The organism is Nocardiopsis sp. TSRI0078 (genome assembly GCF_001905145.1).
In the GTDB taxonomy this organism is placed as follows: Bacteria; Actinomycetota; Actinomycetes; order Streptosporangiales; family Streptosporangiaceae; genus Nocardiopsis.
In genome coordinates this window covers 115,344-172,835 of the sequence record NZ_LWLB01000023.1, presented here as the reverse complement: position 1 = coordinate 172,835, position 57,492 = coordinate 115,344, and the positions used below count along the sequence as shown (strand labels likewise).

General features: G+C 73.3%; 47 protein-coding genes and 1 pseudogene (1 of these 48 cut by a window edge). 24 read left to right on the top strand and 24 right to left on the bottom strand.

The features are described 5' to 3' along the window. Nucleotides 1-222: 222 nt before the first annotated feature. A complete protein-coding gene (locus tag A6A08_RS15190) occupies nt 223-1,749 on the top strand; it encodes a cytochrome P450 (protein WP_073703249.1) in 1,527 nt (508 codons plus the stop codon). Nucleotides 1,750-1,781: 32 nt separating this feature from the next. On the opposite strand, the gene A6A08_RS15185 is transcribed toward A6A08_RS15190, so the two are convergent. The 5 genes from A6A08_RS15185 to A6A08_RS15165 all read right to left on the bottom strand — a co-directional run bounded on the left by A6A08_RS15185 (nt 1,782) and on the right by A6A08_RS15165 (nt 7,260). Further along, nucleotides 1,782-2,867 (bottom strand): potassium channel family protein, encoded by a 1,086-nt coding sequence (locus tag A6A08_RS15185; protein ID WP_073703248.1) that lies wholly within the window; start codon nt 2,865-2,867, stop codon nt 1,782-1,784. A 216-nt stretch (nt 2,868-3,083) separates the two neighbouring features. After that, nucleotides 3,084-4,292, bottom strand: coding sequence for an acetylhydrolase (locus A6A08_RS15180; protein ID WP_073703247.1), 1,209 nt, complete (start codon nt 4,290-4,292; stop codon nt 3,084-3,086). Nucleotides 4,293-4,445: 153 nt separating this feature from the next. Next, complete coding sequence (locus A6A08_RS15175; protein ID WP_073703246.1) at nt 4,446-5,087, bottom strand: LUD domain-containing protein; 642 nt, start codon at nt 5,085-5,087, stop codon at nt 4,446-4,448. Beyond that, complete coding sequence (locus A6A08_RS15170; RefSeq protein WP_073703245.1) at nt 5,084-6,511, bottom strand: lactate utilization protein B; 1,428 nt, start codon at nt 6,509-6,511, stop codon at nt 5,084-5,086. Before A6A08_RS15170 ends, A6A08_RS15175 begins: the two co-directional genes overlap by 4 nt. Then, nucleotides 6,508-7,260: a (Fe-S)-binding protein gene (locus A6A08_RS15165; RefSeq protein WP_073703244.1), complete on the bottom strand. Its 753-nt coding sequence runs from the start codon at nt 7,258-7,260 to the stop codon at nt 6,508-6,510. Before A6A08_RS15165 ends, A6A08_RS15170 begins: the two co-directional genes overlap by 4 nt. A gap of 275 nt (nt 7,261-7,535) precedes the next feature. Between A6A08_RS15165 and A6A08_RS15160 the strand changes: the two genes are divergently transcribed. From A6A08_RS15160 to A6A08_RS29380, 8 genes and pseudogenes are all read left to right on the top strand, one after another. Further along, on the top strand, nt 7,536-8,252 hold the full coding sequence (locus A6A08_RS15160; protein WP_073703243.1) for a FadR/GntR family transcriptional regulator: 717 nt from the start codon (nt 7,536-7,538) through the stop codon (nt 8,250-8,252). Nucleotides 8,253-8,529: 277 nt separating this feature from the next. Next, a complete protein-coding gene (gene pgi / locus A6A08_RS15155) occupies nt 8,530-10,233 on the top strand; it encodes a glucose-6-phosphate isomerase (protein WP_073703242.1) in 1,704 nt (567 codons plus the stop codon). Between the two features lie 498 nt (nt 10,234-10,731). Further along, complete coding sequence (locus A6A08_RS15150; RefSeq protein WP_073703241.1) at nt 10,732-12,405, top strand: ABC-F family ATP-binding cassette domain-containing protein; 1,674 nt, start codon at nt 10,732-10,734, stop codon at nt 12,403-12,405. A 127-nt stretch (nt 12,406-12,532) separates the two neighbouring features. Beyond that, the gene (locus A6A08_RS15145) at nt 12,533-13,558 is read left to right on the top strand and encodes an ABC transporter permease (RefSeq protein ID WP_073703240.1); all 1,026 of its coding nucleotides are present in this window, start codon (nt 12,533-12,535) and stop codon (nt 13,556-13,558) included. A gap of 85 nt (nt 13,559-13,643) precedes the next feature. After that, the gene (locus tag A6A08_RS15140) at nt 13,644-15,455 is read left to right on the top strand and encodes an ABC transporter substrate-binding protein (RefSeq protein WP_073703239.1); all 1,812 of its coding nucleotides are present in this window, start codon (nt 13,644-13,646) and stop codon (nt 15,453-15,455) included. Nucleotides 15,456-15,623: 168 nt separating this feature from the next. Continuing rightward, complete coding sequence (locus A6A08_RS15135; protein ID WP_073703238.1) at nt 15,624-16,637, top strand: ABC transporter permease; 1,014 nt, start codon at nt 15,624-15,626, stop codon at nt 16,635-16,637. 32 nt (nt 16,638-16,669) lie between these two features. Beyond that, nucleotides 16,670-18,487 carry an ABC transporter ATP-binding protein gene (locus A6A08_RS15130; protein WP_073703237.1) on the top strand — a complete coding sequence of 606 codons (1,818 nt, stop codon included), beginning with the start codon at nt 16,670-16,672 and terminating at the stop codon, nt 18,485-18,487. 79 nt (nt 18,488-18,566) lie between these two features. Beyond that, a pseudogene (locus A6A08_RS29380) lies at nt 18,567-19,392 on the top strand (IS5 family transposase). A 40-nt stretch (nt 19,393-19,432) separates the two neighbouring features. On the opposite strand, the gene A6A08_RS15115 reads toward A6A08_RS29380, so the two are convergent. Both A6A08_RS15115 and A6A08_RS15110 read right to left on the bottom strand, forming a co-directional pair. Next, nucleotides 19,433-19,816, bottom strand: coding sequence for a VOC family protein (locus A6A08_RS15115; RefSeq protein WP_073703234.1), 384 nt, complete (start codon nt 19,814-19,816; stop codon nt 19,433-19,435). Between the two features lie 101 nt (nt 19,817-19,917). Then, nucleotides 19,918-20,340 carry a hypothetical protein gene (locus A6A08_RS15110; RefSeq protein WP_143181770.1) on the bottom strand — a complete coding sequence of 141 codons (423 nt, stop codon included), beginning with the start codon at nt 20,338-20,340 and terminating at the stop codon, nt 19,918-19,920. Nucleotides 20,341-20,606: 266 nt separating this feature from the next. Here A6A08_RS15110 and A6A08_RS15105 point away from each other — a divergent pair, with 266 nt between their 5' ends. Then, the gene (locus tag A6A08_RS15105; RefSeq protein WP_083609130.1) at nt 20,607-21,107 is read left to right on the top strand and encodes a hypothetical protein; all 501 of its coding nucleotides are present in this window, start codon (nt 20,607-20,609) and stop codon (nt 21,105-21,107) included. Between the two features lie 48 nt (nt 21,108-21,155). Here the strand turns inward: A6A08_RS15105 and A6A08_RS15100 are convergent, their stop codons facing one another. The 3 genes from A6A08_RS15100 to A6A08_RS15090 form a co-directional block, all read right to left on the bottom strand. Continuing rightward, the gene (locus A6A08_RS15100; protein ID WP_073703232.1) at nt 21,156-21,941 is read right to left on the bottom strand and encodes a sporulation protein; all 786 of its coding nucleotides are present in this window, start codon (nt 21,939-21,941) and stop codon (nt 21,156-21,158) included. Between the two features lie 145 nt (nt 21,942-22,086). Then, on the bottom strand, nt 22,087-22,899 hold the full coding sequence (locus A6A08_RS15095) for a sporulation protein (protein WP_073703231.1): 813 nt from the start codon (nt 22,897-22,899) through the stop codon (nt 22,087-22,089). Between the two features lie 162 nt (nt 22,900-23,061). After that, nucleotides 23,062-23,712: a TetR/AcrR family transcriptional regulator gene (locus A6A08_RS15090; RefSeq protein ID WP_073703230.1), complete on the bottom strand. Its 651-nt coding sequence runs from the start codon at nt 23,710-23,712 to the stop codon at nt 23,062-23,064. 144 nt (nt 23,713-23,856) lie between these two features. Here A6A08_RS15090 and A6A08_RS15085 point away from each other — a divergent pair, with 144 nt between their 5' ends. The 3 genes from A6A08_RS15085 to A6A08_RS29145 all read left to right on the top strand — a co-directional run bounded on the left by A6A08_RS15085 (nt 23,857) and on the right by A6A08_RS29145 (nt 25,323). After that, a complete protein-coding gene (locus A6A08_RS15085) occupies nt 23,857-24,243 on the top strand; it encodes a hypothetical protein (RefSeq protein ID WP_073703229.1) in 387 nt (128 codons plus the stop codon). Nucleotides 24,244-24,353: 110 nt separating this feature from the next. Next, a complete protein-coding gene (locus A6A08_RS15080; RefSeq protein ID WP_073703228.1) occupies nt 24,354-24,716 on the top strand; it encodes a GntR family transcriptional regulator in 363 nt (120 codons plus the stop codon). 478 nt (nt 24,717-25,194) lie between these two features. Then, nucleotides 25,195-25,323: a hypothetical protein gene (locus tag A6A08_RS29145; RefSeq protein WP_274534042.1), complete on the top strand. Its 129-nt coding sequence runs from the start codon at nt 25,195-25,197 to the stop codon at nt 25,321-25,323. A 31-nt stretch (nt 25,324-25,354) separates the two neighbouring features. On the opposite strand, the gene A6A08_RS15075 is transcribed toward A6A08_RS29145, so the two are convergent. The 3 genes from A6A08_RS15075 to A6A08_RS15065 form a co-directional block, all read right to left on the bottom strand. After that, on the bottom strand, nt 25,355-25,705 hold the full coding sequence (locus A6A08_RS15075) for a hypothetical protein (protein ID WP_073703227.1): 351 nt from the start codon (nt 25,703-25,705) through the stop codon (nt 25,355-25,357). Nucleotides 25,706-25,857: 152 nt separating this feature from the next. Further along, the gene (locus A6A08_RS15070; RefSeq protein WP_073703226.1) at nt 25,858-27,270 is read right to left on the bottom strand and encodes an RNA polymerase sigma factor; all 1,413 of its coding nucleotides are present in this window, start codon (nt 27,268-27,270) and stop codon (nt 25,858-25,860) included. 566 nt (nt 27,271-27,836) lie between these two features. Then, nucleotides 27,837-29,093: an AMP-binding protein gene (locus A6A08_RS15065; RefSeq protein WP_073703225.1), complete on the bottom strand. Its 1,257-nt coding sequence runs from the start codon at nt 29,091-29,093 to the stop codon at nt 27,837-27,839. Nucleotides 29,094-29,273: 180 nt separating this feature from the next. Here A6A08_RS15065 and menB point away from each other — a divergent pair, with 180 nt between their 5' ends. The 4 genes from menB (at nt 29,274) to A6A08_RS15045 (ending at nt 33,978) form a co-directional block, all read left to right on the top strand. Next, the gene (gene menB, locus A6A08_RS15060) at nt 29,274-30,113 is read left to right on the top strand and encodes a 1,4-dihydroxy-2-naphthoyl-CoA synthase (protein ID WP_073703224.1); all 840 of its coding nucleotides are present in this window, start codon (nt 29,274-29,276) and stop codon (nt 30,111-30,113) included. Next, on the top strand, nt 30,110-31,090 hold the full coding sequence (locus A6A08_RS15055; RefSeq protein WP_073703223.1) for an o-succinylbenzoate synthase: 981 nt from the start codon (nt 30,110-30,112) through the stop codon (nt 31,088-31,090). The genes menB and A6A08_RS15055 overlap by 4 nt, the downstream gene beginning before the upstream one ends. 189 nt (nt 31,091-31,279) lie before the next feature. Further along, complete coding sequence (gene menD / locus A6A08_RS15050) at nt 31,280-32,992, top strand: 2-succinyl-5-enolpyruvyl-6-hydroxy-3-cyclohexene-1-carboxylic-acid synthase (protein WP_073703222.1); 1,713 nt, start codon at nt 31,280-31,282, stop codon at nt 32,990-32,992. A 152-nt stretch (nt 32,993-33,144) separates the two neighbouring features. Then, complete coding sequence (locus A6A08_RS15045; RefSeq protein ID WP_073703221.1) at nt 33,145-33,978, top strand: cupin domain-containing protein; 834 nt, start codon at nt 33,145-33,147, stop codon at nt 33,976-33,978. A gap of 40 nt (nt 33,979-34,018) precedes the next feature. Here A6A08_RS15045 and A6A08_RS15040 read toward each other — a convergent pair whose 3' ends face one another. From A6A08_RS15040 to A6A08_RS15000, 9 genes are all read right to left on the bottom strand, one after another. Further along, nucleotides 34,019-35,446 carry a glutamine synthetase family protein gene (locus A6A08_RS15040; protein WP_073703220.1) on the bottom strand — a complete coding sequence of 476 codons (1,428 nt, stop codon included), beginning with the start codon at nt 35,444-35,446 and terminating at the stop codon, nt 34,019-34,021. Next, entirely contained in the window at nt 35,443-37,410 is a 1,968-nt protein-coding gene (locus A6A08_RS15035; RefSeq protein WP_083609129.1) for an IucA/IucC family siderophore biosynthesis protein, read from the bottom strand. The genes A6A08_RS15040 and A6A08_RS15035 overlap by 4 nt, the downstream gene beginning before the upstream one ends. A 56-nt stretch (nt 37,411-37,466) precedes the next feature. Next, nucleotides 37,467-39,293, bottom strand: coding sequence for an IucA/IucC family siderophore biosynthesis protein (locus A6A08_RS15030; RefSeq protein ID WP_073703219.1), 1,827 nt, complete (start codon nt 39,291-39,293; stop codon nt 37,467-37,469). Then, a complete protein-coding gene (locus tag A6A08_RS28000) occupies nt 39,286-40,602 on the bottom strand; it encodes a hypothetical protein (protein WP_073703218.1) in 1,317 nt (438 codons plus the stop codon). Before A6A08_RS28000 ends, A6A08_RS15030 begins: the two co-directional genes overlap by 8 nt. Then, complete coding sequence (locus tag A6A08_RS15020; RefSeq protein ID WP_073703217.1) at nt 40,599-41,930, bottom strand: lysine N(6)-hydroxylase/L-ornithine N(5)-oxygenase family protein; 1,332 nt, start codon at nt 41,928-41,930, stop codon at nt 40,599-40,601. The genes A6A08_RS28000 and A6A08_RS15020 overlap by 4 nt, the downstream gene beginning before the upstream one ends. Next, nucleotides 41,927-43,519, bottom strand: a complete 1,593-nt coding sequence (locus A6A08_RS15015; protein ID WP_083609128.1) for a pyridoxal-dependent decarboxylase — start codon at nt 43,517-43,519, stop codon at nt 41,927-41,929. Before A6A08_RS15015 ends, A6A08_RS15020 begins: the two co-directional genes overlap by 4 nt. Nucleotides 43,520-43,674: 155 nt before the next feature. After that, complete coding sequence (locus tag A6A08_RS15010) at nt 43,675-44,286, bottom strand: GNAT family N-acetyltransferase (RefSeq protein ID WP_242422632.1); 612 nt, start codon at nt 44,284-44,286, stop codon at nt 43,675-43,677. 153 nt (nt 44,287-44,439) lie between these two features. Further along, nucleotides 44,440-45,705: an alanine racemase gene (locus tag A6A08_RS15005; protein WP_073703216.1), complete on the bottom strand. Its 1,266-nt coding sequence runs from the start codon at nt 45,703-45,705 to the stop codon at nt 44,440-44,442. 234 nt (nt 45,706-45,939) lie between these two features. Further along, entirely contained in the window at nt 45,940-46,959 is a 1,020-nt protein-coding gene (locus tag A6A08_RS15000) for an iron-siderophore ABC transporter substrate-binding protein (RefSeq protein WP_073703215.1), read from the bottom strand. 185 nt (nt 46,960-47,144) lie between these two features. On the opposite strand from A6A08_RS15000, the gene A6A08_RS14995 reads away from it, so the two are divergent. From A6A08_RS14995 to A6A08_RS14980, 4 genes are all read left to right on the top strand, one after another. Further along, complete coding sequence (locus A6A08_RS14995; RefSeq protein WP_083609127.1) at nt 47,145-48,218, top strand: iron ABC transporter permease; 1,074 nt, start codon at nt 47,145-47,147, stop codon at nt 48,216-48,218. Next, on the top strand, nt 48,215-49,321 hold the full coding sequence (locus A6A08_RS14990) for an iron chelate uptake ABC transporter family permease subunit (protein ID WP_073703214.1): 1,107 nt from the start codon (nt 48,215-48,217) through the stop codon (nt 49,319-49,321). The genes A6A08_RS14995 and A6A08_RS14990 overlap by 4 nt, the downstream gene beginning before the upstream one ends. Next, nucleotides 49,318-50,175: an ABC transporter ATP-binding protein gene (locus tag A6A08_RS14985; RefSeq protein WP_073703213.1), complete on the top strand. Its 858-nt coding sequence runs from the start codon at nt 49,318-49,320 to the stop codon at nt 50,173-50,175. The genes A6A08_RS14990 and A6A08_RS14985 overlap by 4 nt, the downstream gene beginning before the upstream one ends. Before the next feature lie 349 nt (nt 50,176-50,524). Then, nucleotides 50,525-52,549 carry a PhoX family phosphatase gene (locus A6A08_RS14980; RefSeq protein WP_073703212.1) on the top strand — a complete coding sequence of 675 codons (2,025 nt, stop codon included), beginning with the start codon at nt 50,525-50,527 and terminating at the stop codon, nt 52,547-52,549. Nucleotides 52,550-52,623: 74 nt separating this feature from the next. Here A6A08_RS14980 and A6A08_RS14975 read toward each other — a convergent pair whose 3' ends face one another. Together A6A08_RS14975 and A6A08_RS14970 are read right to left on the bottom strand one after the other, a co-directional pair. Beyond that, on the bottom strand, nt 52,624-53,073 hold the full coding sequence (locus A6A08_RS14975; protein WP_073703211.1) for a GNAT family N-acetyltransferase: 450 nt from the start codon (nt 53,071-53,073) through the stop codon (nt 52,624-52,626). A gap of 46 nt (nt 53,074-53,119) precedes the next feature. Beyond that, nucleotides 53,120-54,409 (bottom strand): isochorismate synthase MenF, encoded by a 1,290-nt coding sequence (locus A6A08_RS14970; RefSeq protein WP_073703539.1) that lies wholly within the window; start codon nt 54,407-54,409, stop codon nt 53,120-53,122. 321 nt (nt 54,410-54,730) lie between these two features. Here A6A08_RS14970 and A6A08_RS14965 point away from each other — a divergent pair, with 321 nt between their 5' ends. The 3 genes from A6A08_RS14965 to modA form a co-directional block, all read left to right on the top strand. Continuing rightward, nucleotides 54,731-56,353: a glycoside hydrolase family 10 protein gene (locus tag A6A08_RS14965; RefSeq protein ID WP_073703210.1), complete on the top strand. Its 1,623-nt coding sequence runs from the start codon at nt 54,731-54,733 to the stop codon at nt 56,351-56,353. Between the two features lie 115 nt (nt 56,354-56,468). Then, entirely contained in the window at nt 56,469-56,870 is a 402-nt protein-coding gene (locus tag A6A08_RS14960) for a molybdopterin-binding protein (RefSeq protein ID WP_073703209.1), read from the top strand. After that, nucleotides 56,863-57,492, top strand: the 5' portion of a protein-coding gene (modA, locus tag A6A08_RS14955) for a molybdate ABC transporter substrate-binding protein (protein WP_073703208.1). It continues 177 nt past the right edge of the window; 630 of the gene's 807 nt are visible here — the first part of the coding sequence; it begins with the start codon at nt 56,863-56,865; its stop codon lies beyond the right edge, outside the window. Before A6A08_RS14960 ends, modA begins: the two co-directional genes overlap by 8 nt.

The window sequence follows — 57,492 nt, the reverse complement described above, 5'->3', positions numbered from 1 at the left end:
ACGGACCATCCTATCCATCGGTGCCACGCCGCCGTGCGCCGCGTGAAACGTCACCGGTGCGGCGCGCGACGCCGTTCCCGCGCGCCGTGACGGGTACTTCCGCCTTGACCGCTCGTGGCACCCCGTGACCGGTACGGAAAGGAGCAGCTTTCCTCCCGGAAGCAACACGGAAACACGCGGCGCGTACCGTCGCCTCGCATCCGCAGCCACTGAGGAGTCTCCATGCGCCACGGAACCGGGGCCGACGACCGGGGCGACGCACCGCCCAGCGGGACGGGCGCCGACCGCTGCCCCCACGGCGGGGGCGCCGCTCTGCCCCTCCACGGAAGCACCGGCGCCGACATACCCTGGTCCCGGCTGCGCGAGCACCACGGCGGCTTGGTCGCGGTCGAGATACGGCCCGGCGTGTCCGGCTGGCTCCTGCTCGGCTACAAGGAGAACCTCCAGGTACTGCGCGACCAGACCCACTTCTCCGCCGATCCGCGCCGCTGGAGCCCGGACGGCGCCGCTCCGGCCCGCAGCGGCGCCCTCGCCCGCGACGGCGAGGAGCACCAGCGGCTGCGCACGGCCATCGTCGACACCCTGGCCACGGTGGGCACGCCCCAGTTGGTCCCGGTCGTCGAACGCGCCGCCGCGCACCTGCTCGACCGGGTCGCCGCGGACGGCTCCGCCGACCTCATCGGCCAGTTCGCCTCCCCGCTGCCCGCCCTGGTCCTCAACGAGCTCTTCGGACTGCCCGACGCCTACGGCCGCCTGCTGGCCGACCTCACCCTGCGGCTGTGGAGCGGCGAGCCCGGCCGTGCCGAGCCCGCGGCCCTGGCGATCCGCTCCTACTTCACGGGCCTGGTCGCCCGCAAGCGCTCCGAACCCGGCGATGACCTCGTCGGCCGGCTGCTCGCCCACCCCCACGGGCTCACCGACGACGAGGCCGTGGAGGCGCTGTCGCTGCTGTGGGAGACCGGACACGAACCCACCACCCACCTCATCGGCAACGCCCTGCTCAGGCTCCTGGAGGACCCGGACGTGTGGACCGCCTACCTGGGCGGCACCCTCGCACCGGAGGACTTCGTCGACTACCTCATGTGGACCGACCCCCCGATCCGGGTGCTCGCCGGGCGCTACTCCACCATGGACATGCGCTTCGCCGGGGCCCGCATCCGCCGGGGCGAGCCGCTCCTGTTCGGCTTCGCCTCCGCGCACACCGACCCCTCCGTATCCCGTGGTGGAGACGACACGATGGCCCTGGCGGGCAACCGCTCCCACCTGTCCTGGGGCGCGGGCGCCCACCGCTGCCCCGCCACCGGTTTCGCCCGGGAGCTGGTGCGCACCGCCATCGACACCGCCGTGGACCGGCTGCGCGGCATGGTCCTGGCCGTCGGGGCCGAGGACCTGCGCCGGCGCGTGTCACTGGCCGTGCCCGGGCTGGTGGAACTGCCGGTGTGGTTCACCGCGACCGGGGAGCGCGCCGAGCCGGACGAGCGGCGGGAGGAGCGCGCCGAGGCGCCGGTGCGCCGCTGGGTTCGCAGGAGGCGCAGGCCCGCGCCGCTCGGGGCCCGCTACCAGGCGCCCCTGGCCCGGGGCGGAGCGGAGGAGGAACGGGTCGCCGAGCCCGCGCCCGCCCCGGCGGCCCGGACCCGCCGCCGTGCGCCGCGGGGAGCCGGAGCCCGTTACCAGGCGCCGTTCGCTGAGGAGGAGGCCGGGCCGGACGCCCTGGAGGAGCTGCTGGCCACGTGGGGTTCGCGTGAGTGACGGACGGGCCGGTGAGGGCGAAGCGGTGCCGGTCAGCGGGTCTCCCACTCCTGGGGCGGTGCCTCGGTGTGCGCCCACTCGTGCAGTTCCTCCAGGAAGATCCGGCAGAGGTGGACCATCTCCATGGCCCTGCCGTGCTCGCCCCCGTCCCCCCTCCCGGGGCCGTGGCCGGATCCGAGGCCGTCGAGACGCGCCGTGAGCATACGGTCGACCGTGTCCACCGCCCGGCGGTCGTGCTCGGTCGGCCGCGGATCGGTGAGCCGACGGGCGAGGTCCCTTCCGAGGTAGGTATCCGCGATCGTCCTCTGCAGGCGGGCCAGCGCCCGGCACAGCGATTCGGCCGCCGCGCGCAGTGAGGGTTCGCGTTCGCCGGCCACGAGGGCGGCCACGGTCACCTCGGCGACATGGCGCAGCGCCGGCTCGGGATCGTACTCGTCGTCGCTCGATCGGTAGGTCAACGCCACCAGCGGGTACCGGTGCACGGTCTCGTCGACCTCGCGCAGGCTCTTCGCCCACTCCCGACAGTACGCGCGTGCCTGGTCGACGCCGTCCCGGGCCAGGTACTCGGTGAACACGGTGACGCCGCCGCGGCCGCGTGCCTCGTCGTGGACCGACAGCGTGAACTGGTTGCGCTTGGACACACCGCTGGTGACCTGGATGGCGTAGGTGGCCATACCCGTGAACAGGGCGAAGCCGACCGCCGCCCCGAACAGTGAGACCAGCTGGCCCCCGGTCGACAGCGGGGTGATGTCGCCGTATCCCAGGACCGGGACGGTGCCACCCGCGAAGTACAGGGCGTCGAGGAAGCCGACGGGTTCGAGGCCCGGTCGGACGCTGAAGTCCTCCTCCAGCATCGGCCACACGGCCAGCGCCAGCCCGAGGGTGAGCAGCAGGATCCAGGTGGCGAAGGTCGCCAGCAGGATCACCGGCCCGGCCAGGGCGAGTATCCGCCTTCCGCCACGGGGCAGGCGTGTGCCCGTCAGCACCGCCGAGCGCCACACCGCCTTGCGTACCCGCCCGGCCAGCAGTCCCTCCGAGTCCGGGTGGAGCACGGTGGCGGCGGCGTCGCAGACGACCAGTACGGCGAGCAGCAGTCCGAGGACCGACACGAAGAACATGGGGGTCGCCTACCCAGCCGCTCGGAACCGATACTCCGCGCGTCCGGTCCCTCCCGGACCCGCGGGGAGCGTGGAGGGGGCCGGACACGGGCGAGGAGGTACCGCCCGACCGTGCGCGCGGACGCGGGCGGGCGGTACCGGGGTCCTTTCGACCGAGGAGAACGCGGCGGGAGTGGTGCGGGGCGTCGCGCGGCGGGGGTGCCCGCCGAACACGCCCTAACCCTCGTCGGGCTCCACCACGACCAGTTCGGGGTGGAAGCTCTCGGGGTCCTCCAGCAGGGGCTGGTCGCCACCGCGCAGGTGGTGGTCGAAGAACGCCACGCTGTAGGCGCGCACCAGGGCCAGTCCGCGTTCCACCGGCAGGTCGCCGAACTGGGCCCGCCACTGCTCGGGTGTGAGCATGCCGGTCAGGCCGAGCTGCTCCATCAGCACGCCCCGGTCGATGCCGTTGGAGTGACCGGAGCCGTCGAGCCTGATCCACTGCCGCCATCCCTCCAGGCGCGGCCACATCTCCTCGACACCGTTCCAGGCGTTGCCCTGGTCGTTCTCGATCAGCGCCAGCGGCTTGTCCACGCCCTCCTCCAGCACGGGCGGGTAGTAGGGCCCGTCCAGGTTGATCCCGGCGTCCACCCGCTCCTCGACGCGCAGCGTCTCGGCGGTGGCCGAGCCTCCCCAGGAGTGACCGGCCATCCCGACCCGGGAGGCGTCGATCACGCGCGACCAGCGCCAGGCCGGGTCCGGACCGGTGAGCCGGTCCAGGAGGAAGGACACGTCCCGGGCCCGGTTGACCGCGCCCAGCGCCCAGTCCCCGTTCCGGCAGGCCGCGCACTCGGTGACCAGCCCGTCGGGGAACTCCACCGGCGCGGCCTCGTGGGCGTGGTCCACACCCGCCACCACGAAGCCGTGGCCGGCCAGCTCCTCCGCCAGCGAGGACAGCTCGGTCCGGTTCAGTCCCGCGCCGGGGGAGAGCACGACCAGCGGGAAACCGTCGTCGGTGCGCGCGGGCGGCGCGTTCCGCCGGGAGTTCGTGCGCACACCGCGGTGCAGGACGTCGTCGGGCAGGTCCAGGCCGAGTTCGGCGACCATGGCCGCGGACTCGGCCCCGGTCATGTACGGAGCGGACCGCCCCGCGTCCACACGCGCGGGGTACCACAGGGTCACCATCAGCTCGCGGGGGCCGCCCACCCACACGTCCTCGCGGCCCTCGTCCACCAGGTGGAGGTCGGTGGTGCCGACCGGGTGGTCCCCGGTGGGTTCGGGCAGGAGGGCCCGCGGCGCCTCGGCGGGGGCGGGCCCGGCCGCCGCCGGGTCGGGCGCCGCCACGGAGGCGGGCAGCGCCAGGGCCGCGGCCGCTACGAGCGTGGTGGCGGTCCGGAGCGGGCGGGCGGCGACGGCGCGGCGCTCTTCGCGTTCTGTACGGGGCATGGGGAGTCCTGTCGTCGGGTGCCGTGGGGCCACCGACAACGCTAGGAACCCCGGCGCCGCCGCACCATCGGGGCGGCCCCCGCCCCTCCTCGGGGGCGCGCCGGAGGGCCAAGGGTGGGGACAGCCCCACCCCCGGCCCCCTCACCAGCGCGTTCAGCCGCCGGACTCCACCAGCAGCACCTCCAGGGTGCGCGGGCCGTGCACGCCCTCCACCCGGTCCAGTTCGATGTCACTGGTCGCCGACGGTCCGCTGATCCAGGTCAGCGGGCGCGCCGGATCCAGCAGCCGCACCGCCTGGGGCACCCCGTCCACCACCTGCTCGGCGCGTACCACGCACAGGTGGTAGTCGGGCACCAGGGTGATCGCGCGGCGCCCCTGGTCGGGGCCGCCGTCCAGGACGATCGTGCCGGTCTCGGCCACGGCCACCGCGCATCCGGTGACCACACCGTCCACCCCGTCGAGGCCGCTGACCGGCACCGGCTCCGCGCGCGAGTCGCGCAGCAGCTCGACGGAGGACTCGGCGAACCACTCCCGCGGGATCCCCGCGGGGACCGCCACCCGTTCCGCGCCCCGGCGCTCCAGGGCGGCGGCGACCTCGGCGGCCACCCGGTCGGCGCCCACCCTGCGCACCAGCGCCCGGTAGTCGTGCAGCCGGTCCTCCAGCACCTCCAGCGTGGGGCCCGTCCCGTGGCTGTCGGCGAAGCCCTCCCCGGGCGTCCGCTCCAGGGGCTCGTCGGCGGGCACGTCGGCCAGCGCCCTCCTGACCCGGGCCAGGATCTGGTCGCGGCTGCTCATCCGCGCTCCCTTCCACGCTTGTCCCACCACTGCCGGAAGGACTCGGCGGGCACGTCGGGCACGTCCCTGGTGTCGGTCCAGGCCCCCGCCATGCCGGGCAGGTGGCGCGGGACCGCGCCCCGTCCCAGTCCCGCCGCGCGCTGCACCGCGTCCAGCGAGCGGGGGGAGGACAGCACGGCCTCGGCCCCTGCCATCAGCGCCTTCTCGCCCAGGTGACCGGGGGAGCCGGCGACCTCCTCGCGCAGGTGCACCAGCACCTCGGGGATGTCGATGGCCACCGGGCACACCTCGTAGCAGGCCCCGCACAGCGACGACGCGTACGGCAGCGCCTCGTCCACCTCCGAGGACATCCCGCGCAGCTGCGGGGTGAGGATCGCGCCGATCGGACCCGGATAGACCGACCCGTAGGCGTGGCCGCCGGCGCGCTCGTAGACCGGGCAGGTGTTCAGGCACGCCGAGCAGCGGATGCAGCGCAGCGCCTGGCGTCCCACGGTGTCGGCCAGGACGTCGGTGCGGCCGTTGTCCAGCAGTACCAGGTGGAACTCCTGGGGGCCGTCGCCCGGCGTCACCCCGGTCCAGGTGGAGGTGTAGGGGTTCATCCGCTCGCCGGTGGAGGAGCGCGGCAGCAGCTGCATGAACACCTCCAGGTCCGACCAGGTCGGCACGATCTTCTCGATGCCGACCACGGAGATCAGGGTCTGGGGCAGGGTCAGGCACATGCGCCCGTTGCCCTCCGACTCCAGCACCACCAGCGTTCCGGAGTCGGCCACCGCGAAGTTGGCGCCCGAGATCGCCGTGCGGGTGCGCAGGAAGCGCTCGCGCAGGTGCACGCGGGCCGCCTCGGCCAGTGCCCTGGGGTCGTCGGTCAGCTCCCGGGGCGCGGGCACGCCCCACTCGGCCATCTGCTCCAGGAAGATCTCCCGGATCTGGGCGCGCCCCAGGTGGATGGCGGGGACCAGGATGTGCGAGGGCAGGTCCTCGCCCAGCTGCACGATCAGCTCGGCCAGATCGGTCTCGTAGGCGGTGATCCCGGCTTCGGCGAGGGCGTCGTTGAGCTCGATCTCCTGGGTGGCCATCGACTTGACCTTGACCACGTCGGTCTCGCCCGTGGCCTTCACCAGGCGGGTGACGATCTCGTTGGCCTCGGCGGCGTCGGCCGCCCAGTGCACCTGTCCGCCCGCCCGCTGGACGGATTCCTCCAGCTGCTCCAGGTAGCGGTCCAGGTGGCGCAGGGTGTGCTCCTTGACCGCCGCGCCCTCGGCGCGCAGGCGCTGCCAGTCGTCGTGCAGCTCGCCGACGACGGAGGCGCGTTTGTCGCGGATGGTGTGGGTGGCCTTGCGCAGGTTGTGCCGCAGCTGGGAGTCGTTGACCGCCTTCCCGGCGGCCTCGGGGAAGGGCGGGATGCCCAGGAACGTGGCGCTCATCGGGTGGCGCCCTCCTTGTCTGTCTCCTTCTCGGTACTGGCCAGGATCTCGGCCAGGTGCGCCACCCTCATGCCCGAACGCTGCCGGGACAGGGTGCCGCCGATGTGCATCAGGCAGGAGTTGTCGACCGCGCACAGCACCTCGGCACCGGTCTCCACCGCGTGGCGGGCCTTGTCCGCGCCCATGGCCGAGGACACGTCGCCGTTCTTGACCGCGAACGTGCCGCCGAAGCCGCAGCACTCGGTGTCCCCGGGCAGGTCCACCAGCTCCAGGCCGCGTACGGCGCGCAGCAGCCGGTAGGGGCGGTCGCCCAGGCCGAGCATGCGCAGCCCGTGGCAGGTGGGGTGGTAGGTGACCTTGTGCGGGTAGTAGGCGCCCACGTCGGTCACGCCGAGCACGTCCACCAGGAACTCGGTGAGGTCGTACACGCGCGGGGCGAGCTCGGCCACCTTGCGGGACAGGCGGCTGCCGCTGCCGCCCAGGCGCGGGTAGTTGTCGCGGACCATGGCCGCGCAGGAGGCGGAGGGGACCACGACGGCGTCGGCGCCCTCGAAGGTCCGCACGAAGCGCACGGCCATGCGGCCGGCCGGGCGGCGGTAGCCGGTGTTGTAGTGCATCTGCCCGCAGCAGGTCTGGCCCTCGGGGAAGACCACCTCGTGGCCCAGCCGCTCCAGGAGGCGCACCACGGCCCGTCCGGTGTCGGGGAAGAGTGTGTCGTTGACACAGGTGATGAACAGTGCGACCCGCATGTGCCTCCTTCGTGCCCCGCCGGGTGGCGCCCGGGGGCCGGTACGCCGCCGGACGGCCGCTCCCTTCGCGCACCGCCTCGGTGGAATCGCTCGCCACGAGCGTGTAGTGGTCAGACCACTTTCGCATGTCGGAGGACTTCTGAGCAAGAAGAGGGGGCACAAGAGAGATCTGGGGAGCGTTAGTCGAAGATTGGTATGATCTCTTTCGGGCAAGGGGTCGGACGAAGCCACGCGTCACCCCGCCCCCTCGACCGACACACGAGCTGGAGTACCACGTGAGCGACCCCGACGGCGAGCGCACCTCCGTCACCCGACGTGCCGTCGACCGGATCAAGGCGATGATCGCCGACGGGCGGGTCGGTCCGGGGGAGCGCCTGCCCACCGAGCGCGACCTGTCCGCCCAGTTCGGGGTCTCACGGAGCTCCATGCGCGAGGCCATCCGCACCCTGACCACGCTCGGCGTCCTGGAGGCCCGCCACGGCGCGGGCGTCTACGTCACCGCGCTGCGCCCGGCCGACCTGTTGGAGACCTTCTCCGTGCTGGCCGAGGTCTCCCAGGGGCGGACCCTGCTGGAAGTCCTCCAGGTGCGCCGCATGCTGGAGCCCGCCGCCACCGCCCTGGCCGCCGCGCGTGCCAGCGCCGAGGACCTCGACCGCGTCGGTGCGCTGCTGGACCGGATGGAGGGCGGTCCCGACACCCCCTGCGCCGACACCGTCACCGCCGACCTCGGCTTCCACCAGGCCATCGTGGCCAGCACCGGCAACGCCACCCTGGCCGCGATCCACGACGGCCTGTCCTCGCACACCTTCAACGCCCGGGTGTGGGCGGGCCACCGGGAGGCCGGGCTCACCGCCAAGCTCCGCGAGGACCACGAGCGCATCCACGAGGCCCTCGTGGCGCGCGACCCGGACGCCGCCCGGGCCGCCGCGACCGTGCACGTCCTGCGCGTGGAGCGCTGGCTCAGCGCCGACCTGGCCGGATCCGGGGACTGACCGGGACAAGACCCGGTCGGCGCCGGGAACCGGTCGGCACGGGCCGTGCCCGCCCCGGAGCCTCCCGGCGCGGCCCGGCGAAAAGTCCGCGTCCGGGCCTGTGGAGAACCGCGCGGCGGACGGCTTTCGTGGCAGGCTGTGGGGGAGTGGGACCGCGCGGGAAAGCGGTGTGCGCACCGGGCGCACACACCGCCCGTGCCGGGCCCCGGCCGCCGGCCACGCGCCCGCACCGGGCCGGGCCGCACACGGACCACCACGAACGACGAGGAGCCACCGGATGTCTGCCAGTACACCACTCCCTCGCGCTGAGGACACCGGAGAAGGGGCCCACGCGGCCCTCCCCCTGGACCAGCGGGACGAGTGGACCGCACTGCGCGATCACCGCGAGCGGTGGGGGTCCACCCACCTGCGCGACCTGTTCGCCGACGACCCCGACCGGGCCGGTCGGTACACGCTCGACGTCGGCGACCTCCACGTCGACTACTCCAGGAACCTCGTCACCGACGAGACCCTGCGCCTGCTCGGCGACCTGGCCTCGGCCACCCGCGTCGCGCGGCTGCGCGACGCCATGCTCGGCGGCGAGCACGTCAACCTCACCGAGGACCGGGCCGTGCTGCACACCGCCCTGCGCGCCCCGCGCGGCGAGGTCGTGCGCACCGACGGCCGCGACGTCGTCCCCGAGGTGCAGCGGGTCCTGGACCGGATGGCCGGGTTCGCCGACCGGGTACGCGCCCGAGAGTGGCTCGGCCACACGGGGCGGCCGGTGCACAGGATCGTCAACATCGGCATCGGCGGCTCCGACCTGGGGCCCGCCATGGCCTACGAGGCGCTGCGGCCCTACACCGACCGCGGGCTGGAGTTCCGGTTCGTCTCCAACGTGGACGGCACGGACCTGCACGAGGCGCTCGTGGACGCCGACCCGGCCACGACGCTGTTCGTGGTCGCCTCCAAGACCTTCACCACCATCGAGACCATCACCAACGCGACCGCGGCCCGTTCCTGGCTGCTGGACGGCCTGGGCGTGAAGGACGGCGACGAGGGCGCCATCGCCAAGCACTTCGTCGCGGTCTCCACCAACGGCGAGGAGGTCGCCGGGTTCGGGATCGACACCCGGAACATGTTCGAGTTCTGGGACTGGGTGGGCGGACGCTACTCCTACGACTCGGCCATCGGGCTGTCCCTGATGGTGGCGGTGGGACCCGAGCGGTTCCGGGAGATGCTCGCCGGGTTCCACCTGATGGACACCCACTTCGCGACGGCCCCCGTCGAGCGCAACCTGCCGTTCCTGCTGGGCCTGCTCGGCGTCTGGTACGGGAACTTCATGGGCGCCGAGAGCCACGCGGTGCTGCCCTACAGCCAGAACATGGAGAAGTTCCCCGCCTACCTCCAGCAGCTCGACATGGAGTCCAACGGCAAGTCGGTGCAGCGTGACGGCCGCCCCGTCGGCTGGCAGACCGGGCCGGTGGTGTGGGGGACCCCGGGGACCAACGGCCAGCACGCCTACTTCCAGCTGCTGCACCAGGGCACCCGGTTCGTGCCCGCCGACCTCATCGGCTTCGCCAACCCGTCCCCCGACCTGCCCGAGAGGCTGGTGCCCCAGCACGACCTGCTCATGGCCAACCTGTTCGCCCAGGGACAGGCACTGGCCTTCGGCAAGAGCGCGGAGGAGGTCGCCGCGGAGGGCGTGGCGGACGACCTGGTCCCGCACCGCACCTTCGAGGGCAACCGCCCCACGACCACCATCCTCGCCGACCGGCTCAGCCCGTCGGTGCTCGGCCAGCTGGTCGCCCTCTACGAGCACAAGGTGTTCGTGCAGGGCGCGGTGTGGAACATCAACTCCTTCGACCAGTGGGGCGTGCAGCTGGGCAAGGTCCTGGCCAAGCGGGTCGAGCCCGCCCTCACCGAGGGCGCCGACGTGCCCGGCCTGGACGCCTCCACCGCGTCTTTGGTGCGGCGGTACCGGTCCATGCGCGGCCGCTGACCGGCGCCGGACGCGGCCCCCACCGCGCGGGTGCGCCGGTGGGGGCCCGGTCCACCCGTGGGCGGCTCCCGGGGAGGTACCGGGTCCGGGCACATCGGTCGCGGCGGTGCCGCCGGAGCCCGGGACGGGACCGGATGCGACCGGTGCCGACGGGCGCACCCGCTCGTGCGCCCGTCCCGGAGCGCGGCGCTCACGGCGCCGCCCCCGCCGCCCCGGCAGGGCAGGGCGCGCGGGAAAATCCCTTGCAGGCTCCGGACGGGCCCGGCTAGCCTTGCTCCCAACATGCGTAACTGACATCGAGACCGACGATCCGCCGAGCGCGCGGGGCTCGCCCACCACCGGGCTGGAGCCGTATCCCCGCCCGGCGTGTACCCGAGTTCGAAAGATTCGTGGTGCGGTCTCGATGTCGACGACCCCCGTCGTCCGCCGGACAGACCGCGACCGCGCGCGTCCGGGTGCATCGAGGCCCACCCCAGGTACGAAGGGTGGTCCCACACCATGACCTTTTCCGACGCCTCACCGGCGGCCCCGAACGGCTCCCCGCTGCTGCGCGCCCGCGACCTGGCCAAGGCCTACGGGGCGCACGTGGTGCTCGACGGGATCGGCCTGGACGTCGCCCCCGGCCGACGGCTCGGCCTCGTGGGGGAGAACGGCGCCGGCAAGTCCACCCTCCTGCGGCTGCTCGCCGGGCTGGAGGAACCCGACGCCGGGCTGGTGGAGCGCCCCGCCGACACCGGGTTCCTGTACCAGGAACTGCCCCACCCTCCGGAGACGACCCTGGCCGAGGTGGTCGACGAGGCGCTCGCACCCGCCCGCGAGGTGGAGCGGCGCCTGACCGAGGGTGCGGCGGCGCTGGACGGCTCACCCGAGGACGGACGGGTCCTGCGGGAGTACTCCGAGGCGCTGACCGAGGCCGAGCGGCTGGAGGTGTGGGACGCCGAGCGCCGGGCCGAACTGGTGGTGGCGGGCCTGGGCCTGGACGGGATCGGCCCGGACCGGCCGGTGGGACGGATGTCGGGCGGGCAGCGCGGACGGCTGGGCCTGGCCGCCCTGCTGATCCGGCGGCCGCGCGCCCTGCTGCTGGACGAGCCCACCAACCACCTGGACGACCAGGCGCTGGAGTTCCTTGAGGGCTACCTGCGGGGCCTATCGGGCCTCGTGGTGCTGGCCAGCCACGACCGGGTGTTCCTGGACGCGGTGTGCACCGGTCTGCTCGACCTGGACCCGGCCGTGGACGGCCCCGTGTACTACGGCGGCGCCTACTCCTTCTACCTGCGGGAGAAGCAGGTGGAGCGCGAGCGGTGGGAGCAGCGCTACCACAGCGAGCAGGACACCCTCAAGGGGCTGCGCGAGTCGGTGCGCACCACCGCCCGCCAGGTCTCGCACAACGCCCCGCGCAAGGACAACGAGAAGATGGGCCACGACTACCGGGGAGGACGCGTCGACAAGCAGGTCTCGCGCCGGGTGCGCGACGCCCGGGGCAGGCTGGAGGAGCTGGAGCGCGGCCAGGTGCGCAGGCCGCCCCGGCGGCTGGAGTTCACCGCCCCGCTCACCCGGGACCCGGGGCCGGCCGGGGGCAACGCCATCACGCTGCGGGACCTGGTGGTGCCGGGCCGGCTGCGCCTGGACCACCTGGACGTGCCCTCGGACGGCCGTCTGCTGGTCACCGGGCCCAACGGGGCGGGCAAGTCCACGCTGCTGTACGCCCTGGGGCACCGGCTGCGTCCGGAGTCGGGCCGGGTGCTGTGGCGGCGCGGGGTGTCGGTGGCCCTGCTGGAGCAGGACGTGGTCTTCACCGACCCCGAGCGCACCCCGCGCTCGCTCTACGAGGCGCTCAACGGTGCCCGGACGGGCGTGCCGCGCCTGACCGACCTGGGCCTGGTCGCGCCGCGCGACCTGGACCGGCCGGTGGGCGCGCTGAGCGTGGGGCAGCGGCGACGGCTGGCTCTGGCGATGCTGGTGGGGCACTCCCCGGACGTGCTGCTGCTGGACGAGCCGACCAACCACCTGTCCCTGTCCCTGGCCGAGGAGCTGGAGGAGGCGCTCGGCACGGCGCCGGGAGCGGTGGTGGTGGCCTCGCACGACCGGTGGCTGCGCCGCAACTGGGCCTGGTCGGAGCTGCGTCTGGCCGACGGCGCGGTCGCCGGGCGCAGGGACCCCGCGCTGTCGTAGGAGCCGCGCCCCGGGCCGCCCGGCCCGTCCGGGGCGCTCGGCGCGGACGCTGGAAACCCCGGTGCTACTTGTGCAGACTCTGCGTAGTAGATCTACTGCGCAAGGTGAGGTCAGGGGTGGGGCGTACATGACCGCGCCGATGGACGCGCCCGAGTCGTCCCAGCACGCCGACCCGGACGCGGCGGCCACCGGGGGAGCGAACGCGGCGAACCGGTCCCTGCGGCAGATCGCCTGGCAGCGGTTCCGCGGGGACCGGGTCGGCATGGCGGGAGGGATCGTCGTCCTCCTGCTCATCCTGGTCGCGCTCCTCGCCCCGCTGCTCACGTCCTGGTTCGGCTACCCGCCCAACCAGTTCCACCAGGACCTGATCGACCCGCTCACCGGCGGCGTCCTGCGCGACCCCGGCGGTTCCTCCCAGGAGCTCGACCCCTGGGGCGGGATCAGTACCCAGCACCTGCTCGGCCTGGAGCCCGTCAACGGCCGGGACCTGTTCAGCCGCATCGTCTACGGAGCCCGCACCTCGCTCCTGGTCGCCACGGTCGCCACACTGGTGTGCGTCGTCATCGGCACCGTCCTCGGGATCGTCGCCGGGTACTTCGGCGGCTGGGTCGACATGGTCATCAGCCGGGCCATGGACATCTTCCTGGCCTTCCCGCTGCTGCTGTTCGCCATCGCCCTGGTGGGCGTCGTCCCCGACGGGGCCTTCGGCCTGACCGGCAACAACCTGCGCATCGGCGTGCTGGTCTTCATCATCGGGTTCTTCAACTGGCCCTACATCGGCCGCATCGTGCGCGGGCAGACCCTCACGCTCAAGGAGCGCGAGTTCGTGGAGGCCGCCCGCAGCCTCGGCGCGGGCAGCGCCCACATCGTCTTCCGCGAGATCCTGCCCAACCTCCTCACACCGATCCTGGTCTACTCCACGCTGCTCATCCCCACGAACATCCTGTTCGAGGCGGCCCTGAGCTTCCTGGGCGTGGGCATCAACCCGCCCATGGCCACCTGGGGCGGAATGCTGGACAACGCCCTGCGCTTCTACACCACCTCCCCGCACTTCGTGATCATCCCCGGACTGGCCATCTTCGTGACCGTGCTCGCGTTCAACCTCTTCGGTGACGGGCTGCGCGACGCCTTCGACCCCCGCTCCTCCGACTGACGGGTCCGGACGTGCCCGGTTCCTTCCCCCGTGTCCCGGGCCGTGCGGCGCACGGCCCCAGCAGCGAATCCGACCAGGAGGCAGAGTGACCACCCATCACCTCACACACGCGGCCCCCTCCCGGCGCCGCCGCGGGCGCGGCCGGGTGAGCGCGCCCCTGGCCCTGGGGGCGGCCGCGGTCCTGCTGCTGGCCGCCTGCGGAGGCGCGGGCGGCGGCGGGGGCGGAGGAGACGTCGACGCGGAGTTCAACGAGGGCGAGAACTCGGTCGTCAACCCCTCCGACCAGGCCGGCGGGACCCTGCGCTACGCCATCTCCTCGGACTTCGACTCGCCCGACCCCGGCAACACCTACTACGCGTTCAGCTGGAACTTCAGCCGCTACTACGCGCGCACCCTGCTCACCTACGTCGGGGCGCCGGGGGAGGAGGGCACCGAGCTCCAGCCCGACCTGGCCGAGGCCATGCCCGAGGCCAACGAGGACTTCACCGAGTGGACGGTGCGCATCAAGCCGGGCCTCAAGTACGAGGACGGGTCGCAGATCACCGCGCAGGACGTCAAGTACGCCATCGCGCGCAGCAACTTCGGCGCCCAGGCGCTGCCCAACGGCCCCAAGTACTTCCAGGACCTGCTGGCCGACAGCGAGGACTACGAGGGTCCCTACGCGAACGAGAGCGATCCGCTGGCCGGGTTCGGCGGGATCGGGACCCCGGACGACCGCACCCTGGTCTTTCGCCTCAACAGGAGCTTCTCCGAATTCCCCTACGTGCTCATCCAGCCGCAGACCGCGCCGGTCCCGCCCGAGGCCGACCGCGGAGAGCGGTACCAGAGCCGCGTCGTCTCCTCGGGGCCCTACAAGTTCGACGGCGAGTACCGGCCCGGCGTGTCCCTGAACCTGGTGCGCAACGACCAGTGGGACGCCTCCACCGACCCCAGCCGCAAGGCGCTGCCGGACCGGATCGAGGTGGAACTGGGGGTCGACCAGAACGAGATCGACCAGCGCCTGGTCAACGGGGAACTGGACGTCGACCTGGGCGGGACCGGGGTGGGTCCGGCGATGAAGGGCACCCTGATCACCGACGAGAACGAGCGCAACAGCGTCGACAACCCGCAGAGCAGCACCCTGCGCTACGTCAACATCAACACCGTCCTGGAGCCGCTGGACGACCTGGCCTGCCGCCAGGCGATCATGTACGCGGCCAACCGCGACGCGCTGCAACGGGCGTGGGGCGGCGACACCGGAGGCGACATCGCCACCCAGATCATGCCCAGCGCGCTGCCGGGCGCCGACCCGAGCATCAACCCCTACCCGTCGGAGGGCAACGAGGGCGATCTGGACATGGCCCGGCAGAAGCTGGAGGAGTGCGGCGAGCCCGACGGGTTCTCCACCTCCATCGGGGCCCGGGCCGACCGGCCCGCCGACGTGAGCACGGCCGAGGCCCTGCAGCAGTCCCTGAAGCGGGTGGGGATCGAGGTGCGGATCAGGCAGTACCCGTCGGACACCTACACCAACACCCAGGCCGGTTCGCCGTCCTTCGTGCACGAGAACGACCTGGGCCTGACCGTGTACGGGTGGGCGCCGGACTGGCCCAGCGGCTACGGGTTCATGAGCAAGATCCTGGACGGCGACGCCATCCGGGACGCGGGCAACGCCAACATCTCCGAACTGGACGACGAGCGGATCAACGCGTGGTTCGACGAGGTCGTCACGGTGGAGGACCCCGACGAGCGCGCCTCGATCTACACGCAGATCGACCAGCGGGCCATGGAGCAGGCGGCGATCCTCCCGGCGGTGTTCGAGCGGACGGTGCTGTACCGGCCCCCGAACCTGACCAACGCGTACTACCACGTGGGCTACTCGATGTACGACTACATGGTGCTGGGCACCACCAGGGACTGAGCCTCGCCCGTCGGACACGTCCCGGACGCGCCGGGGCTCAATGGTGACCATTCGATCACCGTGGGTTAGCTTGTTCCCGGGTGGTGCAGGCACCGACGGGCCCGGGCCGCCCGGGCCCGTCGGTGCCGACGCGGTCGACCGTGCGCCCCACGACAGAAAGCACGCGCGTTGCTGACCTACATCCTGCGCCGCCTGGGCGCCGGCCTCCTGCTGCTGGCCGTGGTCACCATGGTCACCTTCGCCATCTTCTACGTGGTGCCCCGGTGGGCGGGGCGGACCACCGAGCAGTTGGCGACCATGTACGTGGGCCGTGCCCCCACGCCGGAGGCGATCCAGGCCACCATCGACCGGTTGGGGCTGGACCAGCCCGTCCTCGTGCAGTTCGGGGAGTTCGTCCGGGGGATCTTCCTGGGCGCCGAGTACCGGTTCGGCCGCGACGTCATCGAGTGCGCGGCCCCGTGCTTTGGCTACTCCTTCCAGAACTACCAGGAGGTCTTCCCCGAGATCGTGGCCCGGCTGCCGGTGACGGCGTCGCTGGCCTTCGGGGCGGGGGTGATCTGGCTGGTGGGCGGGATCCTGGTCGGTGTGGTCTCGGCGGTGTGGAAGGGCAGCCTGTTCGACCGCCTGGCGATGGCGTTCGCCCTGGCGGGGGTGTCGCTGCCGATCTTCTTCACCGGCCTGCTGGCCCTGGCCTTCCTCGTGCACGCCTGGGGGCTGTTCGGCACGCCGGGCTACGTCCCGCTGACCGAGGACCCGTTCAGGTGGGCGCAGGGGCTGCTCCTCCCGTGGCTGACCCTGGCGTTCCTGCACGCGGCCATGTACGCGCGCCAGACCCGGGCGGGGATGCTGGAGGTCCTCGGCGAGGACTACATCCGCACCGCCCGCGCCAAGGGCCTGAGCGAGCGCAGGGTGGTGCTCAAGCACGCGCTGCGTCCCACGCTGACGCCGATCGTGACGATCTTCGGCCTGGACCTGGGTCTGGTGCTGGGCGGCGCGGTGCTGACCGAGCAGGTGTTCTCCCTCAACGGCATCGGCCGGTACGCGGTGAGCGCGATCACGCAGAGCGACCTGCCGGTGATCCTGGGCGTGACGCTGTTCGGGGCGTTCTTCATCGTCGTCTGCAACCTGGTGGTGGACCTGACGTATCCGCTGATCGACCCGCGTGTGCGCATCCATGGCTAGCGTCCGGTCGGCGCCGCGTTCGAGGGAGTTCCATGAGTGAGTCCGTACCGTCGTCCGCCTCGCCCGTGGTCCGGGTGGAGGACCTCCGGGTGGTGTTCCCGACCATGGACGGCGACGTTCACGCGGTGAACGGATTGTCCTTCGAGGTGCCCGCCGGGGGTGCCCTCGGTATCGTGGGCGAGTCCGGCTCGGGCAAGAGCGTGACCTCGCTGGCGCTGATGGGCCTGCACCGGGGCAGCCGGGCGCGCATCACCGGGTCCATCGAGGTCGCGGGCCAGGACGTGGTCAGCGCCTCGGACAGGAAGCTGCGGCGGATGCGCGGCAACGACATCGCGATGGTCTTCCAGGACCCCATGCAGTCGCTGCACCCGCAGTTCACCGTGGGAAACCAGTTGGTGGAGGCGTTGCGCGTGCACCGGCCCGAGGTGTCGCGCTCCGAGGCCCGTGCCAGGGCGGTGAGGTCGCTGGAGCGGGTGGGGATTCCCCATCCGCAGAAGCGGATCAACTCCTATCCGCACGAGTTCTCCGGTGGTATGCGCCAGCGTGTGGTGATCGCGATGGGGTTGATGTGCGATCCGAAGGTGTTGTTGGCCGATGAGCCGACGACGGCGTTGGACGTGACGGTGCAGGCGCAGGTGCTGGACCTGTTGGACGAGCTGCGCACGGATCTGGGGATGGGGTTGATCCTGGTCTCGCATGATCTGGCGGTGGTCGCCGGTTCGGTGGACGAGGTCGTGGTCATGCGCCATGGTGTGGCGGTGGAGCGCGGTGACGTGCGCACGGTCCTGGCCGAGCCGGAGCATCCCTACACGCGGGCGCTGCTGGCCGCGGTGCCGCGCGTGGATCTCTCCCGAGCACAGAGACGGGCACGCGATCGCGCGGAGCGCGCGCAGCGGACCCGGCAGGAGCAGCGCCGCAGTACGGGGGCGACCGCGGCGGGTGAGGCCGGGGCGAAGGAACCGGACAGGGCCTTCGCACCCTTCACCCCCGAGCCGAAGGAGGAGCGGGGCGAACCCCTGCTGCGGGTGGAGGATGTGGCGCAGCGGTTCGGTGTGCGTGGTGGTGTGTGGGGGCGTACGACGGACTTTTGGGCTGTGAAGGGTGTGTCCTTCGATCTGTTCCGGGGGGAGACCCTGGGGATCGTGGGGGAGTCGGGTTCGGGCAAGAGCACGCTGTCGCGGATGGTGATGCGGTTGTTGGAGCCCACCCGGGGCCGGGTGGAGTTCGAGGGCCGCGACATCACGCACATGTCCGAGCGGGAGCTGCGTCCGTTGCGTCGGGACATGCAGATGGTGTTCCAGAACCCGTATTCGTCGTTGAATCCGCGGGTGACGGTGGGGGACGCGATCGGGACGGCGCTGCGGGTGCAGGGTGAGCGTGATGGCCGGAAGGTGCGCCGTCAGGTGCAGGAGCTTCTGGAGCGGGTGGGGTTGGAGCCCGATCACTACAACCGGTTCCCGCATGCGTTCTCGGGGGGTCAGCGGCAGCGGATCGCGATCGCGCGGGCGTTGATCCTCAAGCCGAAGCTGATCATCTGTGATGAGCCGGTGTCGGCGTTGGACGTGTCGACGCAGGATCAGGTGTTGCGGTTGTTGTCGGAGTTGCAGGACGATTTCGGGTTGACGTACATCTTCGTGGCGCATGATCTGGCGGTGGTGCGTCAGGTGAGTGACCGGGTCGCGGTGATGCGTGCGGGTGAGGTCGTGGAGATGGGTGACAGCGACTCGGTGTATGAGGAGCCGAGTAGTGACTACACGCGTCAGCTGCTCAACGCCGCCCCCGTCCTGGACCCGGAACACGCGCGTGAGCTGCGCGCCGAACGGGTGCGCCGGCGCGCCCGGGCGTCCTAGGTGTTCTGTCCTGAGAGGTTAGGTACGCGCATGGCGGGAGGGCCGCTGATCGCGGTGTGGAACCGGTGAAGGCCTCCCGCTGTTGCCCGCAGGGAAGAAGCCGGGGCGACCGCCGATATGGACGCGGCGGCAGTTGATCGACGGCATCCGGTTTCGGGTGCGTACCGGCCTCCCCTGGCGAGGCCTACCCGCCGAGTACGGCCCGTGGGGGCGGGTGTACGACCTGTTCCGCCGCTGGCAGCGGGACGGCACGTGGCAGCGGCTCTTCACCGCGCTGCAGGCCCGGGCAGACGCCAACCACCTGATCACCTGGGACATCAGCGTGGACTCCACAGTATGCCGGGCGCACCAGCACGCCGCCGGCGCGCGGAAAAGGGGGAGCTGCAAAAGGAGCCTCCCGGCGGCGTCCAGGTGGAGTCGGCCGACCACGGGCTCGGCCGCTCGCGCGGCGGTCTGACCACCAAACTGCACCTGGCCGTCGAACAGGGCAAAAGCCCATGTCCCTCGTGATCACGGCCGGGCAGCGGGGTGACTCCCCGCAGTTCGAGGCGGTGCTCAGCCGCATCCTGGTGCCTCGCCCGGGGGCGGGCCGGCCCCGCACCCGGTCACGCAAAGTCCGCGCGGACAAGGCGTACTCCTCTCGGAAGAACCGCGCCTACCTGCGCAGACGTGGAATCCGCTGCACCATTCCGAACAAGGTCGACCAGCTCGCGAACCGCCGGAAGCTCGGCGCTCGCGGTGGCCGCCCGCCGACGTTCGACACGACCGACTACCGCGAGCGCCACGCCGTCGAATGCGGCATCAATCGCCTCAAGAGGTATCGAGCGGTGGCCACCCGGTACGGCAAGCTCGCCGTCCGCTACGAAGCGACCGTTCTCGTCGCAGCTATCAACGCGTGGCTGTGACCGGCTGTCATACGAGACCGGCCAGGACGGCGCGTGAGCGTCAGGGACTCATGGCGGCTCGGTCGGACTCACTGCGCAGAACGCAGAATTCGTTGCCTTCGGGATCAGCAAGGATTGCCCAGCCTGAACCATCGGGATTCCGGTGATCGGCGACAAAGGTGGCGCCGAGGCCCAGCAGCCGGTCCACCTCCTGATCGCGCGAGGTCTCAGGGCGCACGCACAGATGGATCCGGTTCTTGATCGTCTTAGCCTCGGGCACCTGGTTGAAGTGCAGCACCGGGCCCTCCGCCAGCAGCACCTGAGTCTCCCGTTCACCCGGTCTGTCCTCCGGATGCAGCGGACGGCCAGTCGCACTGCTCCAGAACCGAGCCAGCTCGTAGGCATCCGCACAGTCAATCGCCACGTTCTGCAATACCGAGACCATGCGCCCTAGCCTTCCTGATCTCCACGCCAAACGCCACCGGGCTGTGCTCATGCTTCGCACACACGCAGCTCAGGCCCCGGGCAGCACTCTCGATACACGCCCTAGCCGTCGCGACGCCGTTGCCACTCGTTCCCGGGACCCCGGGTGCCCCCGTGCCCGCCGGTCTCCGGATCGTGGAAGAGGCCGCCGGAGAGGTCGGCGCGGTCCTCGCCGTCGGAGGCGCTGTCCACCCCGCCCTCGATCGTGTGCGCCTGGATGAGGGTGCCCGACACGTTCCCGGTCACCGTGTTGGTCGTCCCACCGTGCGTCGGGAGGGTCGTGGAAGCGGTCGGGCCCCTGCCCGCGGTGGAGGAGCGGCGTGCCGTCCACACGGCCGTCGCCAACGCCCCCACGCCCGCGGCCAGCGACCCGACTCCGGACAGCTGGGAGAGCTGGTTCAGGTCCACGAGGAACCGGAACAGGACCCAGGCGCCCCCGAGCACGACCGTCACCGACGCCAGAAGCCACACCCATAGCCAACGCATGCGGACATTGTGCCCTGCCCGGTGGGGCGCGGGTAGGCGGTTCGCCCGAACGGCGGGCGCCCGAGGACGGCCGTCCGAAGCAGGCCCGGGTCCGTGAGCCGGGCAAGCTCCCCGAACGCTCCCGGTGGCCGGTTCCGGTCACGGGTGTGCGGCGTGGTGAAAGGAGGCGTAGACGACCGCGGGCTTGGCTAACGTGTCCTGTCTGTACGGGCGCCCCCACGGCGGGGGAGCATCCCCTGGTTCCACGGTGTGAGGCAGGTACCCCCATGACCGACACGGCACTGCTGGAGAGGGCCACCACCCTCCTGGTCACCGCCATGACCACCAGTGACGACCAGTCCTGGACCCGGGTGCGGCAGGCATGCGCCGCCCTGTCCTCCCGGGCCCGCAAGGTGGTGGACGCCGAACTGGAACTGACCCGGGGCGAACTGCTCCAGCGGCCGGAGCTGGCCGGGGAGGCCGTCGGCGAGTGGAGGACCAAGCTGCGCCGGCTGGTGGAGGCCAACCCCCGCGCCGCCGAGGGCCTGCGCGAGCTGGTCCGGGCTCTGGACGAGCGACAGGGCGGCCAGGGCGCCGAGGGCGGGGTGTCCAACACCATCATCGGCGACGTGACCGGGATAGCGATACAGGCCCGCACCATCAACGGCGGCGCCGGCAACACCGGCTACCAGGGGGACCACGTCGACCAGCGCGGAGCCCGGACGCAGCGGGACGTGACCGGTACGCAGAGCAACCACCACACGCGCTGGCCCCGCGGGGGGCGGTGAGCGGGGCCCGGAGGGAGCGTGCCCCCGCTCCCTCCGGGCCCGCCGGGATCAGAACAGTTCCCTGCGGCCCGCCAGGGAGTCGAGCCACTGGTGCAGGTAACCCGTCCAGTCGCGTCCGGCGCCGTCGTGGTGGTTCACGGTGAAGCGGTGGAAGGTGTCGCGGCCCTCGGAGAAGAGCAGGCCCGGCTTCTTGTCCAGCTCCAGCACCACGTCCATGCCGTGCTCGTCGGTGACCAGGGACAGCTCCAGCTCGTTCAGGCCCTGGTAGCGGCTGGGCGAGTAGAACTCGATCTCCTGGTAGAAGGGCAGCCGCTGCCTGGTGTGGGCGATGCGGCCCCGCTCCAGGTCGGCGTGCTTGAAGGTGAACCCGAGGGAGAGCAGCGAGTCCAGGACCGCGGCCTGGGCCGGGAGCGGCTCGACGCCCACCGGGTCCAGGTCGCCCGGGTCGACCGCGCCCGCCACGTGCAGGCGGGTGTTGACGCCGAGGTTCATGCGGTGCAGGTGGCGGCCGCGGTGGGCGGTGACGGGGGTCTCCCAGGGCACGAAGAGCTCGAAGGGCACCTGGAAGCTCTGTCCGGGAACCAGGGACGCCCCCTCGCCCAGGCGTACGCGGTGGAACTCCATGTCGCTGCTGACCTCGTGGTCGCCGGACTCGGACTCGACCCGGGCCTGCAGGCCCACGGTGAGCTGCTCGATCCGCTGCTCGACGTCGCCGCCCTCGATGACGACGGTGCCCCGCAGGGAGCCTCCGGGGGTGGTCACGGACGAGTCCAGGGAGGTTTCCACCGAGGCTCCGCCGAATCCGAGACCGGCGAGCAGGCGCTTGATGACCATAGATACTTCCTCTTCCCGGTGGGTGCGTGGCCGGGAACGTCGGGGATGGCAGGGGCACCCGTGCTTGGGGGTGTGGCCGGGCGCGCGGGGGCGTCCGGCCGCACCGGGGTGGGCGCCCGGGTCCGGTGGTGCCCGGGCGCCCTTGCTAGAACAGGCCGCGCTCGCCGGCGACGGCGTGGACCCACTCGTGGAGCCTGGCCGCGATCTCCTCGGGGTCGGTGTCCTCGTGTGCGACGCTCAGGCGCAGGAGGGTGTCACCGCCCTCGCCGAAGAGGATGCCGGGCTTCTTGTCCAGCTCCAGCACCACGTCCACACCGTCGTCGTCGGTGAGGAAGGTCAGCTCCAGCGACTCCAGGCCCTCGTACCGGCCGGCGCCGGAGTACTCGAACTCCTGGTAGAAGGGCAGCTTCTGGCGGGTGCCGGGGATCTCGCCCTTCTCCAGGTCGACGCCCCCCAGCTCGAAGCCCAGCGCGTGCAGCGCCTCCAGGACCGCGGCCTGGGCCGGAAGGGGCTCGATGAGCAGGGGGTCCACGTCCCGGCGGTCCAGGGCGTTGTCCACGTGCAGGCGGGTGTTGAGGCCCACGCCGTCCAGGACGTGCGTGCCCCCGACCGCGGTGACGGGCGCCTCCATGGGGACGGTCATCTCGAAGGCGAGCTCGAACTCCTGCTCGGGCTCCAGCTCCCTCTCCTCGTCGGTGACCGTCTGCTCGGCGACGACCACGTCGATGGTGTACTCGCCCGAGTGCGTCTCGCCCTCGGAGTCCTCGTACTCGTACTCCTTCTCCACGTTGGCGCGGAGACCGACGCTGACGCCCTCCAGTGTCTGGGCGACCTTGCCCCCGGTGATCCTGAGGGTGCCGGTGACGGTGCCGCCCGGCTGGACGGTGTCGTTGTCGAGGGTGGTCTCCACGGTGGCGCCGCCGATGCCGACACTGGCGAGCATGCGTTTGAGGATCACAGCGTCTTCGTCTCCTGCCTGGGTCCGCGGCCCGAGCGCCAGGGGGAGTGGGGGCAGCGGAGGTGTTCGGGGGTGTGGGGGATCTGGCGCTGTGTCGGTTAGGACGCGACGCCGGTGGTACCGGTTTCCACCTCTGTGGAGTTTTCCGTGTTTCCTCCGTGCTCAGCCGCCGTGCGGGGACAGTCCGCGCAGCAGGGCGCGCAGCCCGAAGTCGAAGCGCGCCTCGGCCTCGGCGGCGCCGGGGGCGCCCTCCTCGTCCTGGTGGCGGACCTGGTGCACGACCGCGCCGACGCAGTAGGAGTGCACGGCGTCGGCGGCGCGCTCCACGTCGTCGCCGGACAGGCCCGCCTCGCTCAGGGCGCGGTGCATCAGGGCGCGGGTGGCCTCGGCGCTGGGGGTGTGCGGGGCGCGGTGCACCAGCAGGGACAGCGCGCCGGAGAACTCCAGCAGGCGGGCGCGGTAAGCGCGGGCCCAGTCGGTCAGGCGCACGTCCCAGGGGCGGGTGTCCTCGGCCTCCTCCCGGACACGGCCGTCGGTGCCCTCGCCGCTCTCCTCGTCCGCCTCCTCGTCGGCCTCCTCGCCGGGCTCGGTGGGAACGGTGCCGCTGGGTGCGGGGGAGGCCACGTAGGCGGCGATGGCGTTGAACAGCTGCTCCTTGCCCAGGGGGAAGTGGTGGTAGATGGCCATGGCCTCCACCTCCAGGGCGTCGCCCAGGCGACGCATGGACAGGCCGCCCAGTCCGCGTCCGGCGATGATGTGCAGGGCTTCGAGGATGATGCGCTCGCGGCTGAGCCCGGCGTAGTTCCTGCTCACTGTGGTCCTTTCGAGGGAGTACGCCGTAAAGGTGGCAGATCCGGGGACGGGTGGCCACCACCGACGCACAACCCGGGTCGCCAGATGATATTCGTCACCTCTAGAGTGACCACGAATAACGACTCGCGTGTACGGAGCGCACACATGGGACTTGCCAAGCAGAGCACGACACAGGCGCGTCAGATGCTGGAGGCCGACCGGGGGCTGGCCGAGAAGCTGCCCGAACTCCTGCGGGCGGTGGCCGAGGCGGAGGCGGCCCTGGAGCAGGCGCGTGAGTGGAACGCGCCGGTGGAGGAGCTCCACGAGCGCGGGGTGGCCCTGGACGGGGCGCTGACCGAGGCGATGCGGGCCGCCTACGCCCGGGAACGGGTACTGGTGGGGCCCAAGGGGTACGTGGACCGGATCTACCGGCGCAAGCGGCTGGCCCGCCCCGAGGTGCGTGAGGCCACGCAGGTGGCCGAGCGGCTGCTCACCGCCCGGGAGACCCACCGCCTGCACGGGATCCAGCGGGTGCCGCGCCGGGTCGCGTGAGCCTGCCGGACACGGTGCGTAGTCACTGTGCGGTCCGTGCGCGGTAGGTTGGTGTTCGGCCCGTCCCGGGGCCGGACACCGCAGCAGGTGAGTGGGGAGCGCAGTAGCAGATGGCGGATTTCATCCGCATCGATCCGACGTCGAAGGTACCGCCCTACGAGCAGATCAGGTCGATCGTGGCGATCGCGGCCGCCAACGGCGAGCTGCCGGTGGGCTACCGGCTGCCGACGGTGCGCGCGTTGGCGGGTCAGCTGTCGGTGGCGGTGAACACGGTGGCGCGCGCCTACCGGGAGCTGGAGCAGGCCGGGGTGGTCGAGACACGGGGCCGGTCGGGCACCTTCGTGGCCGCGAGCGGCGACGACCAGCGCGCCGAGGCCCTGGCGGCCGCGCGCGCCTACGCCGAGGTGATCTCGCGGGTGGGCCTGGACCACGACGAGGCCGTGGAGATCCTGCGCGCGGCGCTCAGGAGCTGAGAGCGCGGCCCCCGCGGTGGCCGCTACCGGCCGCCTCCCTCCCCGTGGAAGGCCCTCCCCCGCGGCTAGGGTCGAAGTGGCGCCGCCACCCCGGGCGGCGCGGGCACCGAGGGAGGCGCCTGTGGGCAAGGGAACTGGTGGACGAGCGGGCGGAAGCCCGTCGGGCGGCGCGTCCTCGCGCGGCGGGGCCGGAAGGGGCGTCCCGGGCCGTGGTGCGGGCGGTGGTCCCGGTGGTGCGGGCGTTTCCGGAAGAGGAGTCCCGGACCGTGGTACGGGCGGCGGCTCCGGAAGGGGCACCCCGGGTCGTGGCGCGGGCGGCGGCTCCGGAAGGAGCGTCCGGGGCCGTGGCGCGGAGTGGGGCCCGGGCGGGCGCCGGAGGCGTCCCGAGGTCACCACGGAGCTGAGCGGCAACCGGCGGCGCGACGACTGGTACCACGACGGCGACGACCCCACGGTCGCCTACGCGGGTGACCGCCGTGTGCGCTCCTACGAGGACGACAACAAGGGCCTCTACCGGCCGCGTCCCGGCGCGGTCCTCGCACGGGTGGCCGTCGTCCTGGTCCTGCTGGGGCTGGTCGCCGCGCTGTTGTTCCTGGTGTTCGGCTGAAGGGTCCGGCCGGACCGGCCTGGCCGGAGGGTCAGCGGCGCAGGCCGACGACCGAGACGACGTAGAACGCGACCAGTCCGAGCCACACCAGCGGCAGGGCGGCGGGGTCGCCCAGGGCGGCGGTGATGCCGGAGATGGGGATGCTGACACCCAGGCACACCAGGGAGAGCACGAAGCGCACCGTGTTGGAGGGCGTTCCGGTCCTGGCCGGCGCCGCCTTGGCCTGCGCCGCCATGTGGTGGCGGACGCGCTCGGCGATGGTGTCGTCGATCCGCTCGACCAGGGAGGCGGCCACGGCGTCGTCGTACTCGGGACCGAGCTCGCGACCGGCACGCAGTGCGGCGGCGACCTCGTCCCTCTGCTGCGGGGGAGTGCTCGTCATGCCCCCATCGTCGCACCGCGGTGTCGGCCGTGGGGTGCCGAGAGCGCGATGCCAGGGACGAACCGGGGTTCTCCCCGATGCGGTCCGGGACCGGACACGGCTCGGGGCCGCCCCCTCTGGGAGCGGCCCCGGTGTCCGGTCCGGCCGAGCCTCTAGCTGGCGAAGTCCAGCAGCTGCTGGGCGCGGCTGGGGTGGCGCAGCTTGGACAGCGACTGCTTCTCCAGCTGCCGAATGCGCTCACGGGTCAGGCCCAGGTGCTTGCCGATCTCGTCCAGGGTGCGCGGACGCCCGTCCATCAGGCCAAAGCGCAGGGACATGATGGTGGCCTCGCGCGGCTCCAGGTCCGACAGCGCGTTGCGCAGCTGGTCGGCCATGAGCTGGCGGTCCACCACCTCGGAGGCCTCCGAGGCGTCCACGTCCTCGATGAGGTCGCCGATGCGGGTCTCGCCGTCCTCGCCGATGGTGGAGTCCAGGCTGATGGGCTGGCGGGTGACCCGCAGCAGCTCCTCGATCTGGGCCGGGGTCTTGTCCAGCTCCAGGGCCAGTTCCTCCGGGGTGGGCTCGCGGCCCAGCGCCTGGTGCATGTCGCGCTCCAGGCGGCTCACCTTGCTCAGGAGCTCCAGGACGTGCACGGGCAGGCGGATGGTGCGCGCCGAGTCGGCGAAGCCGCGCTGTATGGCCTGGCGGATCCACCACATGGCGTAGGTGGAGAACTTGAAGCCCTTGGTGTAGTCGAACTTCTCCACGGCGCGGATCAGGCCGAGGTTGCCCTCCTGGACCACGTCGAGCAGCGACATCCCCCGGTCGCTGTACTTCTTGGCCACCGACACCACCAGGCGCAGGTTGGCCTCCAGCATGTGGGACTTGGCCTTGCGGCCGTCCTCGGCCACCCACTCCAGCTCGTCGACCTCGGCCTCGGCCAGCGGGAAGGACTCGTCGACCTCGCCGTGCCGGCCGAGCCGGTACTCGGCGTAGAGCCCGGCCTCCACACGCTTGGCCAGGTCGACCTCCTGCTCCGCGGTGAGCAGCTGGCGCCGGCCGATGGCCTTGAGGTAGGTGTGGACCGAGTCGCCCATGGCGGGGGACTGGTCGTCGAGGTCGGCCTCGCCGGTCTCCGGGTCGGTGGTGGTCTGGGGGGTGGTCTCGGTCTTGTTGGCGCGCCGCGTGGAGCGGGCCTTCCTCCGGGTGGAGGGGCCCTTGCGCGTCGCGGCCTTGCCGGATGCGGCCTTGGCCGCCTCGTCGGTGTCGGGCACCGTGGCGATGAGAGTGTCTTCCAGCACGTCGTCCTCGGCGTCAGGATCGGCCACCGGCGCGGAGTCGTCGCCCCCGTTGGCGAGACGAACCCCGTTCTCGGTGAGTTCACGCAGGATGGATCGGCCGTCGCCAGCGGAGACTCCGGCCTCGGAGAAAGCGGTACGCAGTTCGGAGAGGGACAGGTGCCCCTGCGCGCGCCCGCGGGTGATCAGATCGGCCAGGGCCGCGTCCGCGGCCGCGTCGTCGCTACGAGCGATGTCAGCGGGGACTCCGGCGGTGGGTGCCGAAGCGGCCGGGGCAGTGCTCGTCATGTGGGCACCTCCCTCCCTTCCAAGGCGTGTGGCACGCGGCGGACTGTTCCTGCCGACTGGACGCGCCAATATGTCCAACGTGTCGGGGAGTCAAATGTTCCCTGTCTCGATTGGATATCGGCCGAAGTGGCATGGATCACTGTTCCGGGAGTGGCCAAACGCGGTGGGAAGCGGGTAAAGGAGCACGCCCGGAACCGGTCCGGACGAGGGGCTGGACCCGGCGGGCGGGAGGGCGCAGGGGCACGAGCGAGTGGACCGATGGCTGTCGCCAACTGCGGACCTCCTTGGGAGAGGGGCCGAGACCGGATACTCAGGTAGACGTCGGGGAGCTTTGGGAAGTTCCCTCCCTTTTGTCGGACACGGCCGTCGTCGACCGCGCTGGGACCGGGCGTGCGGGGGTCGGCCGGGCCTTTCCGCGTACACCGGTGGTCCGCGGGCGCCGCGGGGGTGGGCGCGGCACCCGACGCGCCCCAGGGTCCCATGTGTTCGGAGTGCACCGGTACACGCACCGTGGCCGAAGGGCGCTGGTGGGGGTGCCGGAGAGGGCGGCGGGACCCGCCGCGGGCTCAGGCCCGGGGGCCGCGCAGCGTCACCAGGTCGGGCTTGCCCGAGGCCAGCATCGGCAGGGCCCCGCGCACCTCCAGCTCGCGCGGGGCGGCGTAGGAGGGCAGCCGCTCGCGCACCCACGAGCGCAGCTGTTCCAGGGACGGCGGCGCGTCCGGGTCGGCGGGCACCACGACCGCGCTGACCCTCTCGCCCCACTCGGGGTCGGGGCGGCCCACCACCACCGACTCGGCCACCGCGGGGTGCTCCATCAGAAGGGCGTTGACCTGGCCGGGCACCACTTTGTGGCCGCCGGTGTTGACCACCTCGTCCACACGGCCGAGCACGTGCAGGCGCCCGTCCCCGTCCAGGCGCCCCAGGTCGTTGGTGCGCAGCCACCGGCTTCCCTCGCCGTCGGCGGCCAGCGCCTCCGGGTCGCCCTGGGCGCCGGGGGCGATCCGGTAGCCGCTCAGCAGCATCGGCCCCGACAGCAGGATCCGCCCGGGCTCGCCGGGGGCCTCGGAGTCCACCCGTACCCGTACGCCCTGCAGCGGGACGCCGTCGTAGACGCAGCCCCCGCAGGTCTCGCTCATGCCGTAGGTGGTCAGCACCCGCCCTCCGGCCGCGCGGGCGGCCTCCAGCAGGGCGGGTTCGGCCGCGGCGCCGCCGAGCAGGATGGTGCCGAACGCCGACAGGTCCACTCCGGCCTCCAGCAGCCGCCGCAGCTGGGTGGGCACCAGGGACACGTGCGGGCGCAGCTCACGGGCCAGCTCCGCCACCCCCTCCACGGAGAAGGGCGCGTGCACAGCCCTGGTGCCCATGGCCAGGGCGCGCGTCATCACCTGGATACCGGAGACGTGCCCGGCGGGCAGGACGCACAGCCACGCGTCGCCGGGGGCGGCGCCGATGCGCGCCACCGACGCCCGGGCGGCCGAGCGCAGGGCGGCCGAGGACAGCTCCACGCCCTTGGGGGCGCCGGTGGAGCCGGAGGTGGTGACGACCAGGGCGGTGTCCGCGCCCGCGGGCGCGGATCCGTCGAGTTCGGTGACCCCGTCGGGGGTGCGCAGACAGGCCGGGCGCATCGCGGTGAGCAGTTCGCGCACGCGTGCGTCGGGGGTCCCGTCGGGGATCGGCAGCAGGGCGGGCCCCCGCCCCTCCAGGGTGCGGGCCAGCAGGTCGCCCAGGTCCTCGGGGGCCAGCCCGCGCACCGCGTGGAGGGGGCGACCCCCGCGGGACGGGGCGTGTGTCGCCGGAGCGCCGGCCTGTTTCTCGCGTGCCACGACCGACAGGGTACGCCCGCGGGGAGCGGTCGCGCCCCCCCCGCGGGCACGGCCGACCCGGGGGTGCGATCGCGCGTGGCGGCTCGCCTGGCACAATGCGTAGGGTTGGCGCTTGGACGCGGCCGTACCCCGGGCGCGTCCGCGTCGTCCCCAGTGTCCCCGTGAGGAGAAGCAGTAGCCGTGAACAGCGTGATCGAGTGGCAGCGGTCGGGCGAGTACTCCGACATCATCTACGAGACCGCGGAGGGTATCGCCAAGATCACGATCAACCGCCCCGAGCGGCACAACGCGTTCCGGCCCCAGACGCTGTTCGAGCTCCAGGAGGCCTTCAACCTCGCCCGTGACGACTCCGAGGTCGGCGTGATCGTCCTCACCGGTGCGGGCGACCAGGCGTTCTGCTCCGGCGGCGACCAGAAGATCCGCGGCGAGGACGGCTACATGGGCGACGACGCCGTGGCCCGCCAGGGCATCGGCCGCCTCAACGTGCTCGACCTGCAGGTGCAGATCCGCCGCACGCCCAAGCCCGTCATCGCCATGGTCGCGGGCTGGTGCGTCGGCGGCGGCCACGTGCTCCACGTCTGCTGCGACCTGACCATCGCCGCCGACAACGCCAAGTTCGGCCAGACCGGCCCCAAGGTCGGCTCCTTCGACGGCGGCTACGGCTCCTGGCTGCTCGCCCAGACGGTGGGCCTGAAGAAGGCCCGCGAGATCTGGTACCTGTGCCGCCAGTACAGCGCCCAGGAGGCGCTGGACATGGGACTGGTCAACACCGTCGTGCCGCTGGCGGACCTGGAGAAGGAGACCGTGTCCTGGGCCCGCGAGATGCTGGAGAAGTCGCCGCTGGCGCTGCGCATGGTCAAGGGCGCCATCAACGCCGTCAGCGACGGCGCCGCAGGGATGCAGCAGTTCGCCGGTGACGCCACGATGCTCTACTACATGAGCGAGGAGGCCCAGGAGGGCCGCGACGCCTTCAAGGAGAAGCGCCGCCCGGAGTTCGACAAGTTCCCGCGCCGCCCGTGACACGTGTGGAGCCCGACCCGGCGGGCACGCCCGCCGGGGGGCGTGCCTTCGCCATCGGCCTGCGCAACCGCTTCCGCGGCATCACCGTCCGCGAGGGCATGCTCGTGCGCGGGCCCGCCGGATGGGGGGAGTTCTCGCCCTTCGCCGAGTACGGGCCGCGCGAGTGCGCCCGCTGGTGGGCGGCCTGCCAGGAGGCCGCCCGGCACGGCTGGCCCGCCCCGGTCCGCGACCGGGTGCCGGTCAACGTGACCGTGCCCGCGGTGGACCCCGAGCGCGCCCACGCGATCGCCGCCGCGGGCGGCTGCGCCACCGCCAAGGTCAAGGTGGCCGAGCGCGGGCAGGAGGAGGCCGAGGACCTGGCCCGCGTCGAGGCGGTCCGCGACGCCCTGGGCCCCTCGGGCAGGGTGCGGGTGGACGCCAACGGCGCCTGGGACCCCGACACCGCCGTGCGGATGGTGCGGGCGCTGGACCGGTTCGGCCTGGAGTACGTCGAGCAGCCCTGCGCCACTCTGGACGAGCTCGCCGCGGTGCGCCGGCGGGTGTCGGTGCCGGTGGCCGCCGACGAGTCGATCCGCAGGGCCGAGGACCCGCTGCGGGTGCGCGCCGCCGACGCCGCCGACATCGTGGTCCTCAAGGTCCAGCCGCTGGGCGGTGTGCTCGCCGCGCTGCGCGTGGCCGAGGCGTGCGGCCTGCCGGTGGTGGTCTCCAGCGCCGTGGAGACCTCGGTGGGCCTGGCCGCGGGGGTGGCCCTGGCCGCCGCACTGCCGGAGCTGCCCCACGCCTGCGGCCTGGCCACCATGCAGATGCTGACCGCCGATGTCACCACCGACCCGCTGCTGCCCTCGGACGGCTTTTTGCCCGTGCGGCCGGTGGAGGTGGACGAGGAGAGCCTGCGCGCGGTGGAGGTCGACCCCGCCGCGTGGCGGGCACGCGCCGAGGCGGCCCGTTCCGCAGGCGGGGACGCCGGCTCCGGATAGCCTCCGCGCCGCCCCCGCGGAGCGCGCCGAGGTGCGCCGCGGCGCGTTCGGGTAGGGGCAGGGGTGTGGTGCGTGTGTGTGGCGGGCAACAGTCGTGTTCGTCCATCCCGGGCCCCGGGTGGGGGTTGACTGTAGGGAGCGGGTCCACATGGTGATACTTGGTACACATTGAGACGATCGAGAGTGTTGATGAATCCGTCCACCGCCCTGGCGCGGGTCCTGGTCGACGAACTGACCCGCTGCGGCCTGACCGAGGCCGTCGTCGCGCCGGGGTCGCGTTCGACGCCGCTGGCCCTGGCCCTGGTCGCCCACCCCGACGTCAGGGTGCACGTGCGCATCGACGAGCGCTCGGCGTCCTTCCTCGCCCTGGGCCTGGCGCGGGTCTCCCGGCGCCCGGTCGCGGTGGTGTGCACCTCCGGTACGGCGGCCGCCAACTTCCATCCGGCGGTGATGGAGGCCGACGAGAGCGGGGTGCCGCTGCTGGTGCTGACCGCGGACCGGCCCCCGGAGCTGCGCGGTACCGGCGCCAACCAGACGGTGGACCAGATCGGCCTGTACGGCGGCGCGGTGCGCATGTTCGCCGAGGTGGGCACCCCCGACCCGGTTCCCGGCATGGTCGCCTACTGGCGGTCGCTGGTCTGCCGTGCGTGGGGTTCGGCGGTGGGCGGGCGCCCGGGCCCGGTCCACCTCAACGTGGCCTTCCGCGACCCGCTGACCCCCGACGACGGGGCGCGGCCCTGGCCCGAACCGCTGGAGGGGCGCGAGGGCGCGAGACCGTGGATCGCCCGTCCGGGGCCGGCGGCCGAACCCGCCCCGTTCACACTGCCCGACGTGGAGCGGGGCGTGATCGTGTGCGGTGACGGCGACTACGACCCGGTGCCGTTCCTGGCGCTGGCCGAGCTGACCGGGTGGCCGCTGCTGGCCGAGCCCACCTCCAACGCCCGCCGGGTGGGCGCGGTGTCCACCTACCGGCAGCTGCTGGCCTCGCCGAGCCTGGCCTCGGGGCCGCCGCCGGAGCTGGTGGTGAGCGTGGGGCGGCCCAACCTGTCCCGGCAGACGCTGGCGTTCCTGCGCCGTGCCGAACGGCACGTGGTGGTCAGTTCGAGGACGGTGGGCGACCCGGCCGCGAGCCTGCCCAACTCCTTCTCCGACCCGGCGCGCACCGCCACCGACGTGGTGGCCGCCGTCGCGCCCCCGGCGGGGCTGGACCTCGACTCGCCCCGGCACACCGACTGGTCGCGGACCTGGGAACGGGCCGAGTCGGCGGCGCGGACGGCGCTGGACGCGGTGCTGGACGCCGAGGAGACGCTCAGCGAGCCCCGCCTGGCCCGTGACCTGGTCGCGCACCTGTCCGCCGGTTCGCTGCTCTTCGCCGGGTCCAGCATGCCCATCCGCGACCTGGACGCGACCATGCGCGCCCGCTGCGGGGTGCGGCTGGTCGGCAACCGGGGAGTGAGCGGCATCGACGGGACGGTCTCCACCGCGGTCGGCGCCGCGCTGGCCCACCAGGCCGACGGCGGGGGGCAGGCCTACGCGCTGCTGGGCGACCTCGCGGTGCTGCACGACCAGAACGGGCTGATCATCGGCCCCGGGGAGGCGCGCCCGGACCTGGCGGTCGTGGTGGTCAACAACGACGGTGGAGGGATCTTCTCCGGCCTGGAGCAGGCCGGGCACCCCGACTTCGAGAGGGTGTTCGGCACCCCGCACGGGGTGTCCATGGAGCGGGTGGCGGCCGTGGCCGACCTGCCCTACACCCGCCTGGAGTGGGCCACCGACCTGCCCAAGGCCCTGCTGGGCGAGGGACTGCGGGTGATCGAGGTGTGCACGCGCCGCGCAGGCAGCGCCGCGCTGCGCCGCAGGCTGCAGTCCGCGGTGGACGCCGCCGTGGACGACGTGCTGTAGGTCTCGCCCCCTCGGGCACGCGTGCCCGATCCCGTCTCCCCGACAGGGGGGGAGGAACGGTGGATTGCGGGCGTGTCGTGTGGGGAAGGAGCTGTGCAAGGGGCGGCTCTGGTCCCTGGTACCAGTGATTCGTGTGTGGCGGGGTGGAGGCAATGCACTATGTGCTGCACATGACGGAGCTGGCCCGATGGCGGTCCGGCACCGGCGACCTGGAAGCGGAGAGCCTGCACACCGACGGGTTCGTGCACGCCTGCCCCGACGAGCAGGCCGTCCTGACGGTCGCCAACAGCCTCTACGGCCCGGCCACGGAGCCCTACTGCGTCCTGGTGGTGGACACCGCGCGCCTGGCGTGCGAGGTGGAGTGGGAGCCCCTCTCCACGAAGCCGTCGGCGGGCCGGGGCGGCGGCGTCGCGGTGGAGGAGTCGGCGCTCCTCCCGCGCATCTACGGGCCCATCCCGCGCGAGGCCGTGGTGGGGGTGCGCTACCTGCGCCGCGAGCCGCCCGGCGTGTTCACCGCGGTGGAGCAGCGCAGCCAGACGGCCGAGGTGCTGGACCTGTTCCCGCACCCGGAGGGCGGCTGGTTCCGCGGCCTGTGGCGCAGCGGGATGTGGACGCGCCCGGAGGGCTTCGACGGCGACCGGGAGACGGCCTCGGCCATCCAGTTCATGCTCGGGCCGGGGGAGCGGTGCCGGTGGCACCGGCTGCGCTCGGCGCAGCTGTGGTCCTTCGACCGCGGAGGCCCGGCCATCGTCGGGCTCGGCGGCTCCGGGCCCTCCCCGGCCGAGGAGGAGCGGCACATCCTGGGACCGCACGTCGAGGCGGGGCAGGAGCTCCAGGTGGTGGTTCCGCCGGGGACCTGGCAGAGGGCCCGCCCGTTCGCCACCCAGGAGACCCTGGCCACCTGCGTCGCCTCGCCCGCCTTCGAGTTCGAGGACCTGGAGATCGCCGACCCGGGAGGCAGCCTGCGCTTCCCCCGGACGCTGTGACCGCTCCCCGCCGGGGCGGTTCGGCGGGGAGCGGCGGGCCTCACCCGCGTTCGAAGTGGCGGCGGAGCTCGAAGTCGGTGACCGAGGCCGAGAACGCCGCCAGCTCCGCGCGGCCCGCGGCCGCGTAGTGGCGCACCACGTCCGGGCCGAAGCAGGTCCGGGCGATGCCGCTGGACTCCCAGGCCAGCACCGCCTCCTCCAGGGACGCGGGCAGGCGGGGCAGGTCCGCGGCCGAGGCGTCGCCGTGTGTCGGTTCGGGCAGCGGCAGCGCGTGGTCGATGCCGTACAGCCCCGCCGCGACGATCCCCGCCACCGCCAGGTAGGGGTTGGCGTCCCCGCCGGGCACCCGGAACTCGATGCGCGCCGACTCGCCCGAGCCCACCACCCGCACCGGGCACGTGCGGTTGTCCAGCCCCCACGAGACCGTGTTGGGCGCGTACCCCTGCGGTGAGAGGCGCTTGAAGGAGTTGACGTTGGGCGCGGACAGCAGCGCGAAGTCGCGCATGCACGCCAGCTGACCGGCCACGAAGTGCTCCATGTGCTTGGACATGCCGTGGCGGCCCGAGCCGTCGTCGGCGAAGACCGGGGAGCCGGTCCCGTCGCGCAGCGACAGGTGCACGTGGCAGGAGTTGCCCTCGCCCCCGTCGAACTTGGCCATGAAGGTCAGCGCCACCCCGGCCTGGGCGGCCAGCGCGCGGGCGCCCGCCTTGTACACCACGTGGTTGTCGCAGGCGCGCAGGGCGTCGCCGTAGCGGAACACGATCTCGTACTGGCCCGGGTGGCACTCCCCGCGCGCGGACTCCACCGTCATGCCGGTGCGCTCCATCGCGGTGCGGATGCGGCGCATGAGCGGGTCGATCTCGGTCACCTCCGGCAGCGCGTAGTCGGAGTTGAACCGGGTGGCGGTGGTCAGGTTCCGGTAGTCGGCCTCGAAGGCCTCCTGGTAGGAGTCGCGAAAGACCAGGAACTCCAGTTCGGTCCCGGCCAGGGCGTGCCAGCCGCGTTCGGCCAGCCGGTCCAGCTGGGCCCGCAGCACCTGGCGCGGCGCCACCGGCACCGGGCGGCCCCCGGCGTCGCGGGCGTCGCCCAGGACCAGGGCGGTGCCGGGGTCCCAGGGCAGGTAGCGCAGCGTGCCGGGGTCGGGCACGATCGCGAAGTCGCCCAGCCCGCCGCCCCAGGGGTCGGTGGCGTACCCGGGCCGCGACTCCATCTCCACGTCGGTGGCCAGCAGGTACAGGCAGGCGTCGAAGCCCCGCGCGAGCACCCGGTCGGTGAAGTCGTGCGGGTTGACACGGCTGCCCTGCACCCTTCCCTGCAGGTCGGGCAGGGCCACGATCACGTCGGTGACCGCACCCGAGGCCGCGTCCTCGCGCAGCCTCTCCAGCGGGACCGGGAAGGGCGGCGGTGGCGGGACCGGGGGCAGGGTCTCGCGCAGGGGCGGCAGTCCGTCGCCGATCAGCGGGCTCACGCGCGCCCTCCGCTCCGGGCGGCGGTGTGCAGCGGGTTGGGGACGGGCGGGGCGTCCATGTGGAACTCGGCGTCCCGCTCGGCCCGGTCGTGGTAGCCGCCGCCCAGCAGCCGCTCCCGGTTCAGGCACACGCGCTCGAAGGAGGGCGCCGAGAGGTCGAACAGGGCGAACCGGTCGGCGAGTTCGGGGAACTCCTCCTGGTAGCGGTCGATCTCGGCGCGCACCAGCTCCCAGAACCGCTCCTCGGCCACCCCGAGCTGCTCCTGCGCCAGCGGTGCCAGGTAGCGGAAGTGTCCCACGAACAGGGACTTGGCGATGGAGGAGGTCAGCTCGGCGGCGTCGAAGCGCATCAGGACGCCCAGCGCCTCGGCGGGCAGGCCGGCGTACTCGGGCAGGTCGGTGTCCAGCAGCTTCATGTCGTCCACGAAGTCCTTGACGGCCAGCCGTACGGGGCGGTCCCGGTCGTCGTAGACCACGATGGCGTTCTCTCCGTGCGGGTTGAACGCCAGCCCGTACCGGTAGAGCAGGTGCAGGACGGGCGGCAGGACGGCGCGCAACAGGGCGCGCAGCCACTCCTCGGCGTCCAGGCCGGAGCGCTCCACCAGTTCGGCGGTGAACGCCCGCCCCCCGCCGTCCACGTGCAGCAGCGCGGCCAGGGTGCGGGCGCGCTCGCCCGGGTCCAGCCGCTGGGTGACCGGTTCGCGCCACAGGGCGCCGAGGAGTTGCCGGTGCCGGTAGGGGGCGTCGGGGATGTCCTCCAGGACCGGGTGGCGCACGGCCACGGCGGCGACCTCGCCGGGCAGGATCACCCGGCACCTTTGGGACAGGAAGGCGTCGCCCTCGTACAGGGCGTGCACCCACCGGGTGCTGGCGGGCGCCGCCCGGCACAGCTCGGTGGGGATGCCCCGGTAGACCATCGTGTTGAGGATGGCCAGGGACAGCTTGACGTTGAGCCGGTCGGGACGGGTGAGGTTGGTGAAGGTGCGGATGGACTGCTGGGGGAGGTAGTCGTCGGCGGCCTCGCCCAGCGGCACGATCAGTCCCTCGGCGAGCTCGGCGGCGAACAGGGGCACCACCACCTCGTCCCACTGCCAGGGGTGGACCGGCAGCCACACGAACTCGGCGGCCTCGGCCCCGGTGCGCCGGGCGGCCTCCTCCAGCCGCCGGGTGAACAGCGCGGTCAGGTCCGGGCCCAGCTCACCGGCGAGCAGCGCCTCCTGGTCCAGGCCGGGCACGCCGTGGTGCTCGGCCAGGGAGCGGTGCACGGCGATCCACGGCAGGCGGACGGACCGCAGGGCCTCGGGCGGGTACTGGGTCCGGTCGCGGGCGGAAAAGCCCACCCGGCCCTTGTTGGCGAAGATCCACGGGTGGCCTCCCTGGTGGCCCTCCAGCCAGGCATGGGGAAGGTCGGCCAGGTCGGCGCTGGTGGCGGCGGACTCGGCCAGGCGGGCGTCGGAGCTCAGGGTCGCGGTCAGCTCCCCGACGGTGAAGGCCTCCACGGCCGGGTCCACGATCCCGGCCGCGCCCAGGTCGCGCAGCAGGGCGAAGGGCGAGGCGGGCGCGGTGGTGCCGTCGGCGTCCTCGCGCAGGGCGGTGCCGGGCACGACCCGCCAGCCGTCCATGGTGGTGCGCCGCCCGCGGAACAGGTAGGCGGCCCCGGGGTGGACGCGGGCGCGCCAGGGGCCGGTGCCGTCGGGGTCGGAGGGGCCCTTCCCGGGCTCGGGGCGCAGCGCGTACTCGAAGCACAGCTCGGCGAGCATCTTGGCCGCCAGGTGGTCGCCGGCCCGGCGCCAGCGCTCGCGGGTCAGCTCCGAGGGCACCGGCAGGGGCGGCGCCGCGCCCTCCGCCGGGACGGTGGCGCCGGTACCCGGAGCGGGTTCCCCGGCGGGTGCCGGGGAGGGCGGTGCGTCGGCGGTGCCGGGGGCCGTGGCCGGCGCGTCGCCCGGGGCGGGGTGGGTGTGCATCGGTGTCTCCGGGGTCGTGGGCGTGGCGGACGCGCCTTCGGCGGGCGCCGGGCGGCTCAACGCCCGGCCTCCGGGACGGCCAGCGGGTTGTCGACCAGGCCGTGCATGACGTCGAACTCGGCGTCGCGTTCGGCCCGCTCGTGGAACCCGCCGCCCATGAGCTGCTCGCGGTTCAGGGCGACCCGGCCCACCTTCGGGGCCAGCAGGTCGAACCAGGCGAAGCGCTCGGCCAGCTCGGGGAAGCGCTCCTGGTAGGCCAGCACCTGTTCGCGTGCCAGCTCCCACAGCCGCCGGTCGGGCACGCCCAGCTGGCGCTGGACGATGTCGGCGAGGAAGCGCAGGTGCCCGGCGCAGATCGCCGAGAGCACCGAGTGCGCCAGCTCCTCGGGCTTCCACCGGTGCAGCACCGCGCGTACGTGGTCGGGGATCTCGGCGTACTCGGGCAGGTCGAAGGGCAGCAGCTCCACGTCCGAGCCGAAGTCCTTCAGCGCGATGCGCGCGGGCGCCTCGTCGGCGTCGAAGACGAGCACGACGTTCTCCCCGTGCGGGGTGAAGGAGGCCCCGTACCGGTACAGGTAGTGCAGCACGGGCGGGAACAGCGCGCCCAGGAAGCGGCGCAGCCACTCCTCGGCGCCCAGCCCGGAGCGCTCCACCAGCTCGGTGACCAGCGCGCGCCCGTCGGCGCCCTCCAGCAGCAGGCAGGCCATGGTGCGGGCGCGCTCGCCCGGGGCCAGGTGGTGGTGGACCGGCTCGCGCCAGATGGCGCCCAGCAGCTCGTGGAAGCGGTAGGGGGCCTGCGGCATCCGGTCGAACACCGGGTGGGGGACGGTGGCCGAGGCCCGCTCGGCGAGCATGGCCACCCCCGTCTCCGCGAAGAACGCGTCGCGCCCGGCCAGGTCCCGCAGCCAGGTGCTGGTGTGCGGGGCGCACCCGGTCTGGGTGCCCGACAGCCCGCGCCACACCAGGGTGTTGCGGATCATCAGGGGCACCTTGACGTTGAGCCGCTCGGGCCGGTCCAGGTTCATCAGGGTGCGGATGGACTGGAAGGGCCGGTAGCGGTCGCGGCTGTGCCCCAGGCGCACCATGCGCCCCAGGGCGATCTCGGAGGCGAACAGCGGGGCGATGACCTCGTCCCACTGGAAGGGGTGCACCGGCAGCCACAGGTAGGCGTCGGGGTCGCCGCCCCGCTCGCGGATCCGCTCGGCGAACGCGTCGCGCTGGTCGGCGTCCAGCTCACCGTCCAGCAGGGCGGCGCGGTCGGTTCCGGCCATCGCCTGGAAGCGGCCCAGGTCGGGGTGGACGGCGATCCACACCAGCCGGAAGGCGCCGCGCGCCTCGGGGGTGTAGCGGGCGGCGTCGGCGGCGGAGAAGCCCAGGCGCCCCTTGTTGACGAAGATGCAGGGGTGCCCGGTCTGGTATCCCTCCAGGTCCTCGTAGGGCAGGTCGGCCAGGTCGGCGGCGTCCAGGGAGGCGGCCGTCAGGCGGGCGTCGGCGGCGTGCGTGGCCATCAGGTCGCGCACCACCTCGGCCAGGGAGTCGCCGGGCAGGCCCACGGTCTTCTGGGCGTCGGTGACGAACAGGGTGGGGTCCCATGCGGGCTCACGGCCGCGGTCGGTGGTGCGGGTGAGGGAGGCGGGGTCCACGTGCCAGGAGCCGAACCCGCCCCTGCGGGCGGTGAAGGCGTAGGCCACCCCGCCGTCCACGGCCAGGGTCCAGGAGTCCTCGCCGGGCTCGGGCCGGGGCATGACCATCTCCTCGTAGGCCATCTCGCCGATCATGTGGGCGAGCAGGCGCCGGCCGGCGCGGCGCCAGGTGTCGGGGTCGGTGGTCACGGCGGAGGCGTCGTCGTGGGAGGCGTGTGCGGTCTGTGCGGTCTCAGGCATGCTGTGTGTCTTCCGTCCGGTGCGCGGTCGTGGTCTGGGGCGCGGGCTCGGGCGTGTGGGCGGGATCGGGAGCGGTGGTGCCGGGAGGCGGGTGCGCGGGCAGCAGGGCCAGGGTGAGGGCGAGCGCGCCGAACAGGGCGGCCCCCGCCGCCAGGGGCAGGCCCAGGCCTGCCCCGGCCAGCGCGCTGGCCAGCACGGGGCTGACCAGGGTCGCGCCCACGCGCACGGTGGCCACCGCCGAGAAGGCCGGTCCGCGTGCCCCGGTGACCTCGAACACCCGAAGGTCCAGGGCGACGTGGCCCAGGCCCAGTCCCGCTCCGAACACCACGCGCCCCAGGGCGAGCAGGAGCGGGTCGGGGGTGGAGAACTGCGCCAGCAGGCCCAGGGCGGCCACCAGGCAGGCGACCGGCAGCAGGGCCCGGCCCAGCAGGGCGTGCGCCCGGCGCGCCAGCGGCAGGACCAGGAGCACCGTGGCCTGGGGCAGCAGGAACAGCACGGCCGCCATCGTGGTGCCCGTCCCGCCGTCCTCCGCGTAGAGGGTGAAGAAGGGGCGTACCACCAGGCGGGCGGTCTCGGCGGCCAGCACGGCCGCGCACACCGCCGCCAGGGCGGCCGTGGCCGCGCGTGCGGGCCCGCCGTACACGGGAGCGCCGCCTCCGGTCGCCCCGTGGGCGAAGCGTCCGCTCGTGCGTGCGCCGCCGTGCCCGGCCCCGCCGGAGGCGGCCCCCTCGCCCGCGGCGGGGGCGACCGCCGTGCGGTCGGCCGTCCGGGGCAGGTGGCGGTGGCACAGCACCGCCAGGGCCACGTACAGCAGCGCGCACGCGGCGATCCCGTAGCGCGGGTTGGGCAGGGCCATGACGGCGGCGCCCAGCACGGTGGCCACCACGACACCGCCGTTGACCACGTAGGCGAACAGCGTCACGTCGCGCAGCCGGTCGCGGCCGGTGCCCACGAACGCCGGATAGGCCAGGGTGAAGGCCATGGTGACCACCACCTGCGCGGCCGACAGCACCAGGAACGCCGTGTACGTGGGCGCGGCGGCCAGCACCAGCTCCAGTACCGCCGCCACCGCCAGCGCGCCCACCACCAGGGTCCGCATGGGGGCGCGGCGGGCGGCCAGGCCCCACAGGGGCATGGCGGCCAGGGCGGCGGCCCGGCACACCCAGATGAAGGTTCCTGTCGCGGCGGTGCCGGTGACCCCGAACAACCGCTCGAACAGCTGCGGGTAGAACGGGCTCAGCGCCACGTCCCCCACCAGGTGCAGCAGGATGACGAGCAGGTACAGGCGCCGGAAGGCCGGACCGGTCACCGCCCCTCCCCGGCCGGGGCCCCGAAGGAGGTGAACGCCGTCCGCCCGGGCAGGCGGTAGACGGTGCGCCCGGTCAGGCTGTTGAGGATGGTGGCCGCCCGCCAGGCGCCCAGCCCCAGGTCGGGGGCGCCGACGCCGTGCGTGTGCAACTCGGCGTTTTGCACGTGGATGGGCGCGGTCAGCTCCGGCTCGGCGGCCAGGCGCAGGTCCTGGCCGATCACCGGCCGCCCCCGGGCGTCGGCCCGCAGCAGTTTGGCCACAGGCGCCAGGAAGTCCGGGCTGCGCTGGGCGTAGCCGGAGGCGGCGATGACCGCGTCGGTGCGCACGGTGAAGCCCCGGTCCTGCTCGCGGTGGTGGAAGTCCAGCGCGAACCCGTCGCCGTCGGTACGCGCCTCCACCAGTTCGCAGTGCGCCCGCAGGGAGGCGCCCACCGGAGCCCCGGCGATCCCGCGTTCGTAGAGCACGTCGTGGATCTCGGCGATGGTGTCGCCGCTGATGCCCTTGTACAGCTGCCACTGCTCGGGCACCACCCGGTCCTTCACGTGCTGGGGAAGGGCGTGGAAGTAGCGGGTGTAGTCCGGGGTGAAGTGTTCGAGCCCCAGCTTGGAGTACTCCATCGGCGCGAACGCCGGGGAGCGGGTCAGCCAGTTCACCTGCGTGTCGCGGTTGCCGGGCGAGCGCAGCAGGTCCAGGAAGACCTCGGCGCCGGACTGGCCCGAGCCCAGCACGGTCACGTCGCCCAGCCCGGCCAGACCGGGGGCGCGGTCCAGGTACTCGGCGGCGTGGAAGACCCGCTCGCCCACCAGGTCGGCCAGCGGTTCGGGCAGCACGGGCTCGGTGCCGATGCCCAGCACCAGGGCGCGTGCGCGCACGGTGGAGTGCGCGCCCCGGGCGTCGGCGTACTCCACGGTGAACACGCCCTCGTGGTGGTGTACGGCGGTGGCGCGGGCGTCGAAGCGGCACGAGGGCAGTTGGTGGGCGACCCAGCGGCAGTAGTCGTCGTACTCGCGGCGGGGCACGTGGAAGTGCTCGGAGAAGTAGAACGGGAACAACCGGTCGTGCTCGCGCAGGTAGGACAGGAACGACCACCGGCTGGTGGGGTCCACCAGGCTGACCAGGTCGGCGAGGAAGGGTACCTGCAGGCGGGCGCCCTCCAGCAGCAGGCCGGGGTGCCAGGAGAAGGAGGGGCGCGCCTCGAGGAAGCGCGCGCTGAGGCCGGGGACGGCGTCGGCGAGCGCGGCCAGGGCCAGGTTGAACGGGCCCAGGCCCACGCCCACCAGGTCGTGCACGCGGTCGTCGTCGGGGCGGGGGAGCGGGGCGGCGGTCAACGGGACTCCTTCAGGGCGGCGGCCTCGGCGTCGCCCGCGGCGACGACCTCGGCGAGCAGGGACGCGGTGTCGTCCGGGGTGGTGTCGGGGTTGAGCAGGGTGAGCTTGAGCCACACGCGGCCCTCGAACCGGGTGCGTCCGACCACGGCCCGGCCCTCCCGCAGCAGGCGGCGGCGCAGCCGGGCGTTGACGGTGTCGCTGTGCTCACCGGCGTCGTAGCGGAACACGACGGTGGTCAGGGAGGGTGAGGCGGCCAGGACCAGGCGGGGCTCGCCGACCACGTGGGCGGCGGTGCGCAGGGCCAGGTCGCGGCACAGGTCCACCAGGCGGCCCAGGCCGTCCGTGCCCAGGGCGCGCAGGGTGACGGCGATCTTGAACACGTCGGCCCGGCGGGTGGTGCGCAGGGAGTAGCCGAGCAGGCTGGGGTATCCGGCCTCCTCGTCGTCGGTGGGGTTGAGGTAGTCCACCGAGCGCGAGAGCGGGGCGAACAGCGCGCGCTCGCGGGTGAGCAGGATTCCGGCCGCCACGGGCTGCCAGCCGAGCTTGTGCAGGTCCATGCTGACCGAGTCGGCCCGTTCCAGCCCGGCGAGCAGCCCGCGCAGGCGCCGGGAGAACAGCAGGCCGCCCCCGTAGGCGGCGTCCACGTGCAGCCACACGCCGAACTCGCGGGCGATGCGGGCGATGGCGCCCAGCGGGTCGATGCCGCCCAGGTCGGTGGTCCCGGCGGTGGCCACGACGGCGACCGGGACGTCACCGTCGGCGCGCAGGCGCCGCAGGGCCTCGCGCAGGGAGGCGGGGCGCATCCGGTGCTGGGAGTCGACGTCGACGGCGACCACGGCGTCCTCGCCCAGTCCCAGCAGGGCGGCCGAGCGCTGCACGGAGAAGTGCGCGACCTCCCCGCACAGGATGCGGGGGCGTGCGCCGCCGGCGGCCAGGGCCACGCCGTGGCGTCCGGCGTCGCGGTCGGGGGAGGCGGTGAGCGCGTGGTCGCGGGCCAGGAGCAGGGCGGTGAGGTTGGACTCGGTGCCGCCGGAGGTGACCACACCGCCCGCCCGCTCGCCCTGGTAGCCGACGAGGTCGCCGAGTTCGGCGATGACCTGGGTCTCCATGGCGGTGGCGGCGGGCGCCTGGTCCCAGGAGTCCAGGGACTGGTTGAGGACGGCGGCGACGGTGTCGGCGGCCACCGCCACCGCCAGCGGCGGGCAGTGCAGGTGGGCGGCGCAGCGGGGGTGGGCGGGATCGGCGGCCCCGGCGGCGAGTGTCCGGGTCAGCCGGGTCAGGACGTCGGCGGCGACGGTGTGCTCGGGGCCCGGGTGGGCGGCGCCGTCGGCGGGGCCGAGCGCCTCGCGGACCGCGTCGGCGACCTGGCGGGGGGTCCGGGCCGGGATGGGGCCCTCGCGTTCGGCGCAGGCCTCGGCCAGGGCGCGGGTGGCCGCCTCGACCAGGGCCGAGACCGTGGCCGGTCCGCCGGGTGCTCCCGCGAGCCCGCCGGCCAGCAGCGTCGCCGCGCTGGTGGGCACGGGACAGCTCAGGGTGCTGGGCGCCTCGGTGCCGGTGGCGACTGAGTCAACACTCGGAGTGATGGGCATGGGCGTCGGGCTCCAGTTTTCCGTGGTTGATCGTGGGCGCGCGCGGAGTGGGGCGAGGGGCGTGTCCGGGGCGCGGGATCCCGGCGGGGGAGGGGACCCGTGGCGGGAGGGGAGGGCGCGGGCGGGGCCGGGCGGTCCCGCCGGGCCGGGGCCGGTCAGCCGTTCAGCGGCATGAGCAGGCAGTGGTGCCTGCGCCAGCCCGGGTGCGGTGCGAGGTCGCCCACGTGCCGCCAGCCGTTGCGCAGGAAGATGTCCAGGGCGTGGGTGTTGGTCTCGGCCACCAGGCCGGCCGCGCGCTCCTCCCGGCGTCCGCTGAGGAGGAAGGGCATCGCGTGCTCCACGATGCCGGTGCCGCGGAAGGGGGTGTGGACGAGGGCCTCGCACATGGCGAAGGTCCGGCCCGGGCGCTCGGCGGCGACGTCCCCGGCGTCCACGCCCGGCCGCGGGACGAACCCGTTCCACCAGCCGGTGGTCGGCTGCAGGGCGTAGCCGTAGGCGAACGCGGCGAGCTCACCGTCCACGCGGCAGGCGGTGAGGCGAAAGCCCGGTCGGTTCGCGCTGAAGGCCAGGCGCTCGCCGAAGGGCGGGGTGCTGTGGTCGGGCAGGTGCAGGACGTCGGCGTAGACCGTCTCGTAGGCGTCGACCCAGGGGGTGAGGTCGGCCAGCACGTCGGCGCCGGTGAGGTTGTCGACCCTCCAGGCGGTGGCGGGCCCGGCCGGTTCGGCCGACGCGGTCGCGATGGCGGCGGTGGCGGGCGGAACGGGCACGAGGGGCTCCTTCGTCGGGGGGTACGGGGCACTTCCGGGCGGGCTCCGGGTGCGCGCGGGGGCCGCACACCGGGAGCCGTCATAAATTAGGGCAGGCTTACCTAATCATGTCAAGGCGTGCGGGCCCCGGAGTGACCCAGGACACAAGGGCGGTCAGGGCAGGCGGCTGTCCACGGTCAGGCGGGGTGCCGCCGGGTGCGCCAGGAACGCGGGCATCGCGAACTCGTGCCCGTAGGCGCCGGCGTTGGGGAAGACCAGCACGTCACCGGCGTGCAGGGACTCCACCCGCACGTCCCTGGCCAGCACGTCCTCGGGGGTGCACAGCTCCCCGCACACCGTCACCGACTCCCCGAGCGCCCGGGGCCGGGGCACCCCGGCAGGCCACGGGCCGCCCTCCAGTACCGCGAAGTTGTGGCGGATCTCCCACGACGTGGGCAGCTGGAAGTGGTTGATCCCGCCCCGTACCACCGCGAAGCAGCCGCCGTAGGCCGACTTCACGTCCGTCACCCGCGCCGCGTACCAGCCGGTGGGGGCCGCGATCCAGCGTCCCGGCTCCAGCACCACCTCCACCCCCGGGTCGGGCAGCCGCGCCAGGGCGGCGCCGAACCCCTCCAGATCGAAGGCGCCCTCGCCCTCCTCGAAGGGCACGCCCAGGCCGCCGCCCACGTCCACCAGGCGCAGGTCCACCCCGTGAGCGTCCGCCGTCCGCCGCGCCCACTCCAGGCACCAGCGCACGTAGGCGGCGTGCGCGGCGGCGTCGGTGTTGCCGCTGACCGCGTGCACGTGGAAGCCCACGAGGTCCACCCCGGGCAGGGACAGGGCCGTGCGCACGGCGTCGGCGGCCAGGGGCTCGGGGACGCCGAACGGCCCCGGGGTACCGCCCATCACCAGTGCCCCGCTGACCGGTACGTGCTCGGGGTTGACACGCAGGGCCACCGGCAGCACCGTGCCCGCCTCACAGGCCGCGGCCGAGACGCGGTGCAGCTCCAGCTCGCTCTCGGCGTTGACCACCACGTCCGCGCCCCGTTCGGCGCGCAGGCGGGCCAGGCCCGACAGCAGTTCGGGGGTCTTGCCGGGGCCGCTCACCCCGATCCGCCCGCCGGCCGCCCCGCGTCGGGCGCGCAGCGCGGCCAGGGCGGTGCGCGCCTCGCGCAGGGAGGCCGCCTCGAACCCGTCCACCACCTCGGCCAGGTGGGCGAGCACCGGCTCGAAGCCGTTGGCCTTGACCGCGAAGTAGACCCGGGCCCACGGGGGCAGCGCCTTGCGCAGCGTGCGGGCCCGGTCGGCGGCCAGCGCGGGGTCGTAGACGTATCCCGAGCCGGTGTCGGCGGCCAGGTCCAGGGCCGCCCGGCGCACGCGCTCGGGGATCCGTTCGGAGGCCAGGGCGGGGGTGTGCTCGAAGGAGCGGGGCGGTTCCATGGAGGATCCCTCCGGTGCGCGTGGTGGTTCGGACACGCCGTGTGCGCGGCACACGGCAGGCGGCCGGGACGGGACCCGGTCGGAAGGGCCCCGTCGCGGACCGCCCGGTGGCGGGAGTACGGCTCAGCCCGTGGGGGTGTGGTCCGGGCGCCGGCGGGGTTCGGGAGGATCCGAAGGTCCCCGCCTTGCGGGCGCCCGCACACGGGGCGAAGCGGAGCCCCGAGGAGAGTGGGGCTAGCGCTGCGGGTCGACCTCGAAGATCTCGGCGACGTCGTCCAGCACGGCGTGCGCGGCGATCAGGCCCACGCCGGAGATCCAGTACTCGTCGCTCACCTCGGTCTTGGTGCCCTCCAGCTCGTCCCACAGCGGGTTGGAGGTGTAGCGCTCCTTGTCCTTCTCCACCTCGCCGACGCCGTCGTCGTAGGTGGACACCAGGATGTGGTCGGCCTCCAGGTCCATCAGCCGCTCGGGGCTGTGGTAGGTCACGATCTCCTCGGTGTCGGTGGCGGTGTTCTCGCTGGGGGGCAGGCCCAGGTCGTCCAGGACCACGCCGATGTAGGAGTTGCGGCTGTACAGGCGCACGCCGTCGGCGTCACCGGCGAAGCGCACCACCGACACGGTGGGCAGGTCCCCGTCCGCGGACGCGGCGATCTCCTCGCCGATGGCGGCGGCCCGCTCCTCGTACTCGGTCACGAGGCGGTCGGCCTCCTCGGCCATGCCCATCGCCTCGCCGGTCAGGCGCAGGTTCTCCTTCCACGTGGCGCCGGTGGTCTCCGACATCACCGTGGGGGCGACCTCGGTGAGCTGGTCGTAGCCGTCGCCGTGGCGGACCTCGGCGGACAGGATCAGGTCCGGCTGGCTCTGGGCGACCAGCTCCGGGTCGATCTCCCACAGCAGGCCCACCGACTCGGCCTCCTCGGCGCTGCCCACGTTCCAGTCGCTTTCGAGCAGGTACCCGGGCAGGGTGTCCTGGCCCTCGGCGATCTGTGTGAAGCCCACCACGTTCCCGCCCAGGGCGAGGGCGGCGTCCACGTAGGTGGAGTCCAGCGGCAGCACCCGCTCGGGCGCGGCGGGGATCTCGGTCTCGCCCATGGCGTGCTCGACGGTGATCGGGAAGCCCTCGGCGCTCTCCTCCCCGGAACCGGCCGAGGCGTCCTCCTCCGGGCCGCTCGCGCCGCAGGCGGTCACCAGGGTCAGGGATGCCGCGACGGCCAGGGGCAGGCCCGCGCGGCGCAGGTGGGCGAGGGTGGTCATGTGGGCTCCCGGTGGTTCAGGGGATCAGGGGAAAACGAGACACTGCTCTGTCGACACGAAAAAGACACACATCCTCAGCGGATGTGTCGTCTTCGTCCCAGACGTGGCAAACTTAGAGTATCCAAGTGTGGCTAGGCAAACCTAAGTTAGGTTGGCCTGGCCTTTCGTCATGATTGGGAGACCGGGTGAGGGAGACCACCGGACCGCCGCGAACCCCCACGGCGTCGGCGCCGGCGACCATCGCGGGCGGCGCGGTGGCGGCCCGCCGGACACGCCGGATCTCGGGCCTGGGACTGATGCTCCTACTGCTGTGCCTGGCCGTCCTGGCCAGCGTGCTCATCGGAGCCCGGGGCCTCAGCCCCGGCACCGTGTGGCTGGCGCTGACCTCCACCGCGGGCAGCGAGGCCGACATCATCGTCAACGAGATCCGGCTGCCGCGCACCGCGCTCGGACTGCTCGCCGGGATCAGCCTCGGCCTGGGCGGCGCCCTCATGCAGGGCCACACCCGCAACCCCCTGGGCGATCCCAGCATCCTCGGCGTCACCTTCGGCGCCGCCCTGGCCGTGGTGCTGGGCATCCTGTTCTTCGGCGTCACCACCCTGTACACCCAGGCCGGGTTCGCCTTCGCGGGCGCCGCCGTGGCCGTGGTCCTGGTCTACGCCATCGGCTCGGTCCCCGGACGCGGCCCCACACCCGTCACCCTGGCCCTGGCCGGGACCGCCGTGAGCTGGCTGGCCTACTCCGTGACCTCCGGCCTGGTCCTGCTCGACCAGTCCACGATGGAGGACTTCCGGTTCTGGCGGGTGGGCTCCCTGGTGGGCCGCGACCCCGCGATCCTCGGCCCCATGCTGCCCGTGGTCGCCCTGGGCACGGTCCTGGCCCTGGCCAACACCCGAGCCCTCAACGCGCTGGCCCTGGGCGAGGACACCGCACGCGCGCTGGGCTTCCGGATCGGCCGCGCCCGCGCCACCGGCCTGCTCGCCATCACCCTGCTCACCGGCGTGACCGTCGCCGCCTGCGGGCCCATCGCCTTCGTCGGGCTCATCGTGCCGCACCTGGCCCGCGGCGTCGTCGGCGCCGACTACCGCTGGCTGCTGCCCTACTCGGCGCTGATGGGCGCGGCCCTGCTCCTGACCGCCGACGTCCTGGGCCGCTTCCTCGCGCCGCCCGGCGAACTCCAGGTCGGCGTGGTCCTGGCCATGCTCGGCGCGCCCTTCTTCATCTACATCGTCCGCCGCCGGAGGCTGCTCGCACTATGACCTCCACCCTCGCCCCCGACGACGCCCGACAGCGGGCCGGCGACCGCCTGTCCCGCCGGGGCCGGGCCGTCCGCCTGGGCCCCGTCTCGCTCCCCCTGCGCCCCCGCCTGGTCGCCGTCGGCCTGCTGACCGCCCTGGCCCTGTTCGTGCTGGTGGCGCTCAACCTCTCCATCGGCTCGACGTTCGTCCCGCCCGACCGGGTGTGGGCCAACGTCATCGGGACCACGTACGACGACTACTTCACCATCTGGCGTGTGCGCATGCCGCGCGTGGTGGTGGGCATGCTCGCCGGGGCAGCCCTGGCCGCCGCGGGCGCCATCACTCAGACCATCATGCGCAACCCCCTGGCCAGCCCCGACCTGCTGGGCGTCACCCACGGCGCCAGCGCGGGCGTGGTCGCGGTGATGGCCTTCGGCGGCAGCTACGGCGTCATCAGCGGACCCATGGCCTCCATTGGCGTGCCCGCCCTGGCCCTGCTCGGCGGCCTGGCCGCCGGAGCCCTGTGCTACGGGCTCGCCTGGCGCGGCGGTATCGACGGGTTCCGCCTGCTGCTGGTGGGCGTGGGCGTGTCCACCGTCCTGATGAACCTCACCCTGTGGATGCTCACCCTGGGGGACGTCAGCGACACCGGCCGTGCCATGGTCTGGATCGCGGGCAGCCTGTCCATGCGCACCTGGCAGGACGCGCTGCCCGTCGCGGTGGCGCTGGTCCTGCTGCTGCCCCTGGCCCTGGTCGCCGCGCGCACCCTGGACGTGCTCGCCTACAGCGACGACGTGGTCCGCGGCCTGGGCGTGCGCCTGGAGCACGCCCGCACCGCCATGCTGGTCCTGGCCGTGCTCCTGGCCGCCTTCGGCACCTCCGCCGCCGGACCGATCCTGTTCGTGTCGCTGGCCTGCCCGCAGATCGCGCTGCGCCTGGCCCGCACGCCCCGGCCGCCCGTCCTGCTCTCCGCCCTCGTCGGCGCCGTCCTGACCTGCGCCGCCGACCTGATCGCCCGCAACCTGCTCAGCATCCAGCTCCCGGTCGGCATCGTCACCGGCTGCCTGGGCGCCCTCTACCTGATCCACCTGCTCGTCCGCGGCAATCGGAAGGTTCACGCGTGACCACACAAGAGACCCGTGCGCGGGTCGCTCCCGAACCCGTCGCCACCGCCCCGGTCCGGCTGAGCGCGCGCGGCCTCACCCTGGCCTACGACGACCACACCGTCGTGCAGAACCTGGACGCCGACATCGTCGAGGGCACCATCACCTGCGTCATCGGCCCCAACGGGTGCGGTAAGTCCACCATGCTGCGCGCCCTGGGACGGCTCATGAAGCCAAGGGCGGGCCTGGTCGAGCTCGACGGCCGCGACATCCACCGCGTGCCCACCCGCGAGGTCGCCGAGGTGCTGGGCGTGCTGCCCCAGCAGCCGGTGGCGCCGGACGGGCTGACCGTGGCCGACCTGGTGGCCCGGGGGCGCCACCCCTCCCAGCGCTGGTACCGGCAGTGGTCGGGCGAGGACCACCGCGCGGTCTCCGAGGCACTGGAGCAGACCGGGCTGCTGGAGCTGGCCGACAGCCCCCTGCAGGAGCTGTCGGGCGGCCAGCGCCAGCGGGCGTGGATATCCATGGTCCTGGCCCAGGGGACCGACCTGTTGCTACTGGACGAGCCCACCACCTTCCTGGACCTGGTCCACCAGGTCGACGTCCTGGACCTGGTGCGCGACCTGCACCGGAACGGCGGGCGCACCATCGTCATGGTGCTGCACGACCTCAACCTCGCCGCCCGCTACGCCGACACCGTCATCACCATGCGCGAGGGGCGGGTGGTGGCCAGCGGGACCCCGGCCGACGTGCTCACCCCGGAGTTGCTGCGCGAGGCCTTCGACCTGGATGCGGTCGTGGTGGAGGACCCGGTCACCGGGGGACCGATGGTGGTCCCGGTCGGCCGCAGCGGCCAGGAGTCCCCGAAGCGGTAGGAGCGGGGCGTCCCCGGGGACGGAAGCCGGCCCGGGGACGCCGAAACGCGGGGCATGAAGTACATTCGGGGATCTTTCCGGGCGTGTCATGTGGATCGGGCGGGTCCGCACAGGTCATGATCACCACCAGGACCGACAGTGTGTGTTCATACAACCCTGGAGAGTGACACACCAGGGAATGTGCCGGAGTTGTAGGGGCGTTCACCTCGGTTTCACCCGTGCGTGCGGAACCTCGGCCAAGGTCGAGAGCGACCGGCGGCGAACCCGCCGGACCTGGAGAAGCCGCGCGTCCCGGTTCGACCCGCACCGGCCGGAGCACGCGGACCAGCACGATCCCCAAGGAGAAGGTGTGCCCGAATCCGCGCCCCGCCGCCGCCCACTGCCGTTGATCGGTCAGGTCGGGGGCGGCCGTTCCCGCGCAACGTGTCGACTGCGCTGTGGCGACGCCTGTTTCCACCCCGCACCCAACACCAGTGACAACTCCTACTTCGGCGACATCTTCGCCAAGGCGCTCTCCCGCCGCACCGCGCTGCGCGCCGGAGCGGTTACCGCCGGGGCCGGAGCATTCGGGCTGGCCGTGTCCGGCTCCGTCGCCGCTGACCCGCGCGGCCCGGGCCGCCCCCACCCCTCGCCGCGGCCCACCTTCAAGAGCGTGCAGCCCAACACCGACGACAAGGTCACCATCCCCAAGGGCTACGAACAGCACGTCGTCATCCGCTGGGGCGACCCCGTCCTCCCCGGTGCCCCCGAGTTCGACGTGCACGGCCAGAGCGCCGAGGCCCAGGCCCAGCAGTTCGGCTACAACTGCGACTACGTCGGCTTCCACCAGCTAGACGACGACCACGCGCTGATGTGGGTCAACCACGAGTACACCAACGAACACATCATGTTCCCCGACTACACCGACGGGGCCTCGGCCACCGAGGAGCAGGTCCGCATCACCATGGCCGCCCACGGCGGCTCCCTCGTCGAGCTGGAGCGCGAGGGCGGCACCGGCAAGTGGGTGCTGTCCGGGGGCGAGCGCTCCTTCAACCGCCGGATCACCACCGACACCCCCATGCGCCTGACCGGCCCCGCCGCCGGGCACGAGCTGCTCAGGACCGCGGAGGACCCCACCGGAACGCTGGTCCGGGGCATGCTCAACAACTGCGCGGGCGGGATGACCCCCTGGGGGACCTTCCTCACCGCCGAGGAGAACTTCCACCAGTACTTCGCCAACGGTCCCGGGACCGCCGAGACCCGCCGCTACGGCCTCGGCACCGGACCCTCCGGGCGCCGCTGGGAGCGCTTCGAGGAGCGCTTCGACCTGGCCAAGCACCCCAACGAGGCCAACCGCTTCGGCTACATCGTGGAGATCGACCCGCTCGACCCCGGGTCCGAGCCGCGCAAGCACACCATGCTCGGCCGCTTCAAGCACGAGGGCGCCAACAGCCGCCTGGCCGAGGACGGCCGGGTCGTGGTCTACATGGGCGACGACGAGCGCTTCGACTACATGTACAAGTTCGTCAGCGCCAAGAAGTACGTCGAGGGCTCCCGGCGCCACAACCTCACCCTGCTGGACTCGGGCACCCTGTACGTGGCGCGCCTGAGCGGCAACAGCCCCGCCGGGGAGATCGACGGCTCCGGCTCCCTGCCCGCCGACGGCGAGTTCGACGGCTCCGGTGAGTGGATCGCGCTGTGCACCGACACCGAGAGCTTCGTCGACGGCTTCAGCGTCGCCGAGGTCCTCGTCCACACCCGTCTGGCCGCCGACACCGCGGGCGCCACCAAGATGGACCGGCCCGAGGACTTCGAGTGCAGCCCGGTCACCGGCAAGGTCTACTGCGCGCTGACCAACAACTCCGCGCGTGAGCCCGGCCAGGCCGACGAGCCCAACCCGCGCGGCCCCAACCGGTACGGCCACATCCTGGAGATCGTCGAGGAGGGCGACGACGCCGCGGCCACCGCGTTCTCCTGGAACGTGCCGCTGGTGTGCGGGAACCCCGAGGACGACGACACCTACTACGCGGGCTTCGACAAGTCCAAGGTCATGCCGATCTCGTCCCCGGACAACCTGACCTTCGACAAGGACGGCAACCTGTGGATCTCCACCGACGGCCAGCCCGGCTCCCTGGGGATCAACGACGGCCTGCACGTCATGCCGGTCGAGGGCCGCTTCCGGGGTGAGCTCAAGACCTTCGCGACCGTTCCGGTCAGTGCCGAGGCGTGCGGCCCCTTCATCACGAAGGACAGCAGGACGGTGTTCCTGGCCCCGCAGCACCCGGGGGACAACGGTACCTTCGAGGCGCCCACCAGCACCTGGCCCGACGGCGACATGCCCCGCCCGTCCGTGGTGTGCATCTGGCACAAGGCGGGACGCCAGGTGGGCAGGTAGCGGTCCGGCCCGGTAGACCACCGGCCCCGGCTTCCATCGTGGGGGCTGCCGGGGCCGGTTCTCCTTGCTCCGGCTCAGAGGCCCTTCTCGAAGCAGAGCGAGGACGGTGATCCGGCGTAGGCGCCGAACCCCGGGATGGGCGTGTAGCCCGCGCGGGTGTAGAAGCGCACGGCGTCGGGCTGGCGGTCGCCCGTCTCCAGGCGCAGGCACCTCCAGCCGCGCTCGCGGGCCCACTCCTCCAGAGCCGCCAGGACCAGCGGGGCCGCGCCCGAACCCCGCCGCTCGGGCAGTACGTACATCCGCTTGACCTCGCCCGCCCCGTCGCCGAGGTCGCGCAGGCCGCCGCAGCCCACGGCCGTGCCCTGGCCGTCGCGGGCCACCACGAACACCGCGATGTCGTCGGCCGAGGGCGCCACACCGGGCTCGGAGTCGGGGGTGCCGTAGCGTTGGGCGATCTCCGCCCGCTGCCCGGCCCGCAGTGCGCCGGCGTCGGGATCGTCCCAGGGGACCATGTCGATGCGCATGCGCGCAAAGCTAGCGGTGCCGTGTTTCGGGAACGTGAAACCGTGCTCAGGGCCGGGGTTCGTGGTCGGTGAGGGCCTCGCGCATCACCCGGAACTTGGACTCGGTCTCGGCCAGTTCCGAGCGCGGGTCCGACCGGGAGACGATGCCGCCCCCGGCGAAGAGCCGGGCGCGCGCGCCGTCCACGCGGGCGCAGCGCAGGGCGATGCCCCATTCGGAGTTGCCCGCCCCGTCCAGCCATCCCACCGGACCGGCGTAGCCGCCCCGGTCCATGCCCTCGACCTCGTCGATCAGCCGCATGGCCGCGGCGGTGGGGGTGCCGCCCACGGCGGCGGTGGGGTGCAGGGCGGCGACCGCGTCCAGCGCCGACACCCCGGGGGACAGGCGTGCGTGCGCGGGGGTGGCCAGGTGCTGCACGTTGGCGAGGGCGAGCAGGCGGGGCCGCTCGGGCACGTCCAGCTCCTCGGTGAGCGGTCCCAGCGAGGCGCGCAGGGAGTCCACGGCCATGCGGTGCTCGTCCACGTCCTTGGCCGAGGCCAGCAGTTCCTCGGCCAGGGCCCGGTCGCTGTCGGCGTCCCCGCCCCGGGGGCGGGTCCCGGCCAGGACCAGGGAGGTGAGCCGGTCGCCCTCGCGGCGCATCAGCAGCTCGGGAGTGGCTCCGACCATGCCGTCCACGGAGAAGGTGAAGCAGCTGGGAAAGCGCAGGCGCAGCCGCTCCAGCAGGGTGCGCACGTCGATGGGGGAGTCGGCGTCGGCGAAGGCGTCGCGCGCCAGCACGGCCTTGTCGAGCTCTCCGGCGCGGATGCGCTCGACGGTGTCGGCCACGGCGGCCGTCCACCGCTCGTCGGTCAGCGACCCCCGGCTCCAGGAGACCGGGCCCACCGGCCGCGGAGCGGGGGCGGGGCGCGGCGGCTCGGGCGCGTGGTCCCCCGGCCGGTCGGTGACGGTGGTCAGCCAGGTGCGACCGTCGCGCCGTCCGAGGAGTACGCGGGGCACCACCAGGGACGAGCCCCCGGAGGCGGGGGAGAAGGAGAACGTGCCGAAGGCGACCAGGCCTGTGCCCGGCCGGTCCACCTCGTCCCGGACCTCGGACCGCTCCGTGAGGCCGTCCACCCAGCGGGCCGCCTCGGTGAAGCGGGTGGTGTCGGTGGGGTCGGCCGCGCCGGGGTCGCCGTCCAGTTCCAGCCGTGCGGCCCGTCCCCAGCCCACGATCCCCTCGCCGCCGGTCAGCCAGGCCAGGGGCGAGTCGGCGGGTAGGTACCGCACCAGGCTGGAGGTGTCCTCGGGCAGGGCTACGGTGCGGACGAACAGGTGGGGCGGGCTCAGGGCGGCGTTCACGGTCATCGAGTCTAGAACCTTGTCTGTGACGGTGTGTCCGGTTCTGCCGAGGGGGAGGTGGTGCGCCGCGCACTGTGGCCCCGTGCCGGAGTTGTGCACGAAACGGATTCTCTGCCGTTTTCGGGGGAGAGGCGAGGTCTCGCGGCCCCTCGCGCCGGCGCGCCGTCGGACGGTGGGGACGATCACAGGGGCCGGGACGTGCGGGGTTGTCCACGGATTGGCTGAACCGTGTCCGAAAATTGACGTCCTGGCCTAATCTGGTTCGCGGCGCGGCGCCATGGTGACGGCGGTGCGCGACGACCCCCGGAGGAGGCCAGCCCCATGGACCCAGTGGCACGTGCCGTCCCTTCGACGCGCGCCGCGCTCCGGTGGGCGGCGACGGCCGCCGCTGCCGCCGCCCTGCTGGCGGGGTGCACCTCGCCGGGCGCCGACGAGGAGTCCCCCGAGGCCGCCGGCCAGGCCGGGGCGGCGGCGCCGGTGCGGTGCGGGGACGAGGGGGACAAGCGCCGGATGCGCGGGGCGTGGCTGACCACGGTCCGCAACATCGACTGGCCCTCCGAGCCGGGCCTGTCCGCCGAGGAGCAGAAGGCCGAGCTCGACTCCCACCTCGACGCCGCCGCCGGCATGGGCCTCAACGCGGTCTTCCTGCACGTGCGTCCCACGGCCGACGCCGTGTACGCCTCGGAACTGGAGCCGTGGGCGCGCTACCTCACGGGTGAGCAGGGCGGCGACCCCGGCTACGACCCGCTGGAGTACGCCGTGGCCGGGGCGCACGAGCGGGGACTGGAGCTGCACGCCTGGTTCAACCCCTACCGGGTCGGATTCCAGGACCCCGACGTGGAGAACCTGGCCGAGGAGCATCCGGCCAGGCGCAACCCCGCATGGCTGGTGGACTACGGGGACGAGGCCTACCTCGACCCCGGCAACCCCGAGGTCCGCGCGTGGGTGACCCGCGTGATCATGGACGTGGTGGAGCGCTACGACGTCGACGGCGTGCACTTCGACGACTTCTTCTACCCCTATCCCAAGGACGGTGAGGAGTTCGACGACGATGCCTCCTGGGAGGAGCACGGCGGGGACTTCGACGACCGGGGCGACTGGCGCCGCGACAACGTCGACCGGCTCATCGCCGGCGTCCACGAGGAGATCGAGCGGACCGAGCCGTGGGTGAGCTTCGGGATCTCGCCGTTCGGCATCTGGCGCAACGACTCCACCGACCCCGACGGCTCGCCCAGCTCGGGCCTGCAGTCCTACGACGCCCAGTACGCCGACACCCGTACCTGGATCCGGGAGGGTACGGTCGACTACGTCGCGCCGCAGCTGTACTGGGAGCGGGGCTTCGAGACCGCCGACTACGAGGCCCTGGCCGACTGGTGGTCCCAGGAGGTCGAGGGCACGGGCGTGGACCTGTACATCGGCCAGGCCGCCTACCGGGTGGGCGAGGACGGCTGGCGCGGCGAGGACGCGCTCAGTACCCAGCTCGACTACTCCGGCGGACTGCCCGGGGTCGAGGGCGACGTCTACTTCTCCATCAGGGACCTGCGCGAGCAGGCCGCCGACGCCTACGCCGCGCTGGCCGGGGCCCACTACGTCCGTCCCGCGCTGCCGCCGCGCTCCGACGCCCCCGAGGACCAGGGGCCACTGGTCGGCGCGGTCGGGGGAGTCACCGCCCGGGCCGTGGAGGGGCGCGTCGACGTCGAGTGGGAGGTCGTCGAGGGCGCCCGCTTCTACGCCGTCTACCGGCTGCCCGCCGACACGGCCGGAACCGGTTCCGAGGAGGCGCGCTGCGCGGCCGTGGCCGCGGACCACCTCGTGGGCGTCACCGGGCGTACCGGGCTGACCGACACCGCCCCGCTGGAGGACGGCTCCGGGTACGTGGTCACCGCCCTGGACGACTACCGGGCCGAGGGGCCGGTCGGCGAGGTCGCCGACGTGCGCGGCTGAGGCCGGACCGCGTCCTGTGGCAATGTCGCATAATCCAGGAACACGGACGAAAAATCACTGATCTGCTGGCGGAAACGCCCTTTCCGGGTGGCAGGTGCGAGGGTAGGTTGGCTTCATGCCGACCTTCCAGATCAGTGAGGCCGCCACCCTGCTCGGGGTCAGCGCCGACACCGTCCGCCGATGGGTCGACTCCGGCCGCCTGTCCGCCGCCCGCGACGCCTCCGGACGGCGCCGGATCGACGGCGGCGAGCTCGCCGCCCTCATGCGCTCCGGAGCCGACGAGGACCCGGCACGCCGCCTGTCCTCGGCCCGCAACCGCTTCCGCGGGCTGGTCACCGAGGTCGTCCGCGACCGGGTGATGGCCAGCGTGGAGATCCAGGCCGGGCCCCACCGGGTGGTCTCCCTGATGAGCCGCGAGGCCGCCGACGAACTGGGCCTGGAGGTGGGCAGCGTCGCCACGGCGGTGGTCAAGTCCACCAACGTGGTCGTGGAGACCGCCGGAGGGCGCCATGCGTGACCATCCCCTCCGCTCCCGCGCGCCCGGTGCACTCCGGACGGCCGGCCTCCTGACCGCGGGCGCCCTCGCCCTCACCGCCTGTTCCGCCGGGGAGGCCCCGGGCGGCCGGCTCGACGTCTTCGCCGCCGCCTCCCTCACCGACGTCTTCACCGGTCTGGCGCGGGAGTTCGAGGACCGGCACCCGCGGACCGAGGTGGTCCTCAACTTCGCGGGCAGCAGCGACCTGGCCGTGCAGATCAACTCCGGGGCCCCCGCCGACGTCTTCGCCTCCGCGGACACCGCCACCATGGGCCGGGTCGTGGAGGGGGAGGGGCTGGACGCCGGCTGGGCCGCGGAGCACGGTGAGCGGGGTGTCGTCTTCGCCACCAACACCCTGCGCATCGCCGTGCCCCCGGGCAACCCCGCCGGGGTCCGGGAGCTGTCCGACCTCGCGGGAGGGGGCGCCACCGTCGCCTTCTGCGCCGAGGAGGTCCCCTGCGGCGCGGCCGCCGCCGCGGTCCTGGAGGAGGCCGGGCTGGAGGTCGCCCCCGACACCTACGAGGAGGACGTGCGCGCGGTCCTGACGAAGGTCGAACTCGGCGAGGTCGACGCCGGGCTCGTCTACGCCAGCGACGTCGTCTCC

Bases quoted from the DNA above. Each gene is read 5' to 3' on its own strand.
- A6A08_RS15190 (WP_073703249.1), top strand. From the start codon at position 223: ATGCGCCACGGAACCGGGGCCGACGACCGGGGCGACGCACCGCCCAGC.
- A6A08_RS14960 (WP_073703209.1), top strand. From the start codon at position 56,469: ATGCCGACCTTCCAGATCAGTGAGGCCGCCACCCTGCTCGGGGTCAGC.
- A6A08_RS14975 (WP_073703211.1), bottom strand. From the start codon at position 53,073: ATGCGCATCGACATGGTCCCCTGGGACGATCCCGACGCCGGCGCACTG.
- A6A08_RS15045 (WP_073703221.1), top strand. From the start codon at position 33,145: ATGCACTATGTGCTGCACATGACGGAGCTGGCCCGATGGCGGTCCGGC.
- A6A08_RS15085 (WP_073703229.1), top strand. From the start codon at position 23,857: ATGGGACTTGCCAAGCAGAGCACGACACAGGCGCGTCAGATGCTGGAG.
- A6A08_RS15105 (WP_083609130.1), top strand. From the start codon at position 20,607: ATGACCGACACGGCACTGCTGGAGAGGGCCACCACCCTCCTGGTCACC.
- pgi (WP_073703242.1), top strand. From the start codon at position 8,530: ATGTCTGCCAGTACACCACTCCCTCGCGCTGAGGACACCGGAGAAGGG.
- A6A08_RS15115 (WP_073703234.1), bottom strand. From the start codon at position 19,816: ATGGTCTCGGTATTGCAGAACGTGGCGATTGACTGTGCGGATGCCTAC.
- A6A08_RS15170 (WP_073703245.1), bottom strand. From the start codon at position 6,511: ATGAGCGCCACGTTCCTGGGCATCCCGCCCTTCCCCGAGGCCGCCGGG.
- A6A08_RS15000 (WP_073703215.1), bottom strand. From the start codon at position 46,959: ATGACCACCCTCGCCCACCTGCGCCGCGCGGGCCTGCCCCTGGCCGTC.
- A6A08_RS15175 (WP_073703246.1), bottom strand. From the start codon at position 5,087: ATGAGCAGCCGCGACCAGATCCTGGCCCGGGTCAGGAGGGCGCTGGCC.
- A6A08_RS15110 (WP_143181770.1), bottom strand. From the start codon at position 20,340: ATGCGTTGGCTATGGGTGTGGCTTCTGGCGTCGGTGACGGTCGTGCTC.
- A6A08_RS15005 (WP_073703216.1), bottom strand. From the start codon at position 45,705: ATGGAACCGCCCCGCTCCTTCGAGCACACCCCCGCCCTGGCCTCCGAA.
- A6A08_RS15070 (WP_073703226.1), bottom strand. From the start codon at position 27,270: ATGACGAGCACTGCCCCGGCCGCTTCGGCACCCACCGCCGGAGTCCCC.
- A6A08_RS15185 (WP_073703248.1), bottom strand. From the start codon at position 2,867: ATGTTCTTCGTGTCGGTCCTCGGACTGCTGCTCGCCGTACTGGTCGTC.
- A6A08_RS15150 (WP_073703241.1), top strand. From the start codon at position 10,732: ATGACCTTTTCCGACGCCTCACCGGCGGCCCCGAACGGCTCCCCGCTG.
- A6A08_RS15145 (WP_073703240.1), top strand. From the start codon at position 12,533: ATGACCGCGCCGATGGACGCGCCCGAGTCGTCCCAGCACGCCGACCCG.
- A6A08_RS15030 (WP_073703219.1), bottom strand. From the start codon at position 39,293: ATGCCTGAGACCGCACAGACCGCACACGCCTCCCACGACGACGCCTCC.
- menD (WP_073703222.1), top strand. From the start codon at position 31,280: ATGAATCCGTCCACCGCCCTGGCGCGGGTCCTGGTCGACGAACTGACC.
- A6A08_RS15015 (WP_083609128.1), bottom strand. From the start codon at position 43,519: ATGCCCATCACTCCGAGTGTTGACTCAGTCGCCACCGGCACCGAGGCG.
- A6A08_RS15035 (WP_083609129.1), bottom strand. From the start codon at position 37,410: ATGCACACCCACCCCGCCCCGGGCGACGCGCCGGCCACGGCCCCCGGC.
- A6A08_RS15080 (WP_073703228.1), top strand. From the start codon at position 24,354: ATGGCGGATTTCATCCGCATCGATCCGACGTCGAAGGTACCGCCCTAC.
- A6A08_RS14965 (WP_073703210.1), top strand. From the start codon at position 54,731: ATGGACCCAGTGGCACGTGCCGTCCCTTCGACGCGCGCCGCGCTCCGG.
- A6A08_RS15130 (WP_073703237.1), top strand. From the start codon at position 16,670: ATGAGTGAGTCCGTACCGTCGTCCGCCTCGCCCGTGGTCCGGGTGGAG.
- A6A08_RS15165 (WP_073703244.1), bottom strand. From the start codon at position 7,260: ATGCGGGTCGCACTGTTCATCACCTGTGTCAACGACACACTCTTCCCC.
- A6A08_RS14990 (WP_073703214.1), top strand. From the start codon at position 48,215: ATGACCTCCACCCTCGCCCCCGACGACGCCCGACAGCGGGCCGGCGAC.
- A6A08_RS15180 (WP_073703247.1), bottom strand. From the start codon at position 4,292: ATGCCCCGTACAGAACGCGAAGAGCGCCGCGCCGTCGCCGCCCGCCCG.
- A6A08_RS15100 (WP_073703232.1), bottom strand. From the start codon at position 21,941: ATGGTCATCAAGCGCCTGCTCGCCGGTCTCGGATTCGGCGGAGCCTCG.
- A6A08_RS15075 (WP_073703227.1), bottom strand. From the start codon at position 25,705: ATGACGAGCACTCCCCCGCAGCAGAGGGACGAGGTCGCCGCCGCACTG.